A 41,208-nucleotide genomic window follows, 5' to 3' on the forward strand; every position below is an offset into this window, starting at 1 on the left:
GGAGACGGTCAGCTTGTCCTGTTGCGCTCGTCGGGCGATGAGCCGCGCGTGCAATATCTGCCACTTCTCGGCAACGTGCAGGTTGATGACACGGTATTCGCCGCGGCGCGACAGGGGTACTTGCTGGTATCCGATACGAAAGCCAACACGGTGTACAAGATCAGCGCCAATGTCTGGCAGCGTGACGCGGCTTTCTCCGCCTCGACGGGTGTGGCCGCTTCCGGTAGCACGCCGGCGGTGCCGGCCTACGTTGGCCAACTTGACTTGCGCAGCGGAGCACTTCTGCCGCTGGTAACCAATTTGGCCAGTCCGCATGGCATGGCCTTTGTATCGACAGGCGCCCAGCAATAACGGCCGCGTATCGATTGCCGATGACGTGATCGCAGCAAGCCGGTTCGCGGCGATTGCGTCATCCGGCAAGTGCGCCCCAACGTCGCGACGGTCCCAGGGCGCCCCCTCGGCTCGAAGACGTCGCGCTCCTGAAGCCTCCCCCTCTTCTTCCAAGACCCGGTCGAGCGATTTTCGAAAGCGAGCGCCACGGGAGATCAATCAAGCGTGAGCATGCCCGTTCCTGGCGCCCTGGATCGGCGCGATACGGGGGATTGCCAATTCTTTATGTTACGTTATAACATTACCAATCCTGCGCGCCAACGCTCGATTGATCGATGGCGCGTCGTTGCCTGACAAAAGGCGCGTCCACCCCGAAATCACAACAAAACAATGAACCGCTCGCTGAAATCGCAGGCCGGTATGGTGCTGCTCGCCTGTACGTTTTGCACCCGCTCGATCGCTGCCAGTGGCGAAGCCACGCTTGCCGGCACGGTAGCGGACGCGCAGGGCCACGCGCCCGCCCATGTCCAGATCTCGCTCCAGGACGCCGGCGGCAAAAAAGTCGCCCAGACGACGGCCGACGCCAACGGGCGCTTCCGGCTCGAGGACATCGCGCCCGGCACCTACGCCGTCAACGTGGAGGCAACGGGCTACAACACCGTCACACGCGTCGCGACGGTGACACAGGGACAGACGCCCGAGCCGGTCGCTGTCGTGCTCCAGAAAGACTCCTCGCTCGACATCACCGTCAACGCCCAGCGCCTTGACCGCGCTCGCAACGGTCTCCTGCCCGAAGTGGGTGCGAGCGTCTACCGCATCACGCAGGCCGACATCGACTCGTCGCCGCAAGGCGCGAACACGCCGCTCAACCAGGTTCTGCTCCAGGCGCCCGGCGTCGCCAACGATTCCTACGGTCAGCTCCACGTGCGCGGTGACCATGCCAACCTGCAGTACCGCCTCAACGGCATCATCATTCCGGAGCCGATCAGCGGCTTCGGGCAGTCGCTCGATACGCGGATCATCGACCAGGTGAATCTCGTGACGGGTGCGCTGCCGGCTCAGTACGGCTATCGCACGGCGGGCATCGTCGACATCCGCACCAAGTCCGGCGACACCGGCAACGGCGGCACGATTGACGTTTACGGCGGCAGTCACCAGACAATCCAGACGAGCGCCGATGTGTTCGGCTCCAGCGGCCCGTTCAGCTATTACTTCGCCGGTTCGCTCGGCCAGAACAATCTCGGCATCGAGGCGCCCACCTCGGACGGCAGCCCCCTGCACGACCACACGCGCCAGGGCAACGGTTTCGGCTACATGTCGTACCTGCTCAACCCGCTCACGCGCGTGAGTGTGATGTTCGGCACCGCAAGCAACCAGTTCCAGATTCCGAATACGCCGGGGCTCGCCCCCGTCTACACGCTGAACGGCCAGTCCACGTTCGACTCGGCGAACCTCAACGAGACCCAGTCGGAGCTGAACAACTTCGCGGTGGTGGCATTGCAGGGCACCAACGGTGGCGCACTCGACTACCAGGTGGCGCTCTTCACGCGCTACACGCGCACCAAGTTCAATCCGGACCCGGTCGGCGACCTCATTTTCAATGGCGTCGCATCGGAGGACTTCCACAGCAACCAGGCGAATGGCGTTCAGGCCGATTTCACTTACCGGCTCAATGATCAACACACGCTGCGCGCGGGTCTCATGTTCCAGCAGGAGCATGCCGTGTTCGACAACAGCGTGGCCGTGTTTCCCGTCGACGCGAACGGCAATCAGACCTCCGACCAGCCACTCACGATTCAGGATGCCAACAGCAAAACAGGCTATCTGTACAGCCTCTACCTGCAGGATGAGTGGAAGATCACGCCGAAGCTGACACTCAACTATGGTCTGCGTTACGACCGCATGGACGAGTATGTGCAGGCCGGACAACTGAGCCCGCGCGTCGGACTCGTCTGGCAGCCGACCAACGCGACGACGCTGCACGCCGGCTACGCGCGCTACTTCACGCCGCCGGCTTTCGAACTCGTTTCCGACTCCACGGTCAGCAAGTTCAACGGCACGACCAACCAGAGCCCGAACGCGCAGAACGATCCCGTGAAGCCCGAACGCGCCGATTACTTCGACATCGGCATTACGCAGCGCCTCACCTCCAGCCTGACCGTTGGACTCGACGCGTACTACAAGCGCGCCAGCAATCTGCTCGACGAGGGGCAATTCGGCACCGCGCTCATCTTCACGCCATTCAATTACCAGTATGGGCGCGTCTACGGCGTGGAGTTCACGTCGAGCTACCACCAGGACAATGTGACGGCCTATCTGAATGTCGCATTCAGCCGTGCACAGGGCAAGAACATCGAATCGGCGCAGTTCAATTTCGGCGCCGACGAACTGGCCTACATTGCAAACCATTGGGTCTACCTCGATCACGATCAGCGCATTACCGCGTCGTTCGGCGGCACCTACTCCCTCGGCCAGACGACTCTCACCACAGATGCGATCGTAGGTAGCGGCCTGCGCAGCGGCTTTGCGAATACCGGGCGTCTGCCCTGGTATGCGCAGGTCAACGTCGGTGTGATCCAGCATTTCAGCGAACCGTTGATCGGCCGCTTCGACGCGCGGCTCGTGCTGGTCAATGCCTTCGGCCGCGTCTACCAACTGCGTGATGGATCCGGCATCGGCGTGGGTGCGCCACAGTACGGCCCGCAGCGAGCGATCTACGCCGGTATTACCAAGCACTTCTGATCATTTCACGCGTAAAGGAATCCAATCATGAACGAATGGAACGGTATTGCCGAAGCGTTGCGGCTCGGCGGCTGGGTCATTTACCCGTTGAGCCTGCTGGCGATCTTCGCACTCGCCATCACGTTCGACCGGATGTACGTCTGGTGGCGCTACGCCCGAATGCCGCGTGATGGCGCCGTACGCGCACTGCCGGACGAACATGTGCTGCGACGCGTGGACATGCTGTTCGATGACAGCAGCATGCCCATCTGGCGTATCGAGGGGCAGGTCGAAACGGCCGCTTCGCAGATCGAGCGCGAGATGGGCCGCGGTCTGTGGCTGCTCGAAACGATCGTGACCGCTGCGCCGCTGCTGGGATTGCTTGGCACGATCGTCGGCATGATGCATTCGTTCCGACTGATCGGCGGCGATGGCCTCGTCAGCCCTTCGGGCGTGTCGGGGGGTGTGGCCCAGGCCCTGGTTGCCACCGCCATCGGTCTCGTGATCGCACTGATCGCACTCTTTGCGTTCAACTATTTTTCGCGTCGCGTCGACCGGCTCATGGATGACGTCGAGACCTTCGCGAACGGCCGCATCGGCGACCTGCGCCTCGCGCGCGAACGCTCCGGTGCGGCGTCATGAAGCTCAGACGTGCACGCACGTCGAGACGTGGCCGCATCGAGATCATCCCGATGATTGATGTGATGTTCTTTCTGCTCGCCACGTTCATGCTGACGACACTGGCGATGCAGCGGCTCGACGCGGTCCATATCGATCTGCCCCGAGGAGAGGCACAGCCGATGCAGATGGACCGGCCGCTCACCATCTCCGTGAATCGCGCCAACCACATCTTCGTGAACCAGCAGCCCGTTCGCCTCGATGAAGTGCGCGCGGTGGTGACGAACCTGCTCCGAAAGGACGGGAGTGTTGTCATAGCCGCAGACGACGGCGCTTCGCATGGCGTGGTCGTGGAAGCAATACTCGAAGCGCGCAAGGCGGGCGCCGAACATTTTCTCGTTGCCGTGCATCGTGAATAGCGAATCGCTGTCACGCCGCAACCACAATGTGCGTCGCTTTATCGTTGCCGCGTCGGTGGCAGCGATAGCGTGGTGGTTCTTCCTTGCGCATCTGCGCTGGCTCATGGGCTCCGGGCGACCCGCGGCGCCCCCGCAGGCGATAGAGCTGCAGGTCGTGGAACTACCGCGCGCGCAACGCGCAAGCGAAACGCCACACGACAACGTCCGGCTCGCTGCGCCAACCGCGCCTCACAGCGCGCCCCGCATGCAACGGCAGCAGCTGCAGGTGGCGCGCAGCAGCGCGGCGCACCATGCCCCTCGCGAGCTTACGCCGCCCCGCCCCGCACCCGACGCTCCTCGAGGCGCGACAGCCACACAGCAAGACGCATCCGCAACGCCCGCGTCAAAAACTGCATCTGCCCCGGGCGCTGACACGCCGCAGTCCGGCCCCCCATCGAACGCCGACGGTTCAACCGGGCCCGTCAGCCAGCAGGCCCGGCTGCTCTCGCAACCCCTGCCGGAAGTCCCCGACGATCTTCGAGAGCAGGCATTTCAGGCCGTCGCCGTTGTACGCTTCGCCGTCCATGCGGACGGTACGTTCGATATCGAACTGGTGAAGCCCACGCAAAGTCCGCGGCTGAACCAGATTCTGCTTGTCACGCTGCGGCAGTGGCGCTTCTTCCCGGCAATTGAGAACGGTCGGCCCGTCGAGAGCCATCAGGACGTTCGCGTCCACTTCAATGTCAATTGACACACTGAACGATGAGCCAGGCGTGCACGCGCGGCCGCTCCTTATCATTGGGGCGGCCGCGCGTGGCCGTCACGTCGTCGGTGAGGTTGAGCGTGAGGAGCGTCTCGGGCAGCCCGACCATCGTCATCAAAGCGGCGTAGGGCAGGACGATCCTGAGCGTCGTGAGGTCGAACGGCAGGAGGCGAGACGCACGCCTGCCGTTCGCGTGTTTGATACGATTCGCTTCACCCGCCCCCACAGCGAACCCCATCATGGCGCGCGAAAACTTCAGCGATCTCATTGCGTTTCTCGCCGTCGCGCGCGAGCGCAGCTTTACGCGTGCGGCCGCGCAGCTCGGCGTCTCACAGTCGGCGCTGAGCCACACCATCCGCAGCCTCGAAACGCGTCTCGGCCTGCGTCTGCTCACGCGCACCACGCGTAGCGTCGCCACCACGGAAGCCGGCGAGCGGCTCTTTCAGGCGCTCTCGCCGCGCTTCGAGCAGATCGACGCCGAGCTTGCCGCGCTCACCGAACTGCGCGACAAGCCCGCGGGCACCATCCGCATCACCGCGATAGATCATCCTATCGACACCGTGATCTGGCCGAAGCTGCGCCCGCTCCTCGCAGACTACCCCGACATCAAGGTCGAGATCACTGTGGACTACGGCCTGCGCGACATCGTAGCCGATCGTTACGACATCGGCGTGCGCCTGGGCGATCAGGTCGAGAAGGACATGATCGCGGTGCGCATCGGGCCGGACGTCAAGATGGCAATCGTCGGTTCTCCCGATTATTTCGCCGCGCACAAGGCGCCGCGCGCGCCGCAGGATCTGCTCAAGCACAATTGCATTACGCTGCGGCTCACGTCGTCGGGCGGCCTGTACGCGTGGGAACTCAAGAAGGACGAGCATGCGCTGCAAGTGCGCGTGGACGGCCAGCTAACGTTCAACGCCATGCCGCAAATGCTCAACGCGGCGCTGGACGGTCGCGGCCTCGCGTTCGTTCCCGAGAACGCCGCGTTGTCGTTCATCCGCGCAGGCCGCCTGAAAAGCGTGCTCAAGGACTGGTGCCCGGTATTTCCGGGCTATCACGCGTTTTATCCGAGCCGGCGACAGTCGTCGCGCGCGCTCGCGCTAGTGATCGACGCGCTGCGCTATCGCGCTTAGCGTAGCGCAGCGCCTGCCGGTGCGGATTACGTACGGGTCTTGCGCCCTTCGACCGGATAGCCCGGGTCCGTATATCCCGGCGTAGAGGCATGCCCCGGCGCCACGAGGCTGTCGACGAACGTTTCGTCGTCGGGGCCGAGCTGAAGGTTCAGCGCGTCGATATAGCTGTCCCAATGCGCTTCGGTGCGCGGGCCCGCGATCGTCGAACTGACGTGACGATTCTTGAGCACCCATGCGAGCGCGAACGCAACAGGCGTCGTGCCGCGCTCTACGGCGTAATTCGCGATCTCGGTCGCAATCCGCAACGACTCGGCGCGCCACTCCGTCTGGTGGATGCGCCGGTCGCCGCGGCCCGCTCGGCTGTCGCCGGGCGGTGGCGCATCGACGGCGTATTTGCCGGTCAGCACGCCACGCGCGAGCGGACTATAGGGCACTACGCCCAGCCCGTAATGCGCGGCCGCGGGCAACTGCTCGACCTCGGCCGTACGATCGACGATGTTATAGAGCGGCTCGCTCGCCACGGGCCGGTCCATGCCCATCTGGTCCGCGAGGCGCACGATCTCGGCGATGCGCCAGCCACGGAAATTCGACACGCCGAAATAGCGCACGTTGCCCTGGCGGATCAGATCGCCGACGGCGCGCACGGCTTCGTCGAGTGGCACGTCGGGCAGAGCGCGGTGAAAGTAGAGGATGTCGATATAGTCGGTTCCGAGGCGCTTCAGGCTCGCCTCCACCGACTGGTAGATCCACTTGCGCGACTGCCCCTGCTCATTCGGCCCCTGTGCGAACGGGAAACCGAATTTTGTCGCCACGACCCAGTTGTCGCGCTGCGCCGCGATGGCGCGGCCCACGACTTCTTCCGAGCGGCCTCCGTGATAGACGTCCGCCGTATCGATGAAGTTGATTCCCTGTTCGAAGGCCTTGTCGATGATGCGTTTCGACGCGGCTTCGTCGGTCTCGCCGCCAAACATCATCGCGCCGAGGCACAGCGGCGAAACTTTGAGTGCACTGCGGCCCAGATTGCGATAGTCCATATCCTCTCACTTCGAGCTCGTTGCCAAAGTGGAGATTTAAATACGGAGTGGCTTTTCGATAAAGGCCTGGATTGCGCATGCTTTCATGAATGCGATTCATGAAACGCTATTGACAAAAAAGCTACCGCGCAAAATACATATCGTGAAGCACCTCCACGTTCACCTCCCTGGCACGCGCAGCAAACGTAACCTTCCCGCCCTGCATGAGATAAACCTGATCCGCAAGCCGCAGCGCCATATTGGTATTCTGCTCCACCAGCACGATAGTGCGGCCCGCCCCCTTAAGCCGCTCTAGAATCGCAAAAACTTCCTGCACCATCACAGGCGCAAGCCCAAGCGAAGGCTCATCGATCAGCATGAGTTGCGGCGAAGACATGAGCCCGCGCCCCAGCGCCAGCATCTGCGCCTGCCCGCCTGATAGCGTGCCCGCAGGCAGCGCGCGCCGCTCCTTGAGCAGCGGAAACAGCGCATAGACTTCCTCGAGCTGCGTTTTCGCCCCCGCGCGCCGTGTTTTCGCAAACGCGCCCAGCATCAGATTCTCCTCGATCGACATGTCGCGGAAAATCATGCGCCCCTCGGGCACCATCGCGACACCGCGCTGCGCCATGTCCCATGTAGGCACGCCCGCGAGCGACGCGCCGTCGAAGGTGATCTGACCGCGCTCCAGCGGCACGAGCCCCATGATCGCCCGTAGCAGCGTGGTCTTGCCCGCCCCGTTCGGGCCCACGATCGTCGTGACCTCGCCGCTCGCGATATTGAGCGTAACGTCCCACAACACATTGATCGCGCCATAGCCGGCGCGGGCGCTGCTGACCTCAAGCATGGGCGGCCTCCCCCGTATAGCTGCGCACGACTTCGGGATCGCGGAACACTTCGGCGGGCGGCCCATCGGCGATCAGCTTGCCGAAATTGAGCACGCACACGCGCCGGCACAGGTTCATCACGGTTTCGATATCGTGCTCGATGATCAGGATACCTACGTTGTATCGCTCATGCGCCGCCAGCAGCGTTTGCATGAAGCGGCGCTTGGTGGCCGTCTCGAGACCGCCCAGCACTTCATCGAGCAACAGCAGCTTCGGCCCCGTCGCGAGCGCCTTCGCGACCTCCAGCGCCTTCAGTTCGGTGAGCGCAAGTTCGGTCGCCGCGTCGCGCTGCGCCTTGCCTTCGAGTCCCAGGAACGCGAGGATCTCGTCGATGCGCGCCTCGTCCACTCGCCCAGTGCCGAAGCGTTGCGCGACGATCAGGTTCTCGCGCACCGTGAGCTCGTGCATGGGCTGCGGCACCTGGAACGTGCGTCCGATGCCAAGGCGCGCGCGCCGATAGAGCGGCGCTTTCAACAAATCCACATCGCCGAAACGGATCGAGCCGCTCGTGGGCCGAACGAGCCCCGAAATCGCGTTGAAAAGCGTCGTCTTACCCGCGCCGTTCGGGCCGACCAGCCCCACCACATCGCGCGTGCCGAGCGAGAGCTTTACACCGTTGACCGCCGTGATGCCGCCAAAGCGGATCGACACATCCTGCAGGCGTAGTTCCGCCGCCTGTTCAGCTTGCTGCATAGACACCTCGCCGGGTACGTTTGAAGCGCAGCGCGGTCAGACCCGCGGGGCTCACGATGATCATCGCCACGAGCAGCATGCCCAGCACGATCTGGTGCCCCGTCGGCAGCAGGCTTTTGAGCACGAGCTGGTCGACCAGATAGACCGTCACCGCGCCCACGAGCGGTCCGAGGATGGTGCGATAGCCGCCGCAGATCGCAGCGATGATCGGCACGACGGCCCAGCTCGCGTTGAACGCGTAGTCGGGTTCGAGAAAGTTGATGTAGTGCGCGTTGAATGCGCCGACGAGCCCTGTCATCAGCGCGGAAAGCATCAGCATGGCGAGCTTGAGCATCACGCTGTTCACGCCCACCACGCGCGTGGCGTCCTCCGACTCGTGCATCGCCCGCAGCGCGAGTCCCACATGGCTGCCGCGCAGCCGCGCATAGATCGCGGCGAACACCAGCACGAGCGTGAGCACGACGAGGTAGCCGCCGCTCTTGCTGCCGAAGTCGAAGCCCGCGACCTTCGGCAGCCCCGGGATGCTCGAAAGGCCGCTCGCGCCGCCCGTGAGATCGGACCATTCGGTCGCGATGATGCGGAAGATCTGCGCATAGGCGAGGATGGCAAGCGCGAAGTACGGCCCCTTCAGACGCAGCGCGGGCGCCATCGCAAGCGAGGCAACTGCCGCCCCCACGCCGCCCGCGAGCATCGCGGGAAACACGGGCCAGCCGGCCTTGAGCGTGAGGAGCGCGGAAATATACGAGCCCACGCCGAAAAATGCCGCGTGGCCAAAGCTCACCATGCCGCCGAGGTTGCCGAGCAGCGCCCACGCGAGCGCCACGCCCGCGATCGTGAGCGAGGCCACCGCCAGGCTCATCAGATACAGGTTTTGCCCGAACACGAGCGGCACGCCCGCATACAGCACGGCCAGCGCCACCGCGAGCCCGGCCAGGCGCGGGCCGGACCAGGCCGATGTGATTTTCAAAGTCGACATCGATCTCATCCCCTTCGTTTCGCCACACCGAACAAGCCGTTCGGCAGCACGTAGAGCACGAGCAGAAACAGCAGCATGCCCGCGAGTTCCTGCAACGCCGAACTGGCGAGCGTGACGGTGAGCGCCTCGGTAATGCCGAGCAGCATCGCGCCCGCCAGCACGCCCGGAATCGAGCCCACGCCCGCGAGCACCGTGATGATGAACGCCTTGACGGTGAGCGCTTCGCCGATGGATGGCTGGATCGCGCTCGACGCGTAGATCGACACGCCCGCGCACGAAGCGAGCAGCCCCGCTACGACGAACGAGATCAGTTCGGTCCTGCGCGGGTCGATGCCCATCAGGCGCGCCGCATCGCGGTTGCTGGAAATCGCGCGCACGGCGCGCCCATACCACGAACGCGAGAGCCACCACCAGAGCGCGAGCATCAGCACGACGCTGATACCGAACGAGAGCACTTCGCTGCGCATGGAAAGCAGGTTGCCGAGCATCACGCTGTCCTGCAGCCATGCGCTGCCGGTCGAGCGCACGTCGGCGCCCCAGCCCAGCAGCACGGCATTGGTCAACACGATGCCGATTCCGTAGGTCAGAATCAGCGAGTTCAGCTCGCGGTCGCGCTTGATGCGGCTAAGCAGATACCACGCGGCGGCCGCCGCGGCGCAAACCACCGGAATCGCCACCGGAATTGCGAACACGGGGTTCAGGCCCAGCTTCGTCTCGAACGTGTAGGCGATATAGGCGGCAAGCAGCACCAGTTCGCCGTGGGCGAGATTGATGATGCGCATCGAGCCGAACACCAGCGCGAGCCCCAGCGCGACGAGCGCGTAGGCGCCGCCAACCAGCACGCCCGAATACAGCGATTGCAGCAACAGGTCCGTCATCGCGGCTCCTCCTTCGTTGCGCGCGCAATTACCACGGCAGCGCGGGGTAGTTCAGCTTGCCCGTGGCGCGCTCCTTCGGCCACACGAGCACGATGCGATTGCCCTGGATCTGCGCCATGTTGTTCAGGAACACGGGGTTGTCGCCGTTCGGCGCGAAGCTCACCTTGCCGATCAGCGTGTCGTGCGGCTTCGCGCGCAGTTCGGCGGCAATGCCGTCCTGCTTGAGCGTGCCCGCGTCGGCAGCGCGCGCCATGGCCTCGAACAGCAGCCGCGACTGCACGTAGGCGAATTCGGCCAGATAGTCGGGCTCCTTGTGATATGCAGCCTGATATGCCTGCACGAAGGCCTTGCCGTCGGCCGTGCCGAAGTCCGCGGGATATGGCAGCATCGCGCAGCCGATCACGTTGTTCACGAGATCGGGATAGTCGGTGGTCATTTTCGGCGTGACGATGGACCACGCGCCCATCACGGCCTTTAGTTGCGGGCGCAGCACCTTGGCCGCGCGCAGAATGCCGATATAGTCGTTCTCGTAAGCGATCATCAGCAGAACTTCGGGTTTGTCCTGCAAGCGCACCTTGTTCACGAGCGGCTTGAAGTCCGTCATCGCCGGGTCGAACGCATGCACCGTCACCGCCACGCCCTGCGCGCGCAGTTGCGTCGAGACTTCGTTGCTGAGGTCGGTGGTGGCCTGCTTCGTCGAGGCGAGAATCGAAACCGACTTCACGCCCATGGCGTTCAACTGCCCCACCACGGCCTTCGAATAGCCCGATGCGGGGCCGATGCGGAAAAAGTGCTTGAGGCCGCGCGTGGTCATCGCGCTGTCCACGGCCCCCGAGGTGATATAGACGATGCCCGCCTTGTCGGCCGCTTCAGAAGCCGGGCTCACCGAATTGGAGCCGTAGCCGCCCGTAATGGCGAGCACGCCTTGCGACGCGAGCTTCTCCACCGCCGATACGGCCTTGGCGGGCTGCGCCTCGTCGTCGATCACGGTGAGCGCGACCTTGTGTTTACCGCCACCGTTGTTGAAGAGATCGGCGGCGAGCCGGATGCCCTCGAGCTGCGCGTTGCCTGCACGCGCCATCGAACCGGTAAGCGGCAACTCCACCCCCACGGGCAGTGTGTCGGCAAATGCGGCGGGCGTGTGGGCGAGCAGCGCGCAGGCGCTTGCGGCGCCCGCGCCGATGCGAAAGAGTGCGCGCACGAGGGCGCGCGGCTTGCTGCGAGTCGCGAAGCGGTCCATCGAACCTCCAAACCTGAGTCTCGGTAATAGGAAGCGGCACCGTTCAATTGCAGTGCTCGCCCTGTTTCGTTTTTCTATGTTTTCGTTACCACGGCACGCCGGGATACACCGGCTTCGCCGTCGCGTAGGTCGCGGGCCAGACGAGCGAGAGCTTGCCGTCGCGCGCGAACTGGCCCATATGCGCCACGTAGTTCGTGTTGTCGCCGCGTGCGTCGAACGCCACCTTGCCGAGGAACGTGTCGTCGCGCTGGGTCGCGCGCAGCGTGTCGGCGAGACCGCCCTTGTCGAGCGTGCCCGCTTTCTGCGCGTTCGCGATCGCGTCGAACAACAGTTGCGCGTAGACGAACGACGTCTGCGACTGATAGTTCGAGGTGGTCTTGAAGAGCCGCTGGTACGTGTCGGAGAAGTCGCGCTGGTCCGCCGAGCGGTAGTCGGCCGGCGAAGAGAGCACGGTCGCGCCATACACGTTCGGCACGAGGTCTGGGAACGACTGCGCCATCTTCGGGCTCGCGAACGCCCACGGCGCCGCGATCGCCTTCAGGTCGGGCTTGAGCACGCGCGAGGCGCGCAGAATGCCCACGTAGTCGTTCTCGTATCCGAGCATCGCCATGGCGTCGGGCTTGTCCTGCAGCTTGACCTTGTTGACGAGTGGCTTGAAGTCGCCGATCGAGGGATCGTAGGCATGCAGGAAGGTCTTCATGCCTTGCGCCTTGAGCGCCGTGTCGAGCTGCTTCGCGAGGTCGCTCGTCGCGTCCTTCGTCGAGTAGACGATCGCCACCGACTTCACGCCCAGCGTGTTGAAGAGGCCCACCATGCCCTTCGTGTAGCCAGGCGTGTTGCTCACGCGAAAGAAGTTCTGCAGGCCGCGCGTGACCATGTCATCGCTCGTGCCGCCCGACGTCACGTAGACGAGCCCGGCCTTGTTCGCAGCTTCCGACGCCGGGCCGGCGCAGTTCGAATTGGCTGCGCCCGCAATCGCGACCACGTGCTGCGAGGCGAGTTGCTCGACAGCAGCGACGGCCTTGGCCGGGTTCGATTCGTCGTCGACGGCCACCAGCGTGATCTTGTCCTGCGGATGGCGCCGGTTGTAGATGTCGGCCGCCACCTCAATGCCGCGGTACATTTCGGTGCCCGCCTGCGCGAGCGCGCCGGTGAGCGGCAGTTCGACGCCCACGCGCCATTCCGTGGCGTGCGCGAACGACGGCGCGAGTGCGATGGCGAGCGCCGCCGCCAGCGCGCCGCGCAGGTTCGTCTGTGCGGGCCGTTCGCGTCCCGGTTTGCCGATGCTCCCGTGCTGCGTCTTGGGTCGCGTCATGTCTCCTCCTTTGCCCTTCGGGGCTTTTGTCTGCTTTGGAGTCTGCTGCGCGGCGGCCGCCTGATTCGTTTGTGCGCGCCACTGGACAGGTGCCAGTGTGGTTCAGGCGCGCGAGGCCAACAATTCGTTTTCGGGAAAGCGGGCGTTCGGCTGGCTGGAAGTCGGCATTTGTCCCGATGCCTGCGTGCGTGCAGTCAGCGGATCCATCGAGGCGGCGCAAAAAAAACCGCTGCACTCAGGCAGCGGTCATTGGGAACCAGGTCGGCGCACGCACTCGCGATGCGCCGTCAAACGTACGGTCTACGGTGCGCTCAGGCCGGCGCGTTTTCGGTGCTCAGCTTCGACACCATGCCGGTCTTGGCGTCGTAGGCATAGCCCTGCTGCTCGAGATGGGCGCTGACCGCTTCGACGACCACTTGCTGCTGGGACTCCTTGCGCAGCAGTTCATGCTCCGGCGCGACCTGGCCCAGCTCGGTGGCAAGGCGACGGCTCAACGAGGCTTCGCCGGCGCTGCGGGCAAGACCCACGATCGCCTTTTCGTTGGCCTGGGCCAGTTGCTGCTTCAGTCCGTTCGCGTACTCGGACCAGCGCTTGATGTTCTCGCGCGCATCGGCAATCGCGGCGGCGTGCCTGGCCGTCTCGCTGGCAAGCTGGGCCTTCAGCGCTTCGACTTCTTCCGGATCGGGGGCCGCGGGCTGTGCCTCGGCTGCGCCCTCGGCGGCTTCGCTCGATTCCGCGGCCTTGGCGAATTCGCCCATCTCGGCGAGTTCGGTCGCCTGCTGCTGCGCGGCGTCGGCGCGCTCCTGCGCCTCGGTCAGGCTCGCCGTGAGACGCGCGATTTCGGAGGCGTCGGCCGTGCGCTCGTCGCTCAGGCTGGCGAGCTGCTGCTGGGCATTCTGCAGTTCGGTGGCGGCGGCATCGCGCTCGGCCTGGGCACCGGCGACCTGTTCGCGCTGGGCCGCGTGCGCTTCCTGCTCGGCTTGCAGCGCCGCGCGAATCGCTTCCAGTTCGCCCTCGAGCTTCGCCACAGCTTCCGTGTGAGCCGCTTCCAGCGCTGCGCGCTCCGCTTCGTCATTCCCGGTCGAGGCTGCCGGCTCGGCCTGGCCGCTTTCCTCCGCGGCTGCCTCAGCGGCTTCGGCTTGGGCGGCCTGGGCCGCGTGCGCTTCGCGCTCAGCGGCCAATTCGGCGAGCGCGCGCTCCAGTTCTGCCTCGAGGGCCGAAACGCGCCCGGCCAGTTCCTCGGCGCGCTTCTCGGCTGCGTCGGCGCGCCCAATCGCGCTCGCGATGTCTTCCTCGAGAGCCGGCCCGGCATTGGGCCTGGTCTCGTAGGCGCGCGTCATGTTATCCAGCTGAACTTGCAGGGCGTCGAGTTCCTGGACCGTGCTCTGCAGCTCTTCGAGCGCGTTGTCGCGCTCGTTGCACGCGTCCTCGACACGCTCGCGCATCGACAGCAGCCGGCGCGCCACGGCTCGCTCGGCCTCGTCCTGCGCCGACGTCCACAGACGGTCGAGCGCGTCGCGCATCGTGTCCGTCACGGTTTCCGGCAACCCGGGGCGCTCCACGACCTGCTGCACGCGCGGCGCACGCTCTTCGCGCCACTTGCGCAGCGAGGCAGCCACCGCGACCACCGAACCGGTATGAACTTCGGACCAGATGGCCATGGGAGAAACCTTCTGACCCTCGTCGGCCATCCGCTCCGCGATTTCAGCAACCAGTTCGTCCGTGATCGTAATGCTGCTTGACATATCTGCCTCGAGAAAGTGCGAGCCCACCCCGCGTTTCTAGAGATTGTCAGGCAACCACTTCCCGGTTAATCGCTCGAAAAGCCGGGTTTAAGGGGAGGTGTTCACAGGATTGCGCAGCCGGGCGTGGTCCGCGTCACGCCGCTGCCGCAGCCCAAAGTCAGCTCCTCCACGCTGGCCACCGGGGTTTTGTGGCTCGCGTCAGGCGGCCAGCGCCCTGCGAATCGCCGCCGAAAGCTCCGCAGGTGCGAACTTGGAGACGTAGCCGTTCGCGCCCGCGTTGCGCGCGTGCGCCTCGTTGGCGCTGCCTGAAAGCGACGAATGAATGAGCACCGGAAGGTGCTTCAAGCGCTGGTCGGCCTTGATCTTGCGCGTGAGCATGAAGCCATCCATCTCAGGCATTTCCAGGTCGGTGATCACGAGCGAAACCTTGTCGCGAATTGCGATGCCTTCGCTCTGCGCATCAGTCGCCATCTGCTGGAGGATCTCCCACGCGGCCTGGCCGTTGTGGGCAATCACGTGCGGCACTTCGAGGGCGGTGAGCGCCTGCCCGATCAGCGCGCGGGCGAAGCCCGAGTCGTCGGCAGCGAGGATGCGGCCGCCGGCAAGACGCACGGCTTCGCCCACGGCGTCGGCGCCCACTTCGGTGTGCTGCTCGGGGAAGGCGTCGCGCATGATCTGCTCGACGTCGAGCAGTTGCGCGAGGCGCGCGTTCGCGGTGCCCGGATTGATGCGCGCCACGCCCGTCACATAGCCCGTGGTGCCGCTCGATTCCGCACTCAGCACCTCGCTCCACTCGAGCCGGACGATGTCCTCCACTTCCTCCACGGCGAACGCCTGCGTGCCGCGAGAAAACTCGGTCACGAGCAGAATGCCGGGCGGCTTTTCCGAAACGGAGCCGATCATCGAGCCGACATCGATCACCGGAATGATCTGGCCGCGAATATCCACCGCGCCGGCGAGATGCTCGGGCGAGCCTGCAATCGGCGTGAGCTCGGGCATGGTCGCGATTTCGCGAATCTTGAAGACGTTGATGCCGTAAAGGCCGCGGACCGTCCCCTTGCGCGCCGAACCCAGGCGAAAGAGGAGCAGTTCGAGCCGGTTATTGCTCGTCAGAGTGGTACGCTCGTCCACGCCATGCTGCTGTACTGATTTCAATTTGCACTCCGTAATGATCTGTCGCGAATAGGCTTGGGGAACCGGTCATCCGGCTTACCGTTGTGCTTGTTTCAGGGGGCTTCCGGTGGTATCAGGCGAATGCAGGAGACATGACCGGATCGTACCGCTCGCCGAGCACGCCGCTGCGCTCCACGAGTGCGCGAGCACGTCGCCGGCGAGCGGCAAGCCCTGCCAGAACGCGCGGGCGCTGGCGCCATGGGCCACGGCAGCAACGAGAGCGAACCGGTGAGCACGGCACGCAACGCCAAGGGCCGCTGTTCATCAGCAACTCCATCACCGCCAGCACCGCGTTGAAGTGCGGCGGCGTAACGCGCACCGCGAACATCTCCGGCCGCGCGAAATATCCGTAATCGGCTGGCGCGCCACCCGTGCGGCGCGCGGCGACGCCTCTTCCATCAGCAATCCGCCCAATTCTTTCTCCTGTGCGGCTGCTTTCCGCGTGACATCTGAGCTTTCCCCTACTAACGGCTCGGGCGCGTCTACCTTGAGTCGATTTACACGTTTACCTCGTCTTTGTTCTGGTTAGCCCGCAGGTTAATTCTGGCCCTTACGGCTAACGCTCATCGATGTCGGGCCGCAGAAAGATACGCCGTGAATAGTTGTAAGCGACAGATCCGAACAAAAAAGCACGGTCGTTATTTCGCTATCCAGATTAATCTTTTGTTAGAAAAATGGCTGCCCAATCGTGCGCACCTCGGGCGCCCGAGGACCGGCATCGCGGGCTCGCAAGTGATTGTCGATCTGTCACTGCCGTGCATGTCGCGCCAATCCGGGACCTCACCGGCGATGCGCACTTCTCCGAAGTCACCTTCGACGATGTGGAATTGCCCGATGACGCACTGATCGGCACCGAAGGCGCGGGCTGGGAACAGGTCACCGCGGAACTCGCGTTCGAGCGCAGCGGCCCGGAGCGCATTTATTCGAGCATCGTGCGGCGGCCATTGCGAAGGCGCGTGCGATCCGCGCCGCTGGTGGCGAACGGCGCACATGCGCTCGTGGGCGCGATGGGCATCACCGCCGAGTTCGATCTGCAGCTCTATACGAGACGGTTACACGCGCAACGTCTTCAGTACGGATCGGAGTCGTTCTGGGATGATGTGGTCGGCACGCATGCCATCGATCACTGGAACAACGTCGCCGCCGGGGTCATCGGCATTTACGATGCGCTCGATGAAGCCGCGGCGGTCGGAACCTAACCGCGCGACACGCGGGCCTCACGCCGTGCCACCGCGCGCGAGGGCCACATCGAGCAGCACCTTCGCGCCGTCGATGAGTTGATCGTCGTCCGTGCTCGCGCGGATTGTGGCTAGTGCCGCCGCGGCTCGGCACGAAGATCATCGCCGCTGGCGCGATCCGCACAATCATTTGGGCGTCATGGCCCGCACTCGGCGTCCTGCAAACGCGTTTCACCCAGTTCGCGCAGTTGCCGAAGCAGCACTTCGCCATTCAGTTTCATCATATTCACGATTGGTTGGTTCCGACCGGCAAGGCGAGGCGCGCGATTTCCGCAAAGTAGCGGGCGCCGGTCATCAGGATGTCGTCGTTGAAATCGTAGCCGGCGTTGTGCAGCGGAATCCCGCCGCGCTCCGGCGCGTCGCCGTTGCCGATGAAGATGAAATTCCCGGGCACGACCTGCAGGAACGCACCGAAATCCTCGGAGATCATCATCGGTTGCACGTTGGCGTCCACGGCGGCGTCTCCCGCCACGCTGCGCGCGGCGTTCACTGCCAGTTCGACGAACTGCTCCGAATTGACCGTTGGCGCGAACTCGTGCGTGTACTCGAAGCTGCATTCGGCGCCGTGCGTCTGGCAAATGCCGACGCTGACTTCCCGCATGCGGGTTTCTAGCAGCGCTTGCACCTCCTTCGAATAGCTGCGCGTATCGCCCTTGATGGTCACGTTCGACGGAATGACATTGCGAATGCCGTCGGTGATGACTTCCGTGCAGGAGATCACGGCTTGCAGGCTCGGGTCGAGATTGCGCGACACGATGGTTTGCAGCGCGAGCACGATTTGCGCCGCGATGACGATGGGATCGGCCCCCATGTGCGGGCGCGCCGCGTGCGTGCCACGCCCCTTGATATGGATGACGAAGTTATCCTCGCTCGCCATGATGCCGCCCGCGCGCGTGGCGAACGTGCCGGCGGGCATGCCCGGCATGTTGTGCGCGCCGAAGATCGCATCGACGGGAAACCGTTCGAACAGCCCGTCCGCCATCATCGCCTTCGCGCCGCGGCCATGCTCTTCGGCCGGCTGGAAGATGATACGCACCGTGCCGTCGAAATCGCGCCGCTCGGCGAGCAGCCGCGCCGCGCCGAGGACCATCGACATATGGCCGTCGTGTCCGCATGCATGCATTTTTCCCGCGTTCAACGAGGCATGTGCGCGGCCCGGCGCCTGCTCCGCGATATTGAGCGCGTCCATATCGGCGCGCAGGCCGATCACGCGCTTGCCGTTGCCGACCGTGAGGTTTGCCACGAGCCCCGTGCCGCCAATGCCGCGGTGCACTTCGAGACCCAGTGTCTCGAGGATGTTGGCCACGTAGTGGGCGGTATGGATCTCCTCGAAGCCGGTTTCGGGACGTTGGTGCAGATACTGTCGCCAGCTTTTGAGTTGCCCTTGCAGTGTGCTTTCCATATGGGGGTGTCCTCTTTTCGGTTACTGCGCGACCTGACTCAGCCAGGTGTCGCGACGGGCCGCCACGGTCTCCGCGGACGCGCCGACCAGTTGCGCGTACACGCCGGGCGCCGTGGCGCCCTCGGTACTGATCAACAGGACGCGTGAGGCTGCGTCGAGCCCTGCTGCGCGCGCGAGATCGGGTTCGCGCATTAGCATCGCGAGGCCCGCAAGCCCTGCCGCGCCCGATTCGCCCGCTACGATCGGCACGTCGCCTGCCGCGCCGGTGGCGAGGCTACGCATCGCCTCCACGGCATCCTCGTCGTCGATCAGCATGAAGTTGTCGACACACGGCTCGAGTATCTGCCACGCGAGCGGCGACGTCTCCCCGCACGCAAGGCCCGCCATCACGGAATCGACCGACCCGGTGGCTTTCGCTGCGCGGCCGGCGATGGCGCTTTGATACAGGCAGTCGGCCTGGCGCGGTTCGACCACGATGAAACGCGGACGCGCCGCGCCATGATGCTCCCACAGGTAGCTGGCTACGCCGGCCGCGAGTCCGCCCACGCCGCCCTGCAGAAACACGTGCGTCCACGCATCGCCGGACTGTTCGATGAGTTCCGCCGCGATGGTGCCGTAGCCTTGCATGACGTCGCGCGGGATCGCCTCGTAGCCGTCATAGGAGGTATCGGAAACGACGTGCCAGCCGTTCGTTTTCGCCAGTTGCGCCGCGTGCTCGACCGATTCGTCATAGTTGCCGACGATGCGAACGATACGCGCGCCGTACGCGGCGATCGCCGCTTCGCGCTCGACGCTGACGTTCGCATGCAGCACGATCACGCAGTTACAGCCAATCGATTGCGCTGCTGCGGCGAGCGCCTTGCCGTGGTTGCCATCGGTCGCGCTGATGACCGTGAGGTTCGTGACCATCTCGCCGTAGCGGCCTTCGATCAGCTTGCGAGGATCGATCTCCTGCAGGGGCCACAGGCGCATGACGAGGCGCATCAGCGCGATGGGTGCGCCCAGCGCCTTGAAGCTGCCAAGAGGAGAACGAAACGATTCGTCCTTGAGTCCAATGCGAGCAACGCCCAGACGCGCCGCTGCGCCGTCCAGATCCCAGAGCGGCGTGGACTCCGGGCTGATCAGCGACCAACCGGCGAGCCATGCCCGGCTCTCGTCGCCCGACTTCACGTTCAGGATGGCCCCGAGCGTTTCGGGGTAGGCATGGCGCGTGGCGCGCGGGTTGGCGATCAGCATGGGTGGGCTCCGGTGGACTTGCGATGTCGAAATGATATTGCGCAGCCCCCGCGAAAAAGTCTCATAATGCGGCCACGTCACGCAAAAAAATATCGACTTTCAGGCTCCCGCGTAAATGGCGACACATCTCGACTCCTTCGACCGCAAACTCCTGATGGAAGTCCAGCGCGACGCCCAGATTCCCCAAAACGAACTCGGCGCGCGCGTGAACCTCTCTACGGCTGCGGTGAACCGGCGTTTGCGCCGTCTCGCCGACGAAGGCGTGATCGACCATTACGCGGCGATCGTCTCACCCGAGAAGGTCGATCATCCCATCACGATCGTCGCGACCGTCGAGGTGGAGAGCGAGCAGATCGACTTGCTGGACGCCATGAAGCGCACCTTCGAGCGCTGCCCGCAGATTCAGCAGTGCTACTACGTCGCGGGCGAGTGGGATTTCGTGCTCATTTTCGCGGTGCGTAACATGGACCAGTACACGGAACTCACGCGCGAGCTATTCTTCTCGAACAACAACGTGAAGCGGTTCAAGACGCTGGTGAGCATGAGCCGCGTGAAGGTGGGGCTCGAAGTGCCGCTCGCGCTCGACAGCGAATGACGAATGCGGGCTGCGACGCAGACGCCACGCGGTCATCTGAACAACAGGAGCCACGACCCATGAGCAACGCCGTGCATCATGCTGGAGCCATTGAAAGCGAAGACTTGTTCCACCACCCGGAAATCGCGACGCTGCGCGCGGACCTCGCGCTCGCGCTGCGTGCCGCCGCGCATTTCGGGTTGGGTGAGGGCGTCTGCAATCACTTCAGTGTCGCGCTTCCCGGCGAAGACGGCCTCTTTCTGCTGAACCCGCGCGGCCTGATGTGGAGCGAGGTGATGGCCGACGACATCGTCATCGTCGACGCACAGGGGGACGTGATGGCGGGCCGCCATGCCGTGGAGCCGACGGCGATGTTCATTCATGCCGCCATCCACGGCATCGCGAAGAAGGCCTGCGTGCTGCATACGCACATGCCGTATGCGACCGCCCTCACGCTCACGGTGGACTGCGGGCTCGATACGACCTTGTCGCAGAACGCGATGCGCTATCACGGCCGCGTCGCCCTCGACCGCGAGTACAACGGCCTCGCGCTCGGCCCCGAAGAAGGCGAGCGCATTGCGCATGCGGTCGACGGCAAGGACATCGGCTTCCTCGGCAATCACGGCGTGGTAGTGTGCGGCGAGCGCATCGACTACGCGTTCGACGACCTCTATTACCTGGAGCGCGCCTGCGCCGCGCAGGTGCTCGCGGGCTCGACCGGGCGCGCGTTGCGGCCCGTGGCGCCCGAACTCGCGCAGCGCGTGGCCGACCAGATTCAGGGCGAGCGATTGCAATCGGAGTTGTTCTTCGCGGCGCTGCGAAGAACCCTCACGCATGCCTGACAAAAGGCCGCCCTACCTCCCCTGCCACACTGCCTTGCGCTTCTCCGCGAACGCCGCCGCGCCCTCTCGCGCGTCGGCGGAAGCGAACACCGGGTCCGAGATCTCGCGCTGACGCCCGAACATCGCCGTACTGGGCCAGTCTCGCGACTCGCGCATCACGCGCTTGCTCGCGGCCACCGCGAGCGGGCCGTTCGCCACGATCTTCTGCGCGAGTTCGAGTGCGCCCGCCAGCGCTTCGCCCGGCGCGGTGAGACGGTTGACGAGGCCGAACTCGTGCACACACGGATGCCCTTGCTTGCCAGGTCGCGCGCGGCCACGAGCGTCATGCCCACCACGCCCGCCTTCGACGACGCATACGGCACCTGCCCGATCTGCCCTTCGTACGCCGCCACCGAAGCCGTGAGCACGCAAGCGCCGCGCTCGCCTCCGGCATCGGGCTCGTTGCGCGCCATCGCTTCCGCCGCGAGGCGCAGCGCATTGAAAGTGCCGAAGAGATTCACGCGCACCACGTTCTCATAGGCTTCGAGCGAGCCCGGCGAGCCGTCCTTCTCGATCAGGCGCACCGCGCCGCCACGACCCGCGCAATGCACGAGCGAGCGCAGCGCGCCGCGCTTCGTAGCCGCCTCGAACACGGCGTTCATGTCGTCGGCGCTCGTCACGTCGGCGGCCACGAAGCTCGCGCGCGCGCCGAGTTCATCGGCCACGGCCGCGCGTGCAGGAACGGATCGCCCAGACGGTCGCCACGCGCACACGCGATGAATGGACCGCCGTGTTCGAAGGCAGCGACGCATGCGTCACGCCCGTGCTGGGTCTTGCGGAAGCGCCGCTCGATGCGCACAACGTGGCGCGCGGCGCGTTCGCGCAGAGCGGCGGCGCATGGCAGTCGCAATGCGCGCCGCGCTTCGTGGACTACGGCGGCGAGAGCGCTTAACCTCGCACCGCGCCCAGCGCTGCTTCGTCGTCGGCGAGCAGCGACAGTTGCCCGCTCGCCACGATATGGCTGAGCGGCGCCGGGCGGCCGAGCAGATAGCCCTGCACTTCGTCGCAGCCTTCGTCGGCGAGCAGAGTAAGCTGCGCCTCGGTTTCGATGCCTTCGGCCAGCACCGGAATGCCGAGGCTCTTGCCGAGCGCGAGCACTGCGCGAATGATCGCGGTGGCCTGGCGGCTCGACTCGGCCTCGCTGATGAAAGACTGGTCGAGCTTGATCTTGTCGAACGGGAACGAGCGCAGCGTGTCGAGCGACGAGTAGCCGGTGCCGAAGTCGTCCAGCGCGATACTCACGCCGATCGCCTTGATTCGCTGCAGCACGTCGAGCGAGCGCTCGCGGTCCGCGAAAATGGTCGTCTCGGTCAGTTCCAGTTCCAGCCGCTCGGGCGCGAGGCCAGTCTCGACCAGAACGGTCTCGACGAGCTTCGGCAGATCCGCGTGCGAAAACTGCACGGGCGAAAGATTTACTGCCACCTTGTAAGGCGGCGACCACGAAACGGCGCGCGTGCACGCCTCGCGCAGCACCCAGGCGCCAATGCCGAGAATGAGACCATTCTCTTCGGCGAGCGGAATGAATTCGGCGGGCGAGATGAAGCCGAGCCGCGGATGCTCCCAGCGCAGCAGCGCTTCATAGCCGCAAATTTCGCCGCTCGCGATCGAGGTCTGCACCTGGTAGTGCACGCTCAGCTGCCCGCGTGCGAGCGCCTCGCGCAAGTCGTGCGTGAGCGAGCGGCGCGCCCGCGCGATCTCGTCCATCGCCGGCTCATAGAAGCACACCGACTGCGCCAGATCCGCCTTCGCGCGGTACATGGCGAGGTCGGCGTTGTTGATGAGCACGGTCTTGGTGGTGGCGTCGTCGGGATAGATGGCGACGCCAAGGCTCGCGCCCGAGAGCACTTCGGCGTCGTCGTAGCGCACCGGCCGGTACAGCGCGGTTTCGAGGCGCGAGAGCAGATCGCCGAGATCATCGCGCGAGGCGAAGCGCGTGAGCGCCACGAACTCGTCGCCGCCCACGCGCGCCACGAACTCGCCTTCGCGCATCAGGCTCGAAAGTCGCCGCGCGAGAATGCGCAGCACTTCGTCGCCAGCGTGATGGCCGTGCAGGTCGTTGATTTCCTTGAAGCGGTTCAGGTCGATGCCGATGAGCGCGAGCTTGCGCGTGTCCTGCGTGCGTGCCAGTTCGGCGTCGATGCGTGCGTTGAAGCTCGCGCGATTGGGCAGGCCGGTGAGCATGTCGCTCATCGCCATCGTGCGCAGATGCTCGACGGATTCGGCGCGCACGCTGTCGTCGAGCAGAAAGCTCACGCAGCCCGCGCCTGCAATCACGAGCGCCATGCACGCCACGGCGAGCGCGAGCGCGTGCAACGCGGCGGGATTCGAAAAGTGTCCGTCGAGCGGCATCGGCACCACCTGGAACGCGGACATGCCGGTGAAGTGCAGCGCGGCGATGGCGAGCGCGAGCACGCCCGCCACGAGGCGCGCGGACGCGTCGGCGCTCGCCCGCGCGCTGGCCGCGTTCTCCTGCGGGCGCCGAGCGGCCACGCCCGCGAGATGCAGCGCGAGCGCGCTGATTGCGACTGCAAACACGATCGACAAGGCGATCCCGACGCGATTCCAGATCACGATGCCTTCCACGCGATACGCGAGCATGCCCGCGTAATGCATGAGCGCGACCGCCAGCCCGACGATCGCACCGCCCAGCGCGGGCGCAGCACGCGTGAGACGGTTCGCGGCGTGGCTCGTGGCGAGCAGGAACCCCGCGAAACTACCCACGAGCGCGATGAGCAGCGACGTGATGGTCAGCACGGGGTCGAAAGCGATCGGCACGCCCGGTTCGAAGCCGAGCATGGCGACGAAGTGCGTGCACCAGATATCGGCGGCGGCCACGACGGCCGCGATGAACGACCAGCCCATGCGCTGCAGCGATCGCGTGGCGAACGCGCGCAGGACGAGCCGCGCCGTGACCCACGAGCCCGCGGCGCAGATCAGCAGCGCGACGACGACGAGCCACAGGTTGTGTTTGTAGACGATGCAGCCCGCCACGCTCATCATGGGAAGATCTCCTTGTTCACCACTCGTTCACCCGGACGTCGGCCGAAGCCGCGTCCCTGTTCGCCCGCACGCGCGGCTTCCAGGCTGCCCGCCTGGTGTTCGGTACGCGCACTCAGGTTCGCGTTGCCTTCCGCGATTTCGAGCGCGGCCTGCTCCACGTGCGCCGTGCTCGTGCTGACCTCCTGCATGGCGCGCGCCATCTGGGCGATCGCCCCCTTGAGCGCGACCGCCGTGGGCGCGCTGGCCGGAACGCCGTCGACCGCGAGGCACGAATACATGATCGCGTCGGCGGCGCGCGCGACGTCATCGAGCGCGCGAATGGCCACGCGCGGTTGCGAGCCGGACAGTCGAAGCGACTGCGCGCGACCCGGCGAATCTGCCAGCATGAACGACACTTGGATGAGGAAGAAAAGTTGCAGGTAGGCGTTAATGCGGCGGCAGCTGATGGACCTTGATGCGCCTGGTTGAATTCGGCTGCAAAAAGAGCCGCCGTAAAGGCATCGGCGCGACTCGTTGGCGGGCTCGATAGGAAAATCGGGACCGCGCACGAGTTTACGGCAGCAAATCAATTAACTTCAGGAAACCCTTTATGGGAGAGGTATTTGCAAACGTTTGCAATGTTTTGGTCCCGTTTATTTGCCGCTTGCCGAACGAGCCCCGTTTATCGCTGGAGAAACTACCAATAGCACGACCGTTCTATTTTAGGTACGCTAGCAGCCTTCTCCTCTCAAGATGCGAGACCGTTCCGCCATGTCGCTGATCCTTTCCCGCCGCGATCTGAACTTCCTGCTCTACGAATGGCTCGATGTCGAAAGCCTCACGCGTATTCCGCGCTACGCCGATCACACGCGCGAGACCTTCGACGCCGCGCTCGACACCTGCGAGAAGATCGCCACCGACCTCTTCGCGCCGCACAACAAGAAGAACGATCAGCACGAGCCGCACTTCGACGGCGAAACGGTCACGATCATCCCCGAAGTGAAGACGGCGTTGAAGGCGTTCAGCGACGCAGGCTTGCTGGCCGCGGGCCAGGACTACGAATACGGCGGCATGCAGTTGCCGCTCGTCGTCGAGAAGGCGGGCTTCGCGTGGTTCAAGGGGGCGAACGTCGGCACGAGCGCCTATCCGTTCCTCACCATCGGCAACGCGAACCTGCTGCTCGCGCATGGCAGCGCCCGGCAGATCGATACCTTCGTGCGCCCCGAACTGGAAGGCCGCTACTTCGGCACGATGTGCCTTTCCGAGCCGCAAGCGGGCTCGTCGCTTTCGGATGTCGCCACGCGCGCCGACTTCGAGTGCGACTCCCCGCTCGGCGCGCAATATCGTCTGCGTGGCAACAAGATGTGGATCTCGGGCGGCGAGCACGAGCTTGCCGAGAACATCGTGCACCTCGTGCTCGCCAAGATCCCCGGTCCCGACGGCAAGCTCATTGCGGGTGTCAAAGGCATCTCGCTGTTCGTCGTGCCCAAGTACCTCGTGAACGAGGACGGCTCGCGCGGCGAGCGCAACGACGTCGTGCTCGCGGGCCTCAATCACAAGATGGGCTATCGCGGCACGACGAACTGCCTGCTGAATTTCGGCGAAGGCACGCAGCACACGCCGGGCGGCCGCGCGGGCGCGATCGGCTACCTCGTGGGCGAGCCGCATCACGGGCTCGCGTACATGTTCCACATGATGAACGAGGCGCGCATTGGCGTGGGGCTCGGCGCGACGATGCTTGGCTATACCGGCTATCTGCATGCGCTCGATTACGCGCGCAACCGTCCGCAAGGGCGTCCCGTGGGCGCGGCGGGCAAAGATCCGGCTTCGCCGCAGGTGAGGCTCGTGGAGCACGCCGACGTGCGCCGCATGCTGCTCGCGCAAAAGAGCTACGTGGAAGGCGCGCTCGCACTCAACCTCTGGTGCGCCAAACTCGTGGACGAAGCGGGTGCCGCCAGCGGCGCGGCGCGCGAGCCGCTCTCGCTGCTGCTGGACCTGCTCACCCCCATCGCGAAGAGCTGGCCTTCGCAATGGTGTCTCGCGGCCAACGACCTCGCCATCCAGGTGCATGGCGGCTATGGCTACACGCGCGAGTACAACGTCGAACAGTTCTATCGCGACAACCGTCTCAATCCGATCCACGAAGGCACGCATGGCATTCAAGGGCTCGACCTGCTCGGCCGCAAGGTCGTCATCAAGGACGGTGCGGCGCTCAAGGTCTTCGTGGCGCGCGTGCAGGCTACGCTCGAACGCGCACACGCTTCGGGCACGGCAGACGAGGCCGCCCACGCAAGCGCGCTCGCAGCCGCACTCGAGCGGCTCACGGAAGTCACGCGGCGGCTGTGGGCAGCCGGCGACCCGGCGGTGACACTGGCCAATGCTTCGGTGTACCTGGAAGCGTTCGGCCACGTGGTCCTCGCCTTGGTGTGGCTCGAACAGGCGCTCGTGGCGCGCGCGGCGCTCGCCAAAACCGGCGGCGAGGAGGCGGACTTCTATCGCGGCAAGCTCGCGGCGGCCGCTTACTTCTTCGCATGGGAATTGCCGAAAACCGGCGCGCAGTTCGATCTGCTCGCCTCGCTCGACCGCACCACGCTCGACATGCAGGACGCGTGGTTCTAAAGCGCGATCACTGAGCGAAAGCCAGGCGCCCCAAAAGACCGGACTGGCGTCGGCCTTTTGGGGCGCTGCCCGATGCCTCACGCGAGGCATCGGTTCACTTCACGCGCGTCGGGCCGTCAGTTCGCGGCCTGCTGCTCGAAACGCCTGAGCAGATCGTTGCCGCGCGAGTTGGCCGAATCGAGCGCCTGCTGCGGCGTCTTCGCGCCCGTCCACACCTGTTCGAGTTCCTCGTCCACGATCGTGCGGATCTGCGGCATGTTGCCAAGACGCAGGCCCTTGGTCCACGGCAGCGGCGGCTTGTTGAGCATCTGCTTCGTGGCCGTGTCGGCGCCGGGATGCGACGCGTAGAAGCCTTGTTGCTGCGTGAGTTCGTACGCGGCCTTCGTCACCGGCAGATAACCCGTGTCCTGATGCCACTTCGCGGCCACGGCCGGCGAGCTCAGGTACGCGAGGAACTGCGCCACGCCCTTGTAGACCTCGGGGTTCTTGCCGCCCAGCACCCACAGGCTCGCCCCGCCGATGATAGCGTTCTGCGGCGCGCCCTTCACGCTCGGGTCGTACGGCATCATGCCGGTGCCGAACTTGAATTTCGCATACTGCTGCACGTTCGCCAGCGCACCCGACGAGCCCATCATGATGCCGCAGTCGCCGCTATAGAACTTCGCGGTGGCTTCATCCTTGCGGCCCACATAGGTGAAGGTGCCCTGCTTCGCCATGTTTTGCAGGAAGGCGATATGCGCGACCTGCATCGGCTTGTTGATTTCGAGTTGCGCGTCGAGGCCGTCAAAGCCGTTGTTGCGCGTCGCGATCGGTGCGCCTTGCCACGCGCTGTAGTTCTCTACTTGGATCCAGCCCTGCCAGCCCGTGGTAAAGCCGCAGCTCATGCCCGAGGCCTTGAGCTTCGCGGCGGCTTCGGCGACTTCGGGCCAGGTTTTCGGCGGCGCGTCTGGCAGGCCGGCCTTCTTGAAAGCGTCGCGATTGTAGTAGAGCACCGGCGTCGAGCTGTTGAACGGCATCGACACCAGATGGCCCGTCCTGGCATCGCTGTAATAGCTCGCGATGGTCGGCACGAAGGCCTTCTCGTCGAGCGGCACGCCGGCGGTCTTCATCACGTCGTACACGGGCAGCACGGCCTTCTTTGCGTTCATCATCGTGGCGGTGCCGACTTCGTACACCTGGAGGATGGCGGGCGCGTCGCCGCTGCGATAAGCCGCGATGCCGGCAGCGAGCGTCTGGTCGTAGGTGCCCTTGAAGACGGGCACGATCTTGTATTCGCTTTGCGACGCGTTGAATTGTTCGGCGATCGCGTTCACGCGTTCGCCGAGCTGGGACTCCATGGCATGCCAGAACTGGATTTCCGTGGCGGCATGCGCGGCTTGAGCGCCGCCCGCCAGCACCACGGCGGCGATCAGCGCGCGCAAGCGGCCGCGCGAACCTGCGCGTTGTATCTCGTGCTTTTTCATCTGGGTCTTCTTCCTGTTATTGGTCGTTGTCCCGGCGCATGCGCGCGATGAGGCGCGGCGCGGGACTTTGGTTCAGGACTTCGATTTTCGACTTTGATACATCGGACCGTCCGCCGGCGGTCGTTTGCACGCGTGCACGGCACCCTCGGCCCAAGGCAGGGCAAGGGTAGCACAGCGAATGGGACGCCCGTGTGATGGCTTGCCGCGCGGTGTCAATGGTCCGCGGGATCGTGGCAACAGACGCAGAACTTGTTGCCTTCGGGGTCGCGAAAGTACGCGCCGTAGTAGTTCGGGTGATAGTGCGGGCGCAGCCCGGGCGCGCCCTCGTCGGCACCTTGCCTCCTCGTTTGCAGCGGCGCGCGGGGCGGTGTCAGCCGCGCGCCGCTGCGCCATGAACAGCATAGAAGCGGGCTTGCCGCTGCGCGGGTCGAGCGGCTCGCGCAGCGCACGCCAATCGAGACCGCTCACGTCGAGCAACGCGACCCAGCTTTCGAGCGCTCGCGGGCCACCAGAAGGCGTCGGGCAAGACGATCGACGCGGACACGGGCGAGCTCGTCAACGCGGTCGCCTCGTTCGGCGACTTCGACAACGATGCGAGCAACGACAAGCAGGCGATGGTGATGGCCGCGCTGCGTCACAAGTTCGGGTTCGCTTCGCGCGAGGCACCGCGGCGGGCGCGCCGGAAATCGCTCGCCGCCATGAACTTCGGCTATAATCGCCCCCTGTCTTAGGGGAGTAGTCTGCAACGCCTGCTTCGGCGTTGCGCCGCCGTCAACATAATTGGTGCCCCTGCACCATGGCGCCGGCAGCCGTATTGCGAATCATTGCAGCGCATCGCTGCAATAGCGCGGCCTGACGAGACCTATGACGTTTTCCCTTTCACCCGGGCCGGGCGAAGGGAAGCGTCATGGTTTCGGTGCCCGGCTCGCACATCACGGCAAAAATAATGACTCGTCTCGCCCCGCTTCATCTCCTCATTTGCGCCACGGAGCGAACGTCATGATCTTGACGTTCGCCTTGCTCATTGCCGCGGCCGGCATCATCTACCTGTCCTGCGAGACGTTCGTCAATAGCGTCGAGTGGCTCGGCCACAAGCTCAAGGTCACGCAAACCGCAACCGGCACGATCCTCGCCGCATTCGGCACGGCGCTGCCCGAGAGCGTGGTCACGCTCGTTGCCGTTGCTTTCGGCGGCGATCCCGCGCACAAGGAAATCGGCGTAGGCGCCGCGATTGGCGGCCCGCTCGCGCTCAGCACGATCGCCTATGCCGTCGTGGGCTTCGCGTTGCTAGCGACAGCAAAGCGCGTGGGGCGCGAGCGCGCGGCCACCGTCGACGTCAATACACGCCGTCTGCGCCGCGACCAGCTCTGGTTCCTCGCAATCTTCGTCGCGAAGATCGCGCTCGGGCTCGTGGTGTTCAGCTTCAAGCCGGTACTGGGGATCGCGTTTCTCGCGGCCTACGCGTTCTACTGCTGGAAGGAGCTTTCCGCCGAAGATAGCGGCGAGGTGGAAGGCGATCTCGAGCCGCTGAAGCTGCGCCCGCACGACGACAATCCGGCCATGGTGTGGATTCTGCTGCAGACGCTGGGCGCGCTCGCCGTCATCTTCGCGGCCTCGCATCTGTTCGTGCAGCAGATCGGTGCGGTGGGACCGTGGCTCGGTCTAAGCCCGCAGTTGACCGCCGTGTTGTTCAGCCCGATCGCCACCGAGCTGCCCGAGATCATGAACGCGATCATCTGGGTGCGCCAGGGCAAGGAGCGGCTGGCGCTGGCGAACATCAGCGGCGCGATGATGATTCAGGCCACCATTCCCACGGCGTTCGGCCTTTTCTTCACGCCGTGGCATCTCGGCACGCCTTCGATTCTCGCGGCCGTGACGACCATGATCGCCATCCTGATCCTGCAATGGGCGTTTCGCGCGCCGAAGGTACGTAGCCGTCAGCTCACACATGTCGGCTGGCTCTATGCAGTGTTCGCGGTGTTGCTGTTCGTGGTGTGACCCGGCCAGACGCCAGGCTCAGGCTGCCTCGGCGGCGGCCTGGGCAACGCCCGCGTGGTGATGGAGCCAGCGGATCATGTCCGAATGCCTGACCACGCCAACCAGCCGGCGCGCATCGTCCATCACTGGAATGTCGTGGTAGGCATGCTCGACAAAAATCGGCACCAGATGCGCGAGCGGCGTGGCCCGATGGACGGCGTGCACGCCGGCTGCCATCACGGCTTCGACCGTTTCTTCCACGCGCGCCGATTCGCGCTGCGCCGCGCGACGCAGCGTGTTCCTGAATCGCTTGAGGCCAGCCGCCGGCGCAAGGTCGCCGAGCGCGTGATGCGTGACGACGCCGACCACGCGATCCATCGCATCGACCACGGGGAGCGTCGAAGCACCGTGGCGGCGGAACATCTCGTGCGCCGCACGCGCGCCCATTGTTGCGGGCACGGCGGGACAGTCGATCGACATGATTTCCTCGCAAGTTAGTTGTTCGAACGATTTTTGCGGAAAATCCAGCGGCGCGAGTCGCTGTTGCGACAGCACGGCAAGCGGCGCGGCAGCGGCTTCCGGCGTGGGACGAAACGCAGCGCGCGGATAGCGGTGCCCGGTCAGCGCGTGGAAGGCCAGCGCCGCACTGAGCAACGCGAAGGACTGGAACGCAATAGGCGCGATCACGAAGTGAAAGCCGAGCGCGTGAACCGCGGGGCCGCCGAGCACGGCGGTCAGCGCGACCGCGCCTGAAGGCGGATGCACGCAGCGGCACAGGAACATCGCGCAGATCGCGAGCGCCACCGCCACGGAAGCCGCCGCGACCGGCGATGCGATCCATTGCGCGCACGCCACGCCCACCAGCGCAGAGACGAAGTTGCCGCCAAGAATCGACCACGGCTGCGCAAGTGGGCTGTCCGACGCGCCGAAGAGCAGCACCGCGGAAGCGCCCATGGGCGCCACGAGCAGCGGGATGTCGCCCGCCGCGCCGAACATTACGTGGGTTGCGAGTCCCGTGAACGCGATGCCGATCAACGCTCCGGCACAGCGTCGCCCCCGCTCGCGCCATTGCGGCGCAGCCGGGTTGGGCACGAAACTCGTGAACCATTCGATGAGCGCGGTGCGGGTCATAGCGGGGCTTGCTGGTCAGTATGTCGGCCAGATTACCGACGCGCGCCGAATATCAACAATTGATATTTCTGTGCGTACATATAATTCATCCTGTATGCATGTTTGAATTCTCCACGCACATTTTCCTCGGCAATTCGGAATCGATTGGTCTAGAATGTCGACATGAAATCCGATACCCGTTCTGGCCCCGGCCGTCCACGCGAATTCGACGAGCAGGAAGCCGTGCAGAACGCGCTAGAGGTGTTCCGCGCGCGCGGCTATGCGGCAACGTCGCTGCCCGACCTGATCGAGGGTACGCAGCTCTCGCGCGGCAGCCTCTACAAGGCGTTCGGCGACAAGCACCAGCTCTTTCTCGCGGCGCTCGACTTCTATACCGAGCGCGGTATCGCGCGGCTTACGCGCAATCTGCGGCACGCGTCGGCGCGCACCGCGCTGCGCGAGGCGCTGCGTCACTACGTGCGCCTTTCCGTCGGCCTCGAAGGGCTTGCGGGCTGCCCGGTGACAGCCGCCGCCACCGAATGCCTGCCCTTCGATGCCGAAGTGAAAGCCCGCGTCACGGACATGTTCGCGCGCATGCAGGCGCTGCTCGCCGGCGCGATCCGGCGAGGCCAGGCAGCGGGCGAACTGGCCGCCGACCAGAATGCCGACGATCTCGCGCGCTTCCTGCTCTGCACGATCGAAGGTATGCGCGTGCTGGGCAAGACTGACGCCGGCGGGCACGCGATCGATGCAATTGCTGAAATCGCGCTGAGCGCCATCCGCTAGTTTTTTTGGCCAATTAGGAACCGATTAGTTCCATATGGAGGCTGCATGACGAATCTTTCGACTGTGGAAATGCCGTCCACGCGAGCGGGCGCACGCACCTGGTGGGCGTTGACCGTGCTGCTGATGGGCACGCTGTTGCCGCCGCTCGACTTTTTTATCGTCAACGTCGCGCTGCCGTCGATGCAGGCCGACCTGCATGCCAGCCCCGCTATCGCGCAACTGGTGATTTCGGCCTATGCAGCGACCTACGCGATCTTTCTCATTACGGGCGGCCGGCTCGGCGACCTGTACGGACGGCGGCGCATCTTTCTCGTGGGCATCCTCGCGTTTGCGGCGGCTTCGGCCGTGTGCGGGTTCGCCAGTTCGCCCGCAGCGCTGGTGACGGGACGCATCCTTCAGGGCGGCGCCGCAGCCGTCATGGCACCCCAGGCGCTTGCGTCGATCCATGCGCTCTTTCCGGCGCATCAGAAGGGGCTTGCACTCAGCCTCTTTGGCGCGGCTTACGGGATCGCCGCGGTCGCCGGCCAGGCCCTCGGCGGCGTGCTCGTCTCGGCCAACGTATTCGGACTCGGCTGGCGCAGCATCTTCCTCATCAACCTGCCCGTCGTGATGGCGGCCGCGCCAGCGGCGTACTGGCTCGTGCGTGAAAGCCGCTCGGACCACCCCGCGAAGCTCGATCCCGGCGGCATGGTCCTGCTCGGCATCGCGCTGGCTGCGCTCGTCGTGCCGCTGATCGAAGGCCGCGAGCGCGGCTGGCCGGTCTGGACGTGGGCGTTGCTCATTGGCGCCGCGCCACTGTTCGCGATCTTCTGGCGCTACGAGGCGCGCGTCGCGAACGCCGGGCGCGACGCGCTCGTGCCGCCCGTCATCTTCGCCGCGCCCGGCCTCGTGCGCGGGCTCGTTGCCACGCTCTTCTTCTATTCGCTCGCACCGTTCTTCATGATGTTCGCGATTTACGTCCAGCGTGCGCTCGGGCTCGCGCCACTCGAAGTCGGATTGCGCATTCTGCCCCTGGGCGTCGGCTTTCTGGTCGGGCCGCTGCTCAATCCACTTATCGTGCGCCAGTTCGGGCATCGTGCGGCGGCGGCCGGTATGGCAATCGAGGGGTGCGGCTTACTTTGGACTGCCATGCTTGTTCACGATGCTCAACTCCACGCACTCAACGCATCGCTCTTTCTGATCGGCTTCGGCCAGGGCGTGGCGCTGCCCGCGCTCGTCAGGCGCAATGTCGAATGTGTCGATCGACGCTGGTCCGGTCTTGCCGCCGGGCTCGTCAGCTCGGTTTTGCAGGTCAGTGCCGCGCTCGCCGTGGCGCTGCTCGGTGGCCTGTTTTTCGCACTTGCCGGGCCGGATGCGAGCAGCGCGCAGGTGGCTCGCGCGTTCGCAACAACCGTTGCGATTATCGGCATTCTGCTTTTCGTTGCAGCGTTGCTCGCCAGCGGGCGCAATAATCACGTGCCGCAATTGCGCAATCAGCACGTATAAGAATAAGTGCGCCCGACGCGCTGCATGAAACGATGGCCATGCGTCGGGCCGATCGAACTCGTCAACGAATACGGCCAGCAGGCGGTGTCCGTGAAGGTAAGCGGTCGAGCCGCCCTGCTCGATGCGCCCGATGTAGACGGCCTGATCGTAGAACCGTTTGCTTTTTGAGTTAACAAACCCATGCGTCCGCGCCCGGATAGGTAACCGGTTCCCACAAACGGTTACCTGAGCGCGCGCATCAGTCGAACGTCGGCGAGGTCAGTTGATAGCCGTCGCGGCTGATGGTATCGATGCGCACTTCGATGCCTTCGCGCGCGAGCTTGCGCCGCTGCCGCGAGACGACGAGGTTGACGGTTGAAGCGTCGATGTCCTCTTTCTCGGGCCACGCGTAGCGAATCATCTGGTCGCGCGGCGCGCACGAGCGTGTGCACACGCTCGTGCATTTCCATGAACGAGAACGTAGCGAAAGCACGCGTCGGCGCCCGCGCGCAGCATCTTCGAGGTCCCAGCGCAAGACCCGTGGACATTGCTCGGATATCCTCGGCGAGCCAGCGCCCGTCCGGTGCGAACAGGCCGTAGAAGTTGTCGCGCTGGTCGGGGCGTCGGAAGCGCGCGTCGATGGCGCCGGCAAGGCTCGCGTCGCTGCGCGAATCGAAGTACCGCAGTTGCCAGCGCAGGCGGCTGTCGGTCTCGCGCATCATGGCGCGCGTCACTGAGTATTCGATGATGCCGAGCAGCGCCATGAACGCGAGCGAGAAGATCGCTGCGGAAACGGTGAACCAGCGGAACGTGGTCCTCTGCCAGTGGTCGGGCCAATGACCCGCACGTCCGGCACCGCCCGCGACGACGCCGGAACGAACAGGCCAGGCCCGAGCGCCAGCCAGGCAGGTTCATCGCGCGCCTCGCACACAGGGCCCGGCGTCGTGCAACGCCTGCAGTTGCGCGGTCGTGCATCGCGCGCACGGTGCTTTCTCGCTGGCTGACGCGGCTACCCAACCATGGGCCATGAATGGTCGGCTCGACGACTCACTGGCGAACCCACGAACGCGGATGCGGCCGCCGCACCGCATCTGACTCAGCAGGCATGTCACAGGTACCCGTTCGTCAAACCGGCCCACGAGGTCACGCATGCCGGTCTGATACCGCAAATTACGGTACTCGAGGCGGTGCGTTACGACCCGAACTCGGACGACGACACCCGCCGATATCGAAGCCGCCCAGCAGCGTCTCGCCGACCGGTACCGCAGCGATTGCCTGCGGCGGCACACCGCGGCCGCGGTTACCTTTCCCGCGTATTCACACTGAGATCGGGCAGGCGCTCGGTGGGCCGTAGGTTACCGATAAATCTTGTGCAGTGCACCTTGTCCGGTTGGCGCCTGACTTTCCTTGATTGCTTTGGGTCGCGGCCCAAGTGGGCCTTCGGTGGCTCCCATGTTTGGTGACCTGAGGTGGGTAACCGGAAATGGGAGGAACGGTTCGTCCAGAAGTGCGCATCTCCGGATCGCTGGTTCCCCTGACCTGGTTCAGCGGGCGTCCAAGGCTGGCAGGACGCTTTACGGTTCCGATCCCACTGGTGTCGTAGTGATTCAGCCGGTCCCATAGGCAGTTACCTTTGGACGAAGAACAGCACCATAGACGTAGACCATCCGGGTGTTTTCCTCGGTAAATCAATGGTTTGATTCGATCTCTAGAAGTTTATTCTCAAGAAAAGGGGGCTTAGCTAATGCTCCAGGGTGCCCGCAAAGCGTTGGTAGACGGGCTAGGTAACCCGGAATGGGGTTACGGAGGTTGGTGACCACTTACATGCGATTAGGTCCCCGGTTTTGGGAGACGTCTTTCTCATCGAACGCGTGTTTCAGTGTTTACCTTTTACGCTTTAACAACTTTAGTAAACCTTTAGACGGCTCGAACCCTTACCAGGCAAGGCTTTGCGGCCGATTTGGTGGCGCGTTATGGGATTTGTGGTCCCGGGTATGGGAGTTCGGGGTTGTGGATATGGGACTTCGGTACCCGGGCATGGGGTTTACGGGTTGTGGATATGGGGGAAAGGTCGCCCGCTATGGGAAAAGGAGCGGTTTTGCCTTCAGGTCACTGTTTATGGGAGTCAGTGAAGGTCGCTGCTTATGGGATGCGGGGCTTTTCTTGAGGGTGTTCAAGAGGACCCGTCGCTTGAGTTCAGGTAACCGTCTTTGGGAATCGGTATGGGTAACCAGATATGGTGGCTTGTCGGGAGAGGAATTCCGGCGTTAGCGTGCGCCGGATTGGCTACCCGCATGAATCCTTGGACGCGGAGAAGCTGGCTGGAGCCAGGTAACAGCCTATGGGATCAGGCGTGGGTCACCAGTTATGGGGGCAAGTGCTGATCCGCTGACCTCGAGCGCCGTATTTGGCCCCGCAAGGGTAGCCATTTGTGGGAACCGGTTCAGGTCACCATTTATGGGCGTACTGGGCATGACGACGCTTGGCCGAACTGCTCCGGGCGACAACCTGGATAGCAATGTGAAAAATCCCATGGACAGCTACCTGTTGAGGCTGAATTCTCGGAGTGAGTACTCACATTTTGCATAAAGGTCACTGGCTATGGGATAGTTTTCAGGACGCGGCGACGCAAAGGTCACCATTTATGGGTCCGTTCGCGGGGCCTGTTCAGAGTGCCCAGGACGGGTTCCCGGTGGCCATCGAGGCAGAGAATCGCCGGCTGTCAATGCTCTTAGCCCTTGAGTGTCGTGCCGCGTCACGATAGCGTCTGTGGCCTTGAGTCACCTGATCGCTTGGTATACAGTTACCAACCGACCAGGTTCCCTTTCATCGTGGGTCATATGGCAAGAAAAAAGGCCGAAGCCGGCGACGCCGACAAGCAAGGTGCACTCGTATTCCAGCAAGGCCAGCCGCCTGATCTGTTCCGCAAGGCCGTTCCGGCGATTCATATCGCACCGAAGTCCGGATCGATCAGCCTGCAGCAGCGCAAGATGTTCAGCTCGCTGATCAAGAACGCCATTCGCCAGGATTCCCTCGACCGCGGCCGCTCCTCGTTCGAGATCACGATCTCCGCCCTCTCCCAGGACGTCGATCTGAACAGTAACAACACCGAGTACGTCAAAGAAACGATCAACTCGCTCATCAGCACGGTCGTCAACTGGGACTACCTCACGCAGGACAAACGCAGCATCTGGAAGGCGTCCGGCTTGCTCGCAGGCGCCGAACTCGAGCGATCGGTGTTGCGCTACACCTTCTCCGAACAGATTCGCGGCGAACTGCTCAATCCTGAAATCTACGCGATGATCGATATGCGCATCACGCGTCAGTTCAGAAAGGCGCATTCACTTGCGCTGTGGGAGAACGTCGTTCGCTATGAGGCCGTGGGTGTGACGGCGCGCTTTCCGCTCGCGACGCTGCGTGACCTGATCCTTGGGCAGGATACTTCGGCGCAATCGTACAAGCTCTACAAACAGTTCAAGAGCCGTGTGCTGGTGCCCTGCATCAAGGAAGTCAATGAGATTTCGGATCACAATTTCGAGCTCATCGAGCACAAGGTGGGACGCTCGGTCGTCGCCCTGCAGTTCCGCGTGACCCGCAAGCCGGAGACCGATCCGTCCCAGGAGTTGCGTGCAAACGAAACGCTGCTGATTGGCGAGATGTCGAAGTTCAGCATCCCGGTTTCCGAGGCGCGGCGCCTGCTCAAGCAGTACGGCGAGGACAAGATTCGCACGGCGGTGGCCTATACCGCGGCGCGGGTGGCGCAGAAAAATTCGGCGCCGCTCGCCAACGTTGCGGCGTATTTCCGCAAGGCGCTGACCGAGGGCTACGAGTTGCCCGGTGCGAATGCCGCCGCGCCCGCCACCGACGCTGGCCGCGCGCGCGAAAGTCAGGATCAGGTGAAGGACCGCTATATCGCTGCGAAGATCAATGAGGCGCGCGCCTACTTCAATGAACTTGAATACGACGACCAGACTGCGCTGATCAAGCGCTACAACGAGACGGTCGGTATGGACAAGCTCAAGGTGTCGACGGCGAAGGTGCCGAGCAAGATGGCATCGACGAACTTCTTCCGTTGGGTGGTTCTGGACACCTGGGGCCAACCGACTGCTGCGGATCTGCTTGAATTCCTGCTGAGCGGACAACAGGCGCCGGCCGGGGGCGAAGGCCTGCAGGCGGCGGAAATCGATCTCGCGCTGAAAGCTCGGGACGAGTGAAGGCGATGAATCTAACGGGACGGCGGCTTCGGCCGCCATTTTTTTTGTGCGATTCGCTGTGAGTACATGCGGATAGTGCTCAAGGAAATTTAGCTAAATATAACGACGTAGAATTCGTAGCTAAATATATATTTCGAAGCTTCTGAGTGTTAGATCGACCGCTTTTTTGGTGACGAGTCAAGCTTCGACTGTTTGAGTGCCTCGGAGTGATGTTTGTGCTCTGTCTCGGCGTACGCGGATGCCGATGGCGCTTGGTTGCTTCGTGCTGTTCCGCGTTGATCTCCACGTGGAGAGTCGCTGCTTTAAACGATCAAGAATGTGTGGATGCGGCGAGATACACGCAATGGATGGAACTCGCTTACCGTCACTGCCCATCCCTTCATCCCGGGTAGTACCTGCTCACGCGTCATCATTTTCCCGAATGCTGATTGAGGACTCTCCACGTGGAGAATCGCTCAGAACACTTGCTGGCCGGATCGCTTCTGGACATCGACATCACACTCACTGCACTGCGCTAATTCGAGGTCAAGTCGATCACTCTCCACGTGGAGAATTGCTCGGTGTTCCTCGTCTCCCTCCGCGAAGATACCTATCGAGCACTCTCGCGCAACTTGAACTTTCCTCCCGCGTCACCAACGTAATGCACGGCTGTGCAAAGATCCAGTGTCTAATCGACCTGCGAGCAGACGAGCTCCGCAACTTCGATGGGCGCATTCTGCGATCTCCACGTGGAGATCAGCGCCCATCACTGTTGAAACATCGCGATCCCGTCAATCCACCCCGCCCACCAGCCCTCTCCATTGCATCCAATTCTTATCCGTTCAGCCAATTGGTTGTGAACTGACAACGTCCGGGGCGGAATTTCTAGAATTTACTTTAAGTTGCCAGTAGACTGTCGAATGACTTGCTGGAGTCTCCACGTGGAGAGTGCACCTGGGAGACTCGCCCGCTGTTGAACAATTGCATGGAGAAACGAATGGGTCTCGTGATAGCCGTAGCGAACCAAAAAGGTGGGGTTGGCAAAACCACTACCAGCATGAATCTGGCTGGGGCATTTCAGGCTGAAGGCTATAAGGTCTATGTCGCCGATGCCGACGGTCAGCAATCTTGCATGAGTTGGTGTGCAGCGGCCGGTCCCGAAACGCCTCTACCGTTCCGCGTCGGCAGCATTCACAAGCTGGAGAAGATGATTGGGCCGGAAATCGCCGCACTGGCGAACGACTACGACGTCGTTATCGTCGACTGTCCGCCTAATATCAACGACCTGACTACCGCGCGAGTGCTTGCCGTAGCCGACGCAACTGTCATTCCGACGGACGCATCACCGATCGACATCTGGAGCAGCGAAGGGATGATGGAGTTGGTCGAGCGAACCCGCGTGGCCAATCCGGCCGGAAAATTCGCAATTTTGTTGAATAAATCTAATTCGAAGACGCTGCTGCATACGCAGATGAGCGCCATCCTCGCCGAGAGCAACGTCCGCGTATTTTCGGCAACCATCAAGCAGCGTGAGCTCTACCGTCAGGCGGCAGCACTTGGCCGCACCGTCTTCGATGTGCGCGGCGTGCGCGGGGCGAAAGTCGCGAAGGACGAGATCAGCGCTGTCTACAACGAGATCATTGCGCTGGTTCAGGAAGAAGAAGAGGAGGAGGTCGTCAATGGCCGCTAAGCTGAATTTCACCAGCAAGGTCCGCGCGGGCATGGCCGCCGAGCGGGTTTCGGCTGGCGAGCGTCTCGCGGAAGCCGATGTCGTCAATATCGCGCAGCGCGACGCAGGTGCACCCAACGCCGTGGACACGCCCGCCGCTCCGCCTGCCGAAGTCGTCGAGGCACCGCTTTCGCTGCATGCGGTCCGCAAGATTTCGGTCGAAGATGTCGTCTCCAATCCCTACAATCCGCGCGCGTTCTACAGCGCCGAGACGATCGACGAGCTGGCAGAAAGCTTTGCGACGCAAGGGCAGATCACGCCGATCCTGGTCACCAGACTCGCGGCGTTTCCCGGTCAATATGTGATCGTCGACGGCGAGCGCCGTATTCGTGCTGCGCGTTCGCGCGGCGACAAGTTCATCGACGCCGATGTCCGCGAGGGCCTCGACAATCAGAACCTGTACCTGCGCGCCTATCACGCCAACAAGGAGCGCGAGGAGCAGACGGTATTCGACGACGCGCTCGCGTGGAAGAAGCTGCTCGACGATCGCGTCTACGTCGACCAGATCGAGTTGGGGGTAGCGGTAGGCGAAGATCCGAAGCACATCAGCAAGGTGATCGCACTCACGTCGCTGCCGCCCTATCTGCTGCAGAGAATGGCGCAGCATCGCAAGGACGTCGGACTCGGACACGCCTACAATATCAAGCTGATCTTCGACCGGGCGGGCGCAACCGTTGCCGAGCATTGGCTTGCGCAGGTGGTCGAAGGGAAGGCGAGCGTGCGCAAGCTCGAGGCGGCGGCCTCGGCTGAAGCGGGTGCGCGCAGCGTCGGGCCGCGTCGTACGCATTACCAGTCCCGCGTCCAGTTCAATCGACCGGACGGCGTCGCGCTGGGCGAACTGAAGCTGTTCGGCGACGGGCGCGCGGAGCTGAGCCTGAAGGGCATCGCGCCTTCCGATCAGCAACGTCTTGCCGAGCGCGTGAAGGCAGTCATCGAGCAGTGGGCTTCGGAAATGGATACGACCGGGGCGACCTGAGCGTCGCGAGTAGCGCCTAACGGTGGCAGGGGAGGGCGTCGTCAGGCGCCTTTTTTCGTTGTAGAGGCGACGCGGGCTATGCGCCAGTCAACACCGGGGTCGAATCCGTGAAACAGGCGCGAAAAAATACCGGATCAGGCTTACTTATTTAAAATCAATGGCTTAGACTGGGTTTTCTAGAATGTTTCACGAAACTTGTTAGCTTGGATCGGGCTAAATCACGTTTTTTGCGTCTCTCGCCACGAAGATACCCGCTGCAAGCGAAAAACGTAGCAAATAAGACGTAATTTGTAGTGCATTACAATCAACAAGATTGTGAGCAATTGACAAGGCTCGCCCCTCAGGTCATCCTACAGAGATGAACTGCCGCCTTTTCACGATTGCGCTGATTATTAGCACCATTCAACGAATGGTGGGTTAGCGTACGTCTGGCAGCAGTGACAACAACAACCCGCCCCACGAGGCGGGTTTTTTGTTTCCGCCTCCTGGCCAAAACGAAAGTGAAGACAGGAGCCGTCATGCAGGTGCATCAAAGCCGCCCCACCGCCGAAGCCACTGAAGTCGTCAAAGCTACGGACTCCGCTCAGTCCCGACGCGACGAAAACGACTATCTCCGCAAGATTCTCACAGCGCGTGTCTACGACGCCGCCCGCGAAACCGAACTCGAGCGCGCCCCGAACCTCTCGGCGCGTCTGCGCAAC

Annotated in this window: 36 protein-coding genes, 5 pseudogenes and 1 riboswitch (1 of these 42 only partly in view); of the genes and pseudogenes, 20 read left to right on the forward strand and 21 right to left on the reverse strand. The window is 63.9% G+C overall.

Annotated features, from left to right (window positions below):
* The 5 genes from ACOJB8_RS18810 to ACOJB8_RS18830 all read left to right on the forward strand — a co-directional run.
* Nucleotides 1–351, forward strand: partial view of a hypothetical protein gene (locus ACOJB8_RS18810; protein ID WP_368619499.1) — the 3' portion only. Its footprint begins 738 nt before the window's first position; only the last 351 of its 1,089 coding nucleotides appear in the window; its start codon lies beyond the left edge, outside the window; the stop codon is at nt 349–351.
* A gap of 369 nt (nt 352–720) precedes the next feature.
* A complete protein-coding gene (locus ACOJB8_RS18815) occupies nt 721–3,072 on the forward strand; it encodes a TonB-dependent receptor (protein ID WP_475013628.1) in 2,352 nt (783 codons plus the stop codon).
* 27 nt (nt 3,073–3,099) lie between these two features.
* Entirely contained in the window at nt 3,100–3,693 is a 594-nt protein-coding gene (locus ACOJB8_RS18820; RefSeq protein ID WP_069266847.1) for a MotA/TolQ/ExbB proton channel family protein, read from the forward strand.
* Nucleotides 3,690–4,088 carry an ExbD/TolR family protein gene (locus ACOJB8_RS18825; RefSeq protein ID WP_475013630.1) on the forward strand — a complete coding sequence of 133 codons (399 nt, stop codon included), beginning with the start codon at nt 3,690–3,692 and terminating at the stop codon, nt 4,086–4,088. The genes ACOJB8_RS18820 and ACOJB8_RS18825 overlap by 4 nt, the downstream gene beginning before the upstream one ends.
* Nucleotides 4,009–4,818: a TonB family protein gene (locus ACOJB8_RS18830; RefSeq protein WP_368602052.1), complete on the forward strand. Its 810-nt coding sequence runs from the start codon at nt 4,009–4,011 to the stop codon at nt 4,816–4,818. Before ACOJB8_RS18825 ends, ACOJB8_RS18830 begins: the two co-directional genes overlap by 80 nt.
* Here ACOJB8_RS18830 and ACOJB8_RS18835 read toward each other — a convergent pair.
* On the reverse strand, nt 4,811–5,071 hold the full coding sequence (locus ACOJB8_RS18835; protein ID WP_368602351.1) for a hypothetical protein: 261 nt from the start codon (nt 5,069–5,071) through the stop codon (nt 4,811–4,813). The two genes, ACOJB8_RS18830 and ACOJB8_RS18835, sit on opposite strands and share 8 nt — an antisense overlap.
* On the opposite strand from ACOJB8_RS18835, the gene ACOJB8_RS18840 reads away from it, so the two are divergent.
* Entirely contained in the window at nt 5,070–5,963 is an 894-nt protein-coding gene (locus ACOJB8_RS18840; RefSeq protein WP_069266851.1) for a LysR family transcriptional regulator, read from the forward strand. The two genes, ACOJB8_RS18835 and ACOJB8_RS18840, sit on opposite strands and share 2 nt — an antisense overlap.
* Nucleotides 5,964–5,989: 26 nt before the next feature.
* Here ACOJB8_RS18840 and ACOJB8_RS18845 read toward each other — a convergent pair whose 3' ends face one another.
* From ACOJB8_RS18845 to ACOJB8_RS18885, 9 genes are all read right to left on the reverse strand, one after another.
* On the reverse strand, nt 5,990–6,997 hold the full coding sequence (locus ACOJB8_RS18845) for an aldo/keto reductase (RefSeq protein ID WP_475013633.1): 1,008 nt from the start codon (nt 6,995–6,997) through the stop codon (nt 5,990–5,992).
* A 121-nt stretch (nt 6,998–7,118) separates the two neighbouring features.
* A complete protein-coding gene (locus ACOJB8_RS18850; protein WP_368602050.1) occupies nt 7,119–7,820 on the reverse strand; it encodes an ABC transporter ATP-binding protein in 702 nt (233 codons plus the stop codon).
* Nucleotides 7,813–8,553, reverse strand: a complete 741-nt coding sequence (locus tag ACOJB8_RS18855) for an ABC transporter ATP-binding protein (RefSeq protein WP_475013636.1) — start codon at nt 8,551–8,553, stop codon at nt 7,813–7,815. Before ACOJB8_RS18855 ends, ACOJB8_RS18850 begins: the two co-directional genes overlap by 8 nt.
* Complete coding sequence (locus tag ACOJB8_RS18860) at nt 8,540–9,529, reverse strand: branched-chain amino acid ABC transporter permease (RefSeq protein ID WP_069266855.1); 990 nt, start codon at nt 9,527–9,529, stop codon at nt 8,540–8,542. The genes ACOJB8_RS18855 and ACOJB8_RS18860 overlap by 14 nt, the downstream gene beginning before the upstream one ends.
* Before the next feature lie 5 nt (nt 9,530–9,534).
* Nucleotides 9,535–10,407: a branched-chain amino acid ABC transporter permease gene (locus tag ACOJB8_RS18865; protein WP_475013638.1), complete on the reverse strand. Its 873-nt coding sequence runs from the start codon at nt 10,405–10,407 to the stop codon at nt 9,535–9,537.
* Between the two features lie 28 nt (nt 10,408–10,435).
* On the reverse strand, nt 10,436–11,647 hold the full coding sequence (locus ACOJB8_RS18870; RefSeq protein ID WP_475013640.1) for an ABC transporter substrate-binding protein: 1,212 nt from the start codon (nt 11,645–11,647) through the stop codon (nt 10,436–10,438).
* An 85-nt stretch (nt 11,648–11,732) separates the two neighbouring features.
* Nucleotides 11,733–12,962, reverse strand: a complete 1,230-nt coding sequence (locus ACOJB8_RS18875) for an ABC transporter substrate-binding protein (RefSeq protein WP_475013642.1) — start codon at nt 12,960–12,962, stop codon at nt 11,733–11,735.
* A 311-nt stretch (nt 12,963–13,273) separates the two neighbouring features.
* Nucleotides 13,274–14,707 carry a DNA-binding protein gene (locus tag ACOJB8_RS18880; protein ID WP_475013644.1) on the reverse strand — a complete coding sequence of 478 codons (1,434 nt, stop codon included), beginning with the start codon at nt 14,705–14,707 and terminating at the stop codon, nt 13,274–13,276.
* A 198-nt stretch (nt 14,708–14,905) separates the two neighbouring features.
* Nucleotides 14,906–15,862, reverse strand: coding sequence for a chemotaxis protein CheV (locus ACOJB8_RS18885; RefSeq protein WP_368729803.1), 957 nt, complete (start codon nt 15,860–15,862; stop codon nt 14,906–14,908).
* Between the two features lie 703 nt (nt 15,863–16,565).
* On the opposite strand from ACOJB8_RS18885, the pseudogene ACOJB8_RS18890 reads away from it, so the two are divergent.
* Nucleotides 16,566–17,079: pseudogene (locus ACOJB8_RS18890) on the forward strand (hypothetical protein); the annotation flags it as partial.
* Between the two features lie 18 nt (nt 17,080–17,097).
* Here the strand turns inward: ACOJB8_RS18890 and ACOJB8_RS18895 are convergent.
* The 3 genes and pseudogenes from ACOJB8_RS18895 to ACOJB8_RS18905 all read right to left on the reverse strand — a co-directional run.
* A pseudogene (locus ACOJB8_RS18895) lies at nt 17,098–17,275 on the reverse strand (M20/M25/M40 family metallo-hydrolase); the annotation flags it as partial.
* A gap of 69 nt (nt 17,276–17,344) precedes the next feature.
* Nucleotides 17,345–18,520, reverse strand: coding sequence for a M20 aminoacylase family protein (locus ACOJB8_RS18900; RefSeq protein WP_475013646.1), 1,176 nt, complete (start codon nt 18,518–18,520; stop codon nt 17,345–17,347).
* A gap of 21 nt (nt 18,521–18,541) precedes the next feature.
* Entirely contained in the window at nt 18,542–19,756 is a 1,215-nt protein-coding gene (locus ACOJB8_RS18905) for a diaminopropionate ammonia-lyase (protein WP_368684418.1), read from the reverse strand.
* A gap of 115 nt (nt 19,757–19,871) precedes the next feature.
* Here ACOJB8_RS18905 and ACOJB8_RS18910 point away from each other — a divergent pair, with 115 nt between their 5' ends.
* The gene (locus ACOJB8_RS18910; protein WP_475013649.1) at nt 19,872–20,351 is read left to right on the forward strand and encodes an Lrp/AsnC family transcriptional regulator; all 480 of its coding nucleotides are present in this window, start codon (nt 19,872–19,874) and stop codon (nt 20,349–20,351) included.
* A gap of 59 nt (nt 20,352–20,410) precedes the next feature.
* Nucleotides 20,411–21,172, forward strand: a complete 762-nt coding sequence (locus ACOJB8_RS18915) for an aldolase (protein WP_475013651.1) — start codon at nt 20,411–20,413, stop codon at nt 21,170–21,172.
* A 12-nt stretch (nt 21,173–21,184) separates the two neighbouring features.
* Here ACOJB8_RS18915 and ACOJB8_RS18920 read toward each other — a convergent pair.
* Both ACOJB8_RS18920 and ACOJB8_RS18925 read right to left on the reverse strand, forming a co-directional pair.
* Nucleotides 21,185–21,448, reverse strand: a pseudogene (locus ACOJB8_RS18920) (enoyl-CoA hydratase-related protein); the annotation flags it as partial.
* Nucleotides 21,406–21,876: pseudogene (locus ACOJB8_RS18925) on the reverse strand (SDR family NAD(P)-dependent oxidoreductase); the annotation flags it as partial. The pseudogenes ACOJB8_RS18920 and ACOJB8_RS18925, both read right to left, overlap by 43 nt.
* 8 nt (nt 21,877–21,884) lie before the next feature.
* Here ACOJB8_RS18925 and ACOJB8_RS18930 point away from each other — a divergent pair.
* Nucleotides 21,885–22,103, forward strand: coding sequence for a CoA transferase (locus ACOJB8_RS18930; protein WP_475013653.1), 219 nt, complete (start codon nt 21,885–21,887; stop codon nt 22,101–22,103).
* On the opposite strand, the gene ACOJB8_RS18935 is transcribed toward ACOJB8_RS18930, so the two are convergent.
* Together ACOJB8_RS18935 and ACOJB8_RS18940 are read right to left on the reverse strand one after the other, a co-directional pair.
* Nucleotides 22,100–24,211: a putative bifunctional diguanylate cyclase/phosphodiesterase gene (locus ACOJB8_RS18935; RefSeq protein WP_368602037.1), complete on the reverse strand. Its 2,112-nt coding sequence runs from the start codon at nt 24,209–24,211 to the stop codon at nt 22,100–22,102. The two genes, ACOJB8_RS18930 and ACOJB8_RS18935, sit on opposite strands and share 4 nt — an antisense overlap.
* On the reverse strand, nt 24,208–24,597 hold the full coding sequence (locus ACOJB8_RS18940) for a hypothetical protein (protein ID WP_475013655.1): 390 nt from the start codon (nt 24,595–24,597) through the stop codon (nt 24,208–24,210). Before ACOJB8_RS18940 ends, ACOJB8_RS18935 begins: the two co-directional genes overlap by 4 nt.
* Nucleotides 24,598–24,961: 364 nt before the next feature.
* On the opposite strand from ACOJB8_RS18940, the gene ACOJB8_RS18945 reads away from it, so the two are divergent.
* Entirely contained in the window at nt 24,962–26,809 is a 1,848-nt protein-coding gene (locus ACOJB8_RS18945; protein ID WP_475013657.1) for an acyl-CoA dehydrogenase, read from the forward strand.
* 116 nt (nt 26,810–26,925) lie between these two features.
* Here ACOJB8_RS18945 and ugpB read toward each other — a convergent pair whose 3' ends face one another.
* On the reverse strand, nt 26,926–28,272 hold the full coding sequence (gene ugpB, locus ACOJB8_RS18950; RefSeq protein WP_475013659.1) for a sn-glycerol-3-phosphate ABC transporter substrate-binding protein UgpB: 1,347 nt from the start codon (nt 28,270–28,272) through the stop codon (nt 26,926–26,928).
* Between the two features lie 212 nt (nt 28,273–28,484).
* Nucleotides 28,485–28,625, reverse strand: a pseudogene (locus tag ACOJB8_RS18955) (VOC family protein); the annotation flags it as partial.
* Nucleotides 28,626–28,990: 365 nt separating this feature from the next.
* A riboswitch (yybP-ykoY riboswitch) is annotated at nt 28,991–29,166 on the forward strand.
* Nucleotides 29,167–29,271: 105 nt separating this feature from the next.
* Between ACOJB8_RS18955 and ACOJB8_RS18960 the strand changes: the two are divergent.
* The gene (locus tag ACOJB8_RS18960; RefSeq protein WP_368602033.1) at nt 29,272–30,270 is read left to right on the forward strand and encodes a sodium:calcium antiporter; all 999 of its coding nucleotides are present in this window, start codon (nt 29,272–29,274) and stop codon (nt 30,268–30,270) included.
* An 18-nt stretch (nt 30,271–30,288) separates the two neighbouring features.
* Here ACOJB8_RS18960 and ACOJB8_RS18965 read toward each other — a convergent pair whose 3' ends face one another.
* Nucleotides 30,289–31,380 (reverse strand): HPP family protein, encoded by a 1,092-nt coding sequence (locus ACOJB8_RS18965; RefSeq protein WP_475013662.1) that lies wholly within the window; start codon nt 31,378–31,380, stop codon nt 30,289–30,291.
* 162 nt (nt 31,381–31,542) lie between these two features.
* Between ACOJB8_RS18965 and ACOJB8_RS18970 the strand changes: the two genes are divergently transcribed.
* Genes ACOJB8_RS18970 through ACOJB8_RS18980 form a run of 3 tightly spaced genes read left to right on the forward strand, consistent with a single transcriptional unit; the run spans nt 31,543 to nt 33,798 of the window.
* Complete coding sequence (locus ACOJB8_RS18970; RefSeq protein WP_069266873.1) at nt 31,543–32,145, forward strand: TetR/AcrR family transcriptional regulator; 603 nt, start codon at nt 31,543–31,545, stop codon at nt 32,143–32,145.
* Between the two features lie 45 nt (nt 32,146–32,190).
* The gene (locus tag ACOJB8_RS18975) at nt 32,191–33,630 is read left to right on the forward strand and encodes an MFS transporter (RefSeq protein ID WP_475013664.1); all 1,440 of its coding nucleotides are present in this window, start codon (nt 32,191–32,193) and stop codon (nt 33,628–33,630) included.
* A gap of 24 nt (nt 33,631–33,654) precedes the next feature.
* On the forward strand, nt 33,655–33,798 hold the full coding sequence (locus tag ACOJB8_RS18980) for a hypothetical protein (RefSeq protein WP_342950119.1): 144 nt from the start codon (nt 33,655–33,657) through the stop codon (nt 33,796–33,798).
* Between the two features lie 70 nt (nt 33,799–33,868).
* On the opposite strand, the gene ACOJB8_RS18985 is transcribed toward ACOJB8_RS18980, so the two are convergent.
* The gene (locus ACOJB8_RS18985; protein WP_475013666.1) at nt 33,869–34,063 is read right to left on the reverse strand and encodes a helix-turn-helix domain-containing protein; all 195 of its coding nucleotides are present in this window, start codon (nt 34,061–34,063) and stop codon (nt 33,869–33,871) included.
* A 149-nt stretch (nt 34,064–34,212) separates the two neighbouring features.
* Between ACOJB8_RS18985 and ACOJB8_RS18990 the strand changes: the two genes are divergently transcribed.
* The 5 genes from ACOJB8_RS18990 to ACOJB8_RS19010 form a co-directional block, all read left to right on the forward strand.
* On the forward strand, nt 34,213–34,449 hold the full coding sequence (locus tag ACOJB8_RS18990) for a hypothetical protein (RefSeq protein WP_475013668.1): 237 nt from the start codon (nt 34,213–34,215) through the stop codon (nt 34,447–34,449).
* Between the two features lie 2,000 nt (nt 34,450–36,449).
* Complete coding sequence (locus ACOJB8_RS18995) at nt 36,450–37,823, forward strand: replication initiation protein (protein WP_069266876.1); 1,374 nt, start codon at nt 36,450–36,452, stop codon at nt 37,821–37,823.
* 976 nt (nt 37,824–38,799) lie between these two features.
* Nucleotides 38,800–39,492: a ParA family partition ATPase gene (gene parA / locus ACOJB8_RS19000; RefSeq protein ID WP_069266877.1), complete on the forward strand. Its 693-nt coding sequence runs from the start codon at nt 38,800–38,802 to the stop codon at nt 39,490–39,492.
* The gene (locus tag ACOJB8_RS19005) at nt 39,482–40,507 is read left to right on the forward strand and encodes a ParB/RepB/Spo0J family partition protein (protein ID WP_475013671.1); all 1,026 of its coding nucleotides are present in this window, start codon (nt 39,482–39,484) and stop codon (nt 40,505–40,507) included. The genes parA and ACOJB8_RS19005 overlap by 11 nt, the downstream gene beginning before the upstream one ends.
* 518 nt (nt 40,508–41,025) lie before the next feature.
* On the forward strand, nt 41,026–41,208 hold a 183-nt coding region (locus ACOJB8_RS19010; RefSeq protein WP_475013673.1), incomplete at its 3' end, for a hypothetical protein.

The organism is Paraburkholderia sp. BR10141, assembly GCF_056155635.1.

Bases quoted from the DNA above. Each gene is read 5' to 3' on its own strand.
- ACOJB8_RS18975 (WP_475013664.1), top strand. From the start codon at position 32,191: ATGACGAATCTTTCGACTGTGGAAATGCCGTCCACGCGAGCGGGCGCA.
- ACOJB8_RS18880 (WP_475013644.1), bottom strand. From the start codon at position 14,707: ATGTCAAGCAGCATTACGATCACGGACGAACTGGTTGCTGAAATCGCG.
- ACOJB8_RS18820 (WP_069266847.1), top strand. From the start codon at position 3,100: ATGAACGAATGGAACGGTATTGCCGAAGCGTTGCGGCTCGGCGGCTGG.
- ACOJB8_RS18910 (WP_475013649.1), top strand. From the start codon at position 19,872: ATGGCGACACATCTCGACTCCTTCGACCGCAAACTCCTGATGGAAGTC.
- ACOJB8_RS18815 (WP_475013628.1), top strand. From the start codon at position 721: ATGAACCGCTCGCTGAAATCGCAGGCCGGTATGGTGCTGCTCGCCTGT.
- ACOJB8_RS18855 (WP_475013636.1), bottom strand. From the start codon at position 8,553: ATGCAGCAAGCTGAACAGGCGGCGGAACTACGCCTGCAGGATGTGTCG.
- ACOJB8_RS18830 (WP_368602052.1), top strand. From the start codon at position 4,009: ATGGCGTGGTCGTGGAAGCAATACTCGAAGCGCGCAAGGCGGGCGCCG.
- ACOJB8_RS18970 (WP_069266873.1), top strand. From the start codon at position 31,543: ATGAAATCCGATACCCGTTCTGGCCCCGGCCGTCCACGCGAATTCGAC.
- ACOJB8_RS18960 (WP_368602033.1), top strand. From the start codon at position 29,272: ATGATCTTGACGTTCGCCTTGCTCATTGCCGCGGCCGGCATCATCTAC.
- ACOJB8_RS18865 (WP_475013638.1), bottom strand. From the start codon at position 10,407: ATGACGGACCTGTTGCTGCAATCGCTGTATTCGGGCGTGCTGGTTGGC.
- ACOJB8_RS18840 (WP_069266851.1), top strand. From the start codon at position 5,070: ATGGCGCGCGAAAACTTCAGCGATCTCATTGCGTTTCTCGCCGTCGCG.
- ugpB (WP_475013659.1), bottom strand. From the start codon at position 28,272: ATGAAAAAGCACGAGATACAACGCGCAGGTTCGCGCGGCCGCTTGCGC.
- ACOJB8_RS18860 (WP_069266855.1), bottom strand. From the start codon at position 9,529: ATGTCGACTTTGAAAATCACATCGGCCTGGTCCGGCCCGCGCCTGGCC.
- ACOJB8_RS18850 (WP_368602050.1), bottom strand. From the start codon at position 7,820: ATGCTTGAGGTCAGCAGCGCCCGCGCCGGCTATGGCGCGATCAATGTG.
- ACOJB8_RS18870 (WP_475013640.1), bottom strand. From the start codon at position 11,647: ATGGACCGCTTCGCGACTCGCAGCAAGCCGCGCGCCCTCGTGCGCGCA.
- ACOJB8_RS18995 (WP_069266876.1), top strand. From the start codon at position 36,450: ATGGCAAGAAAAAAGGCCGAAGCCGGCGACGCCGACAAGCAAGGTGCA.
- ACOJB8_RS18875 (WP_475013642.1), bottom strand. From the start codon at position 12,962: ATGACGCGACCCAAGACGCAGCACGGGAGCATCGGCAAACCGGGACGC.
- ACOJB8_RS18965 (WP_475013662.1), bottom strand. From the start codon at position 31,380: ATGACCCGCACCGCGCTCATCGAATGGTTCACGAGTTTCGTGCCCAAC.
- ACOJB8_RS18905 (WP_368684418.1), bottom strand. From the start codon at position 19,756: ATGCTGATCGCCAACCCGCGCGCCACGCGCCATGCCTACCCCGAAACG.
- ACOJB8_RS19005 (WP_475013671.1), top strand. From the start codon at position 39,482: ATGGCCGCTAAGCTGAATTTCACCAGCAAGGTCCGCGCGGGCATGGCC.
- ACOJB8_RS18845 (WP_475013633.1), bottom strand. From the start codon at position 6,997: ATGGACTATCGCAATCTGGGCCGCAGTGCACTCAAAGTTTCGCCGCTG.
- parA (WP_069266877.1), top strand. From the start codon at position 38,800: ATGGGTCTCGTGATAGCCGTAGCGAACCAAAAAGGTGGGGTTGGCAAA.
- ACOJB8_RS18900 (WP_475013646.1), bottom strand. From the start codon at position 18,520: ATGGAAAGCACACTGCAAGGGCAACTCAAAAGCTGGCGACAGTATCTG.
- ACOJB8_RS18915 (WP_475013651.1), top strand. From the start codon at position 20,411: ATGAGCAACGCCGTGCATCATGCTGGAGCCATTGAAAGCGAAGACTTG.
- ACOJB8_RS18825 (WP_475013630.1), top strand. From the start codon at position 3,690: ATGAAGCTCAGACGTGCACGCACGTCGAGACGTGGCCGCATCGAGATC.
- ACOJB8_RS18940 (WP_475013655.1), bottom strand. From the start codon at position 24,597: ATGCTGGCAGATTCGCCGGGTCGCGCGCAGTCGCTTCGACTGTCCGGC.
- ACOJB8_RS18980 (WP_342950119.1), top strand. From the start codon at position 33,655: ATGAAACGATGGCCATGCGTCGGGCCGATCGAACTCGTCAACGAATAC.
- ACOJB8_RS18935 (WP_368602037.1), bottom strand. From the start codon at position 24,211: ATGATGAGCGTGGCGGGCTGCATCGTCTACAAACACAACCTGTGGCTC.
- ACOJB8_RS18835 (WP_368602351.1), bottom strand. From the start codon at position 5,071: ATGATGGGGTTCGCTGTGGGGGCGGGTGAAGCGAATCGTATCAAACAC.
- ACOJB8_RS18945 (WP_475013657.1), top strand. From the start codon at position 24,962: ATGTCGCTGATCCTTTCCCGCCGCGATCTGAACTTCCTGCTCTACGAA.